Genomic DNA, 57,671 nt, shown 5'->3' with positions numbered 1-57,671 from the left:
AAAGGAATATTTCCTATAATAACACCAGCTCCAATTGGTATTAAAAGCAGTGGTTCGTAGTCAAATTTTATACCTAAGTATATAAAAACAATACCAATAAAAATCATAGTTACATTGCCCCACGAAGCGTTTGCAAAACCAGTATATTGGTAAAATTGATTGATTCCATTAAATGCTTCTTGTACAAATGAACCACTTTGTTGTGTTTCGGTTTGTTCTAGCGAAGTTTGTTCAATGGTATTTTGAGTATTAGTTGTAAGGCCAAGTACAGGTCTAATACAAACCAGTAACGAAATAACCCCAAAAATTAACAATACTCTTTTCATTTAATGTATATTTATACTTATTGATTTTTTATGTTGAAGCTTTAAAATTCAAATTTATCCAATTTCAATCATTACTTCATTTTGTAAAACTTGCTGTCCAACGGTTACATTAATAGCTGTAATAATTCCTGATTTTTCTGAAGCAATATTGTTTTCCATTTTCATGGCTTCTAATACCAATAATCTATCTCCTAATTTGATAGTGTCTCCAACTTTAACGTCTATAGATAAAACAGTACCAGGAATAGGAGCTACAATTTTAGCATTTGAAGTATTTGAATTAACTTTTAACGGTTCGGGTTTTTTTGAAGCCGATCTAACAATGGTAGGTGTTTTGGTTACTTTAACTTCTTCGCTTAATTTTACAGAATAAGATGTTCCGTTTACTTCTAAATCTATAATGTTATCTTCATGTGAAATAATTCTAACATTGTAGTTATTCTCGTATATTCTAAATTTGAAATTTTTCATTTGAATAATTTTTAAAGTATAACAGATTTAATTATTTCAGTGTGTTTTGTGTGCCATATATTTTTGAACTCCACGGAGAATAAAGTTTTCGAGCTTGTTTTATGGTAAGCACTGCATTTTCATTGTCGTGTTGTTCTTTAAGATATAAATGAACCGCAGTTGCAATTACAGCAGCAATTTCACCTGTAAACTCTTTGTCGGTTTCAACAGTAATATCTTTTATTTTTTTATCTCTCCCTTTGGTAATTATTTTATAGATGTAAAGTAAAATTGGCAAGCCATATTTAAAAAAAGTGGATAGCAGTAATAAGGCTAAAAATACAATTGTTAACCCAGTGATTAGGATAACATAACCTTCACTCATTTGATCTATGTATAATTTTGTAATTAGCATTATAGAGGGATGTTTGAATGTTTTTTAGGTGGATTTATAACCTTTTTATTGGCTAATAATTCTAAACCTCTAATAATTCTGAAACGGGTATTTCTTGGTTCAATTACATCGTCAATAAAACCATATTTAGCAGCCACATAAGGGTTTGCAAATTTGGTATTGTATTCGTCTTCTTTTTTATCTATATATTCTTGTTTTTCTTCAGCATCTTCAATCTTACTAATGTTTGTACCTTCTAAAACTTCAACAGCTCCTTTAGCGCCCATTACTGCGATTTCTGCAGTTGGCCAAGCGTAATTTAAGTCGCCACGCAATTGTTTACAACTCATTACATCATGAGCACCTCCGTAAGATTTTCTTAGTGTAATAGTTACTTTTGGAACAGTAGCTTCGCCATAAGCGAATAATAATTTTGCACCGTGAATAATAATTCCTGCATATTCTTGACCAGTTCCAGGTAAAAAACCAGGTACATCAACCAAGGTTACAATTGGAATGTTAAAAGCATCGCAAAAACGTACAAAACGAGCAGCCTTGCGTGAAGCTTCACAATCTAAAACACCTGCGTAATATTTTGGTTGATTTGCAACAATACCAACTGAACGACCATTGAAACGTGCAAAGCCAACAACAATGTTTCTGGCATAGTTTCTATGTACTTCTGTAAACTCACCATTGTCTACAATGGTAGAAATTACATCAATAATATCGTAAGGTTGGTTGGCATTTTCAGGAATAATTTCATTTAAAATGTCATCCAATCTATCAATAGGGTCTTCGCAAACAATTGCTGGTGGTTCTTCCAAGTTATTTGAAGGAAGGTAACTCATTAATTTTCTAATTAACAATAAGTTCTCTTCGTCGTTGTCAGCTAAAAAATGTGCTACACCCGATTTTGTTGCGTGTACATTCGCACCACCTAACTGTTCGGTAGTAACAACTTCTCCAGTAACAGATTGTACTACTTTTGGACCTGTAACAAACATATAACTTGTTTGGTCTGTCATAATAGTAAAATCGGTTAGGGCAGGAGAGTAAACTGCGCCACCTGCACAAGGGCCTAATATGGATGATATTTGAGGAATGACACCAGAAGCCATAATGTTTCTTTGAAAAATTTCAGCATAACCAGCTAAAGATCTTACACCTTCTTGAATACGGGCACCACCACTATCATTTAATCCAATTACAGGAGAGCCAGTTTTCATGGCCATATCCATAATTTTGCAAATTTTTAGTGCGTAAGTTTCAGAAAGTGAGCCACCAAAAACGGTAAAATCTTGTGAAAAAACATACACGATTCTACCGTCTATTGTTCCGTGACCAGTTACAACTCCGTCTGACAAGTAAATTTGTTTGTCTAAACCAAATGAACTTGTTCTATGGGTAACAAACATGTCAAACTCTTCAAAGCTATCTTCATCTAAAAGGATTTCAATTCTTTCACGAGCTGTTAATTTACCTTTTGCATGTTGGGAATCAATACGTTTTTCGCCGCCACCTAATTTGGCTTTGACTCGTTTTTCAATTAATTCATTGATTTTATCTTGATTTGCCATAATACAATGCAATTTCCTTTTAGTGAAGCTCTGTAAAATTATTTTTTAGAGCATAATTCAGTTAAAACGCCCTGAGTTGATTTTGGGTGAAGAAATCCAATATTTAAACCTTCAGCACCTTTGCGAGAAACTTTGTCAACCAAAGCAACACCACGCTCTTCAGCTAATTTTAAAGCTTCAGTTGCATTGTCTACTGCAAATGCAAGATGGTGAATTCCTTGTCCTTTTTTCTCAATAAATTTTCCAATAGGACCATCAGGTGAAGTACTTTCAAGCAATTCAATTTTAGTGTCTCCTACCATAAAAAAAGCTGTTTTCACCTTTTGGTCAACAACTTCTTCAATAGAGTAACATTTCAATCCAAGTACTCCTTCGTAGTATTTTATAGATTCTTCAAGGTTGTTTACTGCGATTCCAATGTGTTCAATATGTGAAATATTCATAATTTAATTATTTTTTTAATTTATTTCTTAATTTGTGTTAAAATTTAAGGCGAAATTTTGCCTTTTTTATAGAAAATTTCTAATACTCCAAAATTAAAATATATAAGAGTTCTTGAATATGATAATTATCATAAATGTAATTAAATTGCGAAATCGTTATAGTGATTTTGTTGTTAAAAGATTGTTAAACAACGGTTTTAGATTGCGAATTAAATTTTAGTTAAAATGGCATTCAATTTTAGTTTTAAAAAAAAATTCAGTAATTATTTTTAAAACTGCAAAAGGTTGAAATAAAATAAAATTACAATTTTTTCGAATTTTTAATTTGTAAATTTTCCAACATTGTGTTAGTCATTTTTTTCAAATCAAAGGTATGTTTCCATCCCCAATGTTCTCTTGCTTTTGTATCGTCAATACTTTTTGGCCAGCTATCAGCAATTTGTTGTCTGGAGTCTGGTTGGTACGTAATTTGAAAATTAGGAATTGACTTTTTAATTTCAGCAGCAATTTCTTTGGGCGTAAAACTGATGGCTGCTAAATTGTATGAAGATCTAATTTTAATTGTATCAGGTTCTGCATCCATAATTTTCATGGTAGCTTCAATAGCATCATCCATATACATCATTGGCAATTTGGTGTTTTCGCTTAAAAAACACGTGTAATTACCATTTAAAATGGCTTCGTGATAAATTTCAACTGCATAATCGGTAGTGCCACCACCTGGATTTGTTTTCCAACTTATAATTCCGGGGTATCTAATACTTCTAACATCAACACCATATTTATTGTGATAGTATTCGCACCAACGTTCACCTGCTTGTTTGCTAATGCCATAAACGGTCGTAGGCTCCATAATGGTTTCTTGTGGCGTGTTTTCTTGCGGTGTTGATGGTCCAAAAACAGCAATAGAACTTGGCCAAAATACCTTTTGTATTTTACCTTCTTTGGCTAAATTTAAAACGTTAAAAAGCGAATTCATATTTAATTCCCAGGCTTTATCCGGAAATTTTTCACCAGTTGCAGAGAGCATGGCTGCCATTAAATAAATTTCAGTAATCTGATGTTTTTCAACAATAGTCAAAATAGAATTGTAATCAATAGCATTTACCAATTCAAAAGGGCCAGATTTCATCAATTCTTTATTGCCTTCTCTAATATCTGAAGCAATAATCGAATTTTGACCATTAATATCTCTTAGTTTTAATGTTAATTCTGATCCAATTTGACCGCAAGCACCAATAATTAATATCTTTTTTTTCATACTGAAAACTTACCTAAAGTTATTTTTCAAAGGTACTGAAATTAAATTTTCAAATATTTACAACTGGTTTTTTATCAAATTGCTAATTTTTACAATAGACATTATATAAATTAGTATTTTTGGCATTCATAAGTTTAAAAATGAAGACTATTTATCCCTTTTTATTCCTAATTCTATTGTTCACTTTTTCATGTAATAGGGCCAATAGAACACAAGCAAACGAGCAAACTATCGATTCGTTGTCGTTAAGTTCAATTCGGATTTCAAATAAATTAGGAGAAATGCTTATTCCTGAAGCCAATGATGAATTGTCTAATTGGAAAGAATACAAAGATGTTGATGATTTTATATTGACATATTACAACATTTCAATTTTTGAAGCTTTAAATAATGCTTCAGAACTTGAGAGTTTGGTTAAGTTGATGAAAGATTCCATTAGAATAGCATCTTTAAATCAGCCAAGTGTAATTGTGCGTTTTAATGTGTTGCATAATGAAACGTTGAGATTGGAAGATATGGCTACAATTCCTTCAATTTCTGATGAAGCAGTTTCAAAGGAAGTAACCCAAATATTAGCCCTTTATTCCGCAGTAAATTCTAAAATAAATACTGTTTATAGGGCAAAAAATTTGCAAGATTTGTTAGAAGTTGATACCGAGACACCTTTGGAGTTAGCTGAAGAACCTCAAGATGAATTTGAGGTGAAAAAATTCAAACCAATGGTGAAGTAAAATATATATATATATGAATAAATTAGCAATTATAGTTGTTTTAATTACCCTGTTTACATCTTGTAATTGTAAGGTGAAATCTATTGATGAAGCCCATATTTTAGAAGCTAAAACGGAGATAAGTGAAGTTTTAGATACTTGGCACTTGAATGCTTCTAATGCTAATTTTGATGCTTATTTTAACGCTTTGAGTAGTAATGCGGTTTTTGTTGGAACTGATGCTTTAGAAGTTTGGGATGTGAAGCAATTTAAAAATTTTTCGAAACCTTATTTTGATGTCGGTGAAGCTTGGAACTTTAATGCAATTGATAGAAATATTTATTTAAATGAAACAGGTGAACTGGCTTGGTTTGACGAATTGTTGAACACTTGGATGGGTATTTGCAGAGGTTCGGGTGTTTTAAAAAAGATTGATAATAACTGGAAAATTGAACATTATGTGCTTTCAGTAACTGTTCCAAACGACAATGTTCAAAAAGTAATTGCGGTAAATAAAGAAAAAGACTCTTTGTTTTTATCCAATTTTAATCGTTAAATTTAGTACTTCACACAATTTTTTACAATTTCATAAACCAAATTATTTTCATAGCCTTTTGAAATTAGGTAGGTTGAGAGTTTTTGCGATTTTTTATAAGAATTAGACTCTTTTATAAGTGGCAATTTTTTATCAGCCAATTGTTGAAGACTTGTTAAATAATCGTTTTGGTCAATTTCTTTTAAAGCTGATTTGATATTGTAAGCAGAAATATTTCTGAATTTTAACTCGTTTGTAATTTTAATTTTCCCCCATTTCTTGATGTTGAATTTTCCGCGTACAAAAGCTTTGGCAAATCGTTCTTCATTTAAAAAATTGTGCTGCATCAAATGAAGCAATATTTTTTCTTTAGCTTCAGGAATCATTTTTAGGTCGTATAATTTTTGCTCTATTTCTTTGTGACAGCGTTCTCTGTAAACACAATAGTTTTCTAATAGCCTGGTGGCTTCATCAACGGAATAAGTTTTGGGTTGTTGCATAAAATCAAAAATAGCAAAAAAAGGTATTTCAATTGAATGAAATACCTTTTTAAAATAAATATAATTATTAATTAAAAATGGACTCTTTTCAGTTTATATTTTAATTTAATTGATAATAAGAAAAATATAGGAACTATAATTAAGGTTAAAAATGTTGCTACAAACAAGCCATAAATAACTGTCCAAGCCAATGGTCCCCAAAACACAACATTGTCTCCACCAATATAAATATGTGGATTAAATTCGCTAAATAAGGTAAAGAAATTTATGTTTAACCCAATAGCTAGAGGAACAAGTCCCAAAATAGTTGTAATGGCAGTTAAAAGTACAGGTCTTAAACGTGCTTTACCAGCAAGAACAATGCAGTTATAAGTGTCGTTTAACGATAAAAACTCATCTTCATCTAAATTTAATTCATATTTTTTTCTATCAATTAATAATTGTGCATAATCCAATAAAACCACACCGTTGTTTACTACAATACCTGCGAGGGAAATAATACCCATCATAGTCATCATAATTACAAACGCATCACCAGTTATAACCATTCCGCCAAAAACACCTATTAAACTTAGTGCGATTGCTCCCATAATAATTGCAGGTTTAGAAATAGAGTTAAATTGGAATATCAAGATGAAAAATATCAAAGAAAGTCCGGTAAAAAATGCGCCCATTAAAAAAGCCATTTGTTTGTTTTGTTCTTCAATTTGACCCGTATAATCAATTTTAATACCTTTAGGTAAATTGGTAAAATCATTCATTGCATCTCTAATTTGATTTACAATAGCACCAGCATCTGTATAGCCAGGAGCTAATGCAGAATAAACGGTTACAACACGTTTAACATCTTTGTGTTTAATTGCACTAAACCCAGATGTATTTGTTTGTTTGGCAACAGTTGAAACAGGAATTTCTTTAATTTTTCCTGAAGCCATATCTCTAAATGTAATGTTTTGGTTAAAAATGGCACTTGTACTATATCTATTTTCTTCGTTAAAACGAACGTAAATATCATAATCTTCTCCATTTTCTTTATAAACACCAGCTTTAGCACCAAAAATTGAATTTCTTAATTGCTGACCAACTTTTACTGAACTAACACCTAATTCGCCAGCTTTTTCTCGGTCAATAATTACCTGCATTGCAGGTTTGTCTTTGTTAACATCAATTTTTAATTCGTCAATCCCTGGGATATTTCTTGAATTGATAAAATCACGCATTCTTTCTGCAGTAGCAATAAGTTCGTTGTAATCGTTACCTTCAATTTCAATATTTACAGGAGGTCCTGCAGGTGGTCCGTTTGCATCTTTTTCAACAGAAATTAAAACACCAGGATAAATTCCTACCAAGGCTGTTTGAACTTTTTGTCTTAGTAACTCACTGTCTTCTCCACGGCGATATTTATATTCACGCATAGAAGCTGTTATTTTTGCTTTATGAGGCATTTCAGCAGCAGAGCCACCATCGGTTTGTGGATTTCCAGCACCTTCACCAACTTGCGAAACAGCACTTTCTACCATAAAGTTATACCCATTATCTAAGTACAAATTATTATTTAAAACTTCGTAAACCTGTTTTTCAATAAGTTTTGTAATCTTATTCGTTTTTTCAATATCTGTACCTTCAGGATACTCAATATAAACTATAATTTGATTGGGTTTATTATCTGGAAAAAATTCGACTTTAGTTCTTTGTTTGGCTAGTGAAATTCCAAATGCGATAAAAGAGAAAACCAATAAAAATACTGTAATACCAGTATAAACATACATTCTCCATCCTTTTAAAGATTTACTTAAAGCTGTTTCGTAATACCTCTCAAGTTTTGTTAAAATATTTTCTTGAAAATAGTTAGCCATTTTTCTAAGAAACAATCTGTAAATCCATAATAAAATGGCTGTGGTAATCATTAAAATACCAAGAGTGCTGTAAGAACCACCAAAAAATGCGATAAATAGTCCTATTATAGATATGATGCTTGTTAATTTTATAATTTTGTTTAATGGCATATCAATATCTTCTGTAGTCATAAACTGAGAAACTAATACAGAGTTGAAGAATATTGCAACAAATAGTGATGAACCTAAAACTATTGAAAGCGTTATTGGTAAAATAATCATAAACTGACCCATAACTCCTGGCCAAAGTCCTAAAGGTATAAAAGCAGCTACTGTTGTTGCTGTTGATATAATAATAGGAAATGCAATTTCTCCAATACCTTTTTTAGCGGCTTCTTTACGGCTCATGCCTTCTTCATCCATCAATCTGAATACGTTTTCAACAACAACAATACCATTGTCTACGAGCATTCCTAGTCCCATAATTAACCCAAACAATACCATTGTATTTAAGGTATAGCCAAGCATATCTAAAATCATTAACGACATAAACATAGACATTGGTATGGCAAACCCAACAAACAATGCATTTTTAAAACCAAGGAAGAACATAAGTACTGTTACAACCAATATAACTCCAAAAATAATGTTGTTTACCAAATCATCTACTTGTCCAACGGTAACAGAAGATTGGTCGTTTGCAATGGTAACTTCTAAATCTGCTGGAAATACATTTTCTTTTGCACTTTTTACAATTTCTTGTATTTGCTCTGCAGCATCGACCATGTTTTTACCAGCTCTTTTTTTAACATCAAGCATTACAACAGTGTTTCCAAACTCTCGGGCATATGTTGTTTTGTCTTTTGGTTTAAAATCAACTGAGGCAACATCTTTTAAATAAATAGAGTTTCCGTTTTCAGATTTTACAACAAAATTTTCTAATTGTTGAGGATTGTCAATTTCGCCAATAATTCTAATAGTTCTTCTTTGTCCACTTGCAATAAAATTACCTGCAGACATGGTAACGTTTCCTGCACTAATAGCATTAATAATGTCGTCGTAGTTTACTTTAGCTGCAGTCATTTTAAAAATATCAACAGCAACTTCTACTTCTTTTTCTTGCGCACCTCTAATGTCAACTTCTTTTATTTGAGGAAGATTTTCAATTTCATCTTCTAAGTATTCTCCAAATTCTTTTAAACGTTCTACAGGATAATCTCCAGAAATATTGATATTAAGAATTGGAACAGCTTCAGATATACTTAATTCAAAAACATTTGGTTCAACTTTTGCGCCATTAAATGTTGGCCAGTCTTCACTTGATGTTTCAGATTCAATTTCATCTTTTACTTTTTGTTTGGCTTGCTCAACAGTAACATGTTCGTCAAACTCTACAATTACCATTGAGTAGTCTTCTTGAGAAGTTGAGGTAATTTCAACAACATTACTAACCGTTTCTAGTTTTTCTTCAAGCGGATTGGTAATTAATTTTTCAATGTCTTCAGCGGTATTTCCGGGGAAAACAGAGCTGATGTAAATTTTTGTTTCTTTAATTTCAGGAAAATTTTCACGTGGCATATTGTAAAATGCCGAAATACCTAAAAATAGAATTAAAACCATTAGTACATAGATCGTTGTTTTGTTGTCTATTGCCCAGGATGATAGTTTAAACTCTTTATCAATTTGTTTTTCTTGTTTTGCCATTTTGATAAATTATAGGTTTAAAATTTTTACAGTTTGTGCATCTTTTATGCTTCTGGCACCTTCTTTAATGATCTCATCTCCAACTGAAATTCCAGCTAGTACTTCTATTTCATCTCCTTGAGTTCGGCCAGTTTCAATAATTACTCTGTGTGCACTACCTTGGTCAGTACCGTTTCTGCCTTGAACAACATATACATATTGTTGACCATTGGCATTTTCAGAAATAATACTTTGCGGTATTAATATGGCATTAGGGTTTATATAATCGTTAATTTTAAGTTTTGCAGTTAAATTTGGTTTAATTGAATTGTCTTTATTAGGAACTGCAACTTCAATTTTAAAAGTTCTGTTAGCTGGGTTGATAAAGTTTCCAGCTTGTCTTATTTCGCCATCAATTGTAATGCCTAATACCGGAAAATCGATGATAACTTTTTTGTTTTTGGTAACGGTTTTAATGTGGCTCTCAGGAACATCAGTTTCAATATACATATTGCTTAAATTGATAATACGCATTAATTGTGATTGACCTGGTGAAACTACACTTCCTTGTTGTGTTATAACATCATCAATAGTACCATCAAAAGGGGCTTTAATGATTGTTTTAGCTACTTGTTCTTCAAGTTGAATAATGGCTTTTTGTTGTGCTTCATATGAAGATTTTGTTTGTAAATATTGCATTTCAGATCCAATTTTTTGATTCCATAAACGAGCCTGACGTTCGTAGGTTGTTTTTGAAAGTTCTAGTTGAATTTTTAATTGAGATAATTGTTGACTTAAGCCTCCATCATCTATTCGAGCTAAAATTTGACCTTTTTTTACAGTTTGACCTTCAACAACATTTACTTCTTTTAAGATTCCGGCATATTCTGGAAAAATCACCAAATTACTTTTTGTGGTTACATTTCCTTGTAAATCTATATAATGCTTAAAAACGTCTTCTTTAGCAGTAATAATAGTTGTTAAAGGTATTTTTTTATTTGGCTGAAGTTCAGCAATTTTTTCATCAATTAAAAGTAGTTGTTCTCCAAGTTCTTTTTGTTTTGCGGCAATTTCAGCTCTTTTAGATTTGATAGCTGTTATATCTCCAGCTTCAAGTATGGTATCTAAACTTTGTGTTGCATCATGTCCTCCACAAGAGATGAATAAAAAAGTGACTGCTATTATGGTATAAAAGTATTTCATGTTAATAGTTTTTTAGTTGTTGATTGGTGTGTTTAATGCTTTGTCTAAGGCTGCTTTTGAAGCTATAACATCTAACATTGCTTGTAAATAATTTTGTTGCATTGTGTACAATTGATTTTGTGCATTTGTAAGGTCAAAACTTGTTGAAAGTCCTTCAAAAAATTTAATTTGTTGTTTCTTTTCAATTCGTTCTGCTAATGCTAAATTTTGTTTCGAAGTTTCAAATTCTTCAACACTATATTGATAAGTTACTTTTGCAGTTTCTAATTCTAACATTATTTTTTGACGGGTTTCATCAAAATTAGTTTTTGCTTTGTCGTATTCAATTTTTGCTTGTTGGGTTCTGGCGCTTCTTGCCAATCCGCTAAAAATAGGAACGCTTAAATTAACTCCAAGTAAAGAGGAGTCGAACCAATTTTGCTCACTTTTATGAAATGAAAATGTATCACTATAGCCTATATAGCCAAAATTTACAAAACTATTTAATGTTGGCAATGCCTTGCTTTTTTCTAATTTTACAACTGCTTCTCTGCCTTCAACTTGATTTTCGGCAATTCTAAAATCAATATGATCTTCAATGTTAAATTCTTTTGATAACAAGCTAAATTCAATATTTTCTTTTGTTAAATCGTCTAAATTATCAGTTAAAGTTGTGTTTGTGTTAATATCTGCTCCAATGGTAATATTGAACATTTTATAATTGATATTTTTTAATTTTTGACTTTTTGATAAGGTTGTTTTTAGTGAAGCTAAGGTTAGTTTAAGTTGTTCTACACTTTCTTCTTCAGCAAGACCATTTAAATAAATCTGATTGGTTTCTTCTAAGTTTTTTTCTAAAGTTTCAACGTTTTTTTGAAGTATTGAAATACCTTCTTCAGTAAAAAGTACATTTCCGTAAGCATTAATTACGGCTTCTCTAATTGCAAGTTCCGTTTTTTCTTTAGAATCTCTTGAAATTTGCATATAAGTGTCAAGGTAAGCTAAGCCAACAATATAAGATCCATCAAAAATTACTTGTGTTAATGTTGCTGAAGCCGATAAACTATTTTTTGTACCAAATATTACTTCAACAAAATCACCCGGATTTCCACCGCCAAATTCAGCCGGAATTAAAGCAACTTGCTGTTTTATCCAATATTGGTAATCAAGTCCAGCATTAAGTTGTGGTAAACCAAAGGCAACAGTTTCTTTGTTTTTTTGTTTAGAATATTCAAGGTCTCTAGTTGCATTTATACTTGCATAACTATTTTTTAGCGCATAAGCAATGGCTTCATCAAGCGACAAAGACAAAGTTTCTTGTGCGTTTAAAGTAGTAGTTATTATTCCTAAAATTAGGATCAGATATTTTTTCATATTTAAATATTGTTTAATTGTTCTTCTAAAATTTCAATTCCTTTTTCTGTAGCTATTGCTCTTGTGTGGTATTCTAATACATTTATTTCTAATTTGTTGATGGTATTTTTACTGTACGTGTATAAATTTGAATCGTGAACACTCATAATAAGTGAAAAGTAAAATTTTGTAACTTGGTCTATTGTAATTTCTTTTCTATACAAGCCTTCTTTAATTCCTTTTTGAATGTTACTTAACATGCAGTCTTTAAACAAACAAAATTCTTGTGACATTATTTTTTTGTAAGTCTCTGGGTAGTATTTTTGAAGCTGATAAATAGGCGAATCGTCTAAATTTTGCATAAAACCTTTGAAAACTTTGTTTACTTCAAAATTTTCTTGAATTGCATTATAACCCAAATTATATACTTTTAATGCTTCTTTGTGCATTGCTTCGTGCATGTAAAACGTAGTTTCATCAACTAAATGGGCTTTGTTTTTAAAATATTTATAAATTGTTTTTTTTGAAATTCCAAGCTCGTTGGCAATATCATCCATTGTAACGCTCTTAAAACCAAGTTTTAAGAAAATTTCTCCAGCTTTATCTAAAATTACTTCTTTCATAAAATTCAATTTCAATTTATGCTATTGGGTTGCAAATATATAAAAGGAAACTTTAGAAACAAATAAAGTTTCCAAAGTTTAATAATTTCATAATATTTAAAATTAACACTGAAACTTTGTAATATTATTGAAAGGTGTATTTTTACATAAAAATTTTTAAATGAAGTCAATCAATACCTATAAAGAAGATTTTATCAACTATTTAAATGAAAAAGTTAAAGTTAAGGAGCCAGTAAATTTATACGAACCTATACATTACATTTTGCAAATAGGAGGTAAGCGATTGCGTCCGGTTTTAACATTGATGACTTGTGATCTTTTTGGAGGAAATTTGCGTAAGGCTTATGATGCTGCTTTAGCGGTTGAGGTTTTTCATAACTTTACCTTAATACATGATGATATTATGGACAGTGCACCCGCACGAAGAGGTAAAGAAACTGTGCATACAAAATGGGATGTTAATACAGGAATTTTGTCGGGAGATGCTATGATGATTGTAGCTTATCAATGTTTAGAAAGTTATGATGTTTCAATTTTTAAAGAATTGATGGTTTTGCTTAGTAAAACAGCTTTGGAAGTTTGTGAAGGGCAACAATTAGACGTTGATTTTGAAACAAGAAATGATGTTGAGATACCTGAATACATTCATATGATTACCAATAAAACTTCTGTTTTAGTTGGAGCTGCTATGAAAATGGGTGCTATAATTGCTGAAGTTGAATCCAGTGAAGCTCAAAAAATATACGATTTTGGGTTGAATTTAGGGGTTGCTTTTCAGTTGCAAGATGATTATTTAGACACTTTTGGAAATTATGAAGATTTTGGAAAACAAATTGGTGGAGATATTATTGAAAACAAAAAAACATTTTTGTATTTAAGAGCGTTGGAAGTTTGTGATGATAATGACAAACAACAATTAATTTCATTATACAATTCAAAAGAGAAAAATCTTAATAAAGTAAATGAAGTTACTGCAATTTTTAACAAATATAACATAGCCCAGTTAACTTCAAATGAAATGGAATTTTATTCAAACAAAGCTTTTAAAGTTTTAGAAACTAGCTCAATTTCTGAAGATAATAAATTGTACTTAAGAAATTTTGGGCTGAATTTAATGAAAAGAAAAGCATAATGTTGGTCGCTAAAAACGCGATAGAAGTATTGCAAAACAGTAAGGATGAAAATTTATATTCGAAACTAGTAGCACAAATAAACAAAGATTTTCAGCTTTCAAATTTGTACTTTTCTTTTGAAGAAAATATTTCGCCCATTCAATTAAAAGAAGATTTTACAACAATTTTATCAAATCTAATCACCAATAAATATGATGATTATTTAAATTTTGTATACAGAGTTGATGTTTCGGAGTCTGAATTGCTAAAAATAAAAGAAAAAGATTTACCTGAAATTGTTGATCAAATAGTGTTTCTTGTTTTAAAACGAGAATTTCAAAAAGTTTGGTTTAAACAAAATTTCAAGTAAAATATATAAAATCAATAAGTTAACAATTGTTATTTAAACACTAAATAATATTTTAACAATAAAAAGAAAAAAACTATTGTAGGTAAAAAAAATAATAGTAATTTTGCAGCCATATTTCAGGTCCCATAGCTCAGCTGGTTAGAGCATCTGACTCATAATCAGAGGGTCCTTGGTTCGAGCCCAAGTGGGACCACTAGATACAGCAAGCCTTGCAGAAATGTGAGGCTTTTTTTATTGCAGATTGCTATTTGTTTTTTTGTTAAAAAAAATAGTATATTTGCCCAATAGTATATATCTAATATTAAAAGTTTTAAGTGAAGCCCCAAAAAATGTCAAAGAAAATTAACAAGATATTGTTATGTACTCTTTTAGTGCTTAATAGTTTTGTTGGGTATTCTCAAGTTATTCCAAAACCCGGAGATAAATCAGGACCAGTACCACCACCTCCACCAGGATTACCTATTGATGGAGGATTGGGTTTCTTAATTATTTCAGGTATTGCTTATGGCGTTTTTGAATTAAAACGAAAAAAGTAATTACTTTTCAAGCAGTCTAGCTACATATTTTCCAATAACATCAAATTCTAAATTTACAACAGTTCCTTTTATAAAGGTATGAAAGTTAGTATGCTCATAAGTGTAAGGAATTATAGCTACTGAAAAACTATTGTTTTTTGAGTTTACAACCGTTAAACTGGTTCCGTTTACTGTTATAGAGCCTTTTTCTATGGTAATGTTGCTAAATGCAGTATCGTATTCAAAACTAAAAACCCAGCTACCATCTTCTTCAATAACATTAGTACATACTGCAGTTTGATCAACGTGACCCTGTACAATATGTCCATCTAATCTAGCTCCTAAAATCATGGCGCGTTCTAAATTAATTTTATCACCAATTTTAAGGTGTTTAAAATTAGTTTTATCTAATGTTTCTTTAATCGCTGTTACGGTATATTCATTATTGTCAATATTAACAATAGTAAGGCAAACACCGTTATGAGCAATACTTTGGTCAATTTTTAATTCTGAAGCCAAATTGCTTTCAATAGTTATATGAAAATTTTCACCTTCTTGAACAATATTTTTAACAACACCTAAAGTTTCTATAATACCTGTAAACATGATTTTGTAAATTTATTTGATTACTTTTGAAGTCTCAAAATTAAGAATATTATACGCAATTGATGAATAAATCTGAAAAAATAAAGTTAGGAATTTCTATCGGGGATTATAATGGGGTAGGTATAGAAATTATTTTAAAAACCTTTTTAGATAAGCGCATGTTAGATTTTTGTACTCCTATTATTTTTGGAAGTACAAAATTAGTTACAGCCTATAAAAAATCTATGGATATTGATTTGTCTTTTAATGGAGTAAAAGATATTAGCAATGTTGTATTTGGAAAAGTAAATATTGTAAACCTTTGGAACGACGATTTGGAAGTTGAGTTAGGTATACCAACAGAAGCTTCAGGTAAATATGCTTTTAAATCTTTGGAAGCTGCTACTGAGTCATTAAAAAATGGAGAAATAGATATCTTAGTTACTGCACCTATTAATAAGGACAATATTCAGTCTGAAGATTTTAAATTCCCTGGGCATACAGAGTACTTAGAATCAAAATTAGAAGGTGAAAGTTTAATGATATTGATGACAGACAATCTTAGGATTGGTTTAATAACAGGACATATCCCTGTTTCAGAAATTTCAAAAACAATTACACCCGATTTAATTAAAAGTAAAGTTGCTATAATGTATAATACATTGGTGCAAGATTTTGCCATTTCAAAACCTAAAATTGCCATTTTGGGCTTAAACCCTCACTGTGGTGATCACGGAGTAATTGGTAAAGAGGATGATGAAATTATTAGACCAACAATTGCTGAAATTCAAGATGAAGGGAAGTTAGTTTACGGTCCTTATGCGGCAGATAGTTTTTTTGGTTCACAAAATTACAAGAAATTTGATGCAATTTTAGCAATGTATCATGACCAAGGTTTGGCACCATTTAAAACATTGGCTTTTGGAGGTGGGGTAAACTTTACGGCGGGTTTAGAAAAGATTAGAATGTCTCCTGATCACGGTACCGCTTATGATCTTGCTGGTAAAGGATTGGCTAATATTAACTCATTTAAAGAAGCTGTTTACGCTGCAATTCAGGTTTACACAACTAGAGAAGAATATAACGATTTGACTAAAAACAGTTTAAAAACACAGCGCTAAAAATAAAAACAATAAAATTTCAAAAATTATTGTATAATATATTTATATAATTTTATATCTTTGCACGCTCAAATTGAGGTTCGAAATGAAAGACTTAAAAGATTTTGATATTTCTTTTATTGGTTTAAAAGATGGAGTGCACCAATTTGATTATGAAATTGGGCAACAGTTCTTTGATTTTTTTAAATACGATGAGTTTTATAATTCAAACGTACAGGTAAATTTAACATTCTTAAAAAAACCTACAATGTTTGAGTTGAATTTTATTTGTAATGGCTGGGTTGAAGTTGATTGTGATTTAACAAGTGAGCGATTTCAACAACCAATAAGTGCAAATATTGATTTAATTGTGAAATTTGGAGAACAATACAATGATGAAAATGAAGAGTTGTTAATCATTCCTCACTCAGAGTATAAAATAAATGTAGCGCAATTTATATATGAAGCAATTGTGTTAAATGTTCCACTTAAAAGAGTACATCCTGGAATAAAAGATGGTACATTGCAGTCGGAAGTATTAGAAAAATTGAAAGAATTTGAAATTGTAAGTGAAGAGGAAATAGAAGAGGAAGAAGATACAGCTAGGGAAATTGATCCTAGATGGAATAAATTAAAAGAATATACTAATAGCAAAAAATAAGAGTAATGGCACATCCTAAGAGAAAAATATCTAAAACAAGAAGAGACAAGAGAAGAACTCATTATAAAGCAGTAGCTCCGCAAGTGGCTATCGATCCAACAACTGGTGAGGCGCATTTATATCACAGAGCTCACTGGCACGAAGGAAAATTATACTATAGAGGTCAAATTGTAATTGACGCTGAAGAAGTTCAAGCGTAAACTTTACAATTAAAATAAAGCTAAAAACTCTCATTTTGAGGGTTTTTTTCATTTATTAAAGCGAAAATCGTTAGAAAGTGATAAATTTCAGCCTAAAAGTTAAAATATTTTCATTACTTTGACGACTCTGTTTTATAAAACGTAAGCAAGAATATGACAAAAATTACCGCAGTTATTACGGCCGTTGGAAAGTATGTTCCTGAAGATATTTTAACCAATAAGATGTTGGAAGAAATGGTTGAGACCAATGATGAATGGATCACAGCAAGAACAGGGATTAAAGAGAGAAGAATTCTAAAAGGAGAAGGATTAGGGACTTCTTTTATGGCTATTAAAGCTGCTCAAGAACTTATAGAAAAGAGAAATTTAGATCCTAAAGAAATTGAATTAGTGTTGGTTGCAACAGCAACACCTGATATGCAGGCAGCTGCAACTGCAGCTTATGTGGCTTCTGAAATTGGAGCTGTAAATGCTTTTGGATTTGATTTGGAAGCTGCTTGTTCAAGTTTTTTATACGGAATGTCTGTAGCAGCACGCTATATTGAATCTGGAAAATATAAAAAAGTACTTTTAATAGGTGCTGATAAATGTTCGTCGATGATTGATTACACCGATAGAGCAACTTGTATTATTTTTGGAGATGGTGCAGGAGCAGTTTTATTTGAACCATCAACAGAAGGTTTAGGTTTGCAAGATGAGTACTTAAGAAGTGATGGTGCTGGTAGAGAATTTTTACGCGCAAAAGTAGGAGGGTCTTGTTACCCTGTTACACCTGAAGCAGTTAAAAATAAAGAGCATTTTGTTTATCAAGAAGGTAAAACAGTTTTTAAAAATGCTGTTTTTAATATGGCTGATGTTGCTGAAAAAATGTTAGAGCGAAATAATTTAACAAAAGAAGATATACAATGGTTAGCAGCGCATCAAGCTAATAAGCGTATTATTGAAGCTACTGCCAACAGAATTAAATTAGACAGCTCAAAAGTAATGATGAATATTCAAAAGTATGGAAATACAACATCTGCTACGCTGCCACTGCTTTTAGCTGATTACGAAAAGCAACTTAAAAAAGGAGATAAAATAATTTTTGCTGCATTTGGTGGAGGATTCACATGGGGATCTATTTACTTAAAATGGGCATACAATTCATAATTAATTAACAACTAAAACTACGAATATGGATTTAAAAGATATTCAAAATCTGATAAAATTTGTTGCCAAATCTGGCGCTAGCGAAGTTAAGCTAGAAATGGAAGATATTAAAATTACTATTAAAACTGGAGGTGAGGAAGTTGGTACAACAATTCTTCAACAAGCACCTTTAATGCAACAAATACCAAATGTTGCTGCAGTAGCTCCTCAAGAAGTTTTAAGTCCGCAAGTTTCTGCTCCAGTGGAAGCTTCAAAATATATCGAAATTAAGTCGCCAATTATTGGAACTTTTTATAGAAAACCTTCACCAGACAAACCTGTTTTTTGTGAAGTAGGCGATACTGTAAATGAAAATACGGTTGTTTGTATAATTGAAGCAATGAAATTATTTAATGAAATTGAATCTGAAGTTTCAGGTAAAATAGTTAAAATTTTAGTTGAAGATGGTACTCCTGTTGAATTTGGACAGCCACTTTATTTAGTAGACCCGTCTTAATGTAAAATCACAATTTTTAATTCTCAAAATCCAATAATTATTTGGAATTTGTTTTTTGAATATTGAAAAATTGAAGAATTTATGTTTAAAAAAATATTAATTGCCAACAGAGGCGAAATAGCTTTACGAATTATTAGAACTTGTAAAGAAATTGGTATTAAAACAGTAGCTGTTTATTCAACTGCTGATGCCGAAAGTTTACATGTTCGTTTTGCAGATGAAGCTGTTTGTATTGGCCCGCCAGCAAGTAGTGAGTCATATTTAAAAATGTCTGCAATTTTAGCTGCTGCTGAAATTACAAATGCAGATGCAATTCACCCAGGTTATGGATTTTTAGCTGAAAATGCTAAATTCTCTAAACTTTGTGAAGACTACAATATTAAATTTATTGGTGCCACTGCTGAAATGATTAGTAGAATGGGAGATAAAGCTTCTGCTCGTGCAACAATGAAAGCAGCTGGTGTACCAACTATTCCAGGTTCAGATGGATTACTAGAATCTTATGAAGAAGCTGAAAAATTAGCCGATGAAATGGGTTATCCAGTAATGCTAAAAGCAACTGCTGGAGGTGGTGGTAAAGGAATGCGTGCTGTTTGGAAAAAAGAAAAGTTACACGATTTATGGGATTCTGCTCGTAAAGAAGCATTTGCTTGCTTTGGAAACGACGGAATGTATATGGAAAAATTAATTGAAGAACCACGCCATATTGAAATTCAAGTAATTGGTGATTCATTTGGTAAAGCTTGTCATTTATCTGAAAGAGATTGTTCAATTCAACGTCGCCATCAAAAATTAACTGAAGAAGCTCCTTCGCCTTTTATGACAACTCAATTGAGAAATAAAATGGGAGAAGCGGCAGTTAAAGCAGCCGAATTTATTTCTTATGAAGGTGCTGGAACTATTGAGTTTTTAGTTGATAAGCACAGAAATTTTTATTTCATGGAAATGAATACGCGTATTCAAGTTGAACATCCAATTACTGAACAAGTAATAGATTATGATTTGATTTTTGAGCAAATTAAAGTTGCTGCGGGAGTTCCTATTTCCGGTAAAAATTATACACCAAAGTTACATTCAATAGAATGTAGAATTAATGCTGAAGATCCTTTTAATGATTTTAGACCTTCGCCAGGAAAAATTGCAACTTTACATGTTCCAGGTGGTCATGGTGTTAGAGTAGATACGCATGTTTATGCAGGTTATACTATTCCGCCAAACTACGATTCTATGATTGCAAAGTTGATAACAACTGCTCAAACTCGTGAAGAAGCTATTGCTAAAATGAGAAGAGCGTTGGATGAATTTGTAATTGAAGGTATTAAAACTACGATTCCTTTCCATAGACAATTGATGGATCATCCAGATTATATTGCTGGAAACTATACAACAAAATTTATGGAAGATTTTGTGATTGTGAAAGAAACAGAAGATAAATAAATTATCAAACACAAAAAAAAGGATATGAAAACTCATATCCTTTTTTTTTATTATGGAAAACTAAAGTTAGTCTCGAGAGCCTAAAATTCTAAAACCCCAATATAAAAGCATTGCAGTTGAAGATAATGCAGCAACCAAATAAGTGCGAGCAGCCCATTTTAAAGCATCTTTAGCACCATCTTGCTCGTTATTTGTTAGCATGTTTTTTGTTTTTAGCCAAGCTAACGCCCTATTACTAGCATCATATTCAACAGGTAATGTAATAAAACTAAAAACGGTTGCAATAGCCATCAATCCCAAACCAATAATAGCAATTGTAAACCCAATTCCACTATTACCTGATGCAGCTCCCAAAATTAAACCACCAATAATTAACCATTGAGAAAATTGTGAAGAAATACCAACCATAGGTACTAATTTAGAACGAAGATTTAACCATTCATAAGCAGTAGCATGTTGCACCGCGTGACCAACTTCGTGTGCAGCAACAGCAGCAGCAGATGCATTTCTTTCATTGTAAACAGATTCGCTTAAATTTACAGTTTTATTTAAAGGATTGTAATGATCTGTTAATTGTCCTGGAGTTGAAATAATTTTTACATCATAAATTCCATTGTCATGTAACATCTTTTCTGCAATTTCCCTACCGCTTAATCCATTTTGAAGTTGAATTTTAGAGTAATGGTTAAACTTACTTTTTAAACGTTGGCTTACTAACCAACTTACTAAAGCTATAATTCCAATTAAAATATAAAATTCCATATGTTTATTTTTTATTAATGTATTTTTGTTTTTATATACATTGCATAAATTATTCCAAAATTAAGTTGCAGACAAAATGACAAAATTACCTAATATTTTACTGATATATACTGGAGGAACAATAGGGATGGTAAAAGACTATAAAACTGGTTCTTTAAAGGCGTTTAATTTTAATAAACTTTTAGAGCATATTCCTGAGGTTCATCATTTGAAATGTTTGATAGAAAGTACAACATTTGATGTACCTATTGATTCATCCAATATGGATCCTGATAATTGGGTGGTTCTTGCTGAAATAATTGAAAAAAACTATGATAAATTTGATGGTTTTGTAGTTTTACATGGTTCAGACACAATGTCATACACGGCTTCTGCAATAAGTTTTATGTTCGAAAATTTATCCAAACCTATTATATTTACAGGATCTCAGTTGCCAATTGGCGATTTAAGAACAGATGCAAAAGAAAATCTAATAACTTCAATTGAAATTGCATCAGCCAATACAAATGGTGTTCCTGTAGTTTCAGAAGTATGCTTGTATTTTGAATACAAATTATATAGGGCAAACAGAACTACAAAGATGAATGCTGAGCATTTTCAGGCATTTATGTCATATAACTATCCTACTTTATGTGAAAGTGGAGTTCATTTAAAATTTTTTAAGCAATATTTACAAAAGAATCCCATTGATAAAAAACTGAAGGTTATAAAGAATTTGAATAAAAATATTTTAATTTTAAAAATATTTCCAGGCATACAAAAAAGTACTGTTGAAAGTATTTTAAATATTAATGGTTTAAAAGGTGTGATTTTAGAAACCTATGGATCGGGTAACGCTCCTTCAACCGATTGGTTTTTGAATTTATTACAAGAGGCAATTAACAAAGGTATACATATAATTAATGTAACACAGTGCGCAGGTGGGAGTGTAATTATGGGGCGTTATGAAACTAGTGTAGCCCTTGAAAGTATTGGAATTATTAGCGGATATGACATCACAACTGAATCAGCTTTGGCTAAATTAATGTACTTGCTAGGAATGAATATTCCTAAAAATGAATTTAAATCAATTTTTGAAACTTCTCTAAGGGGAGAACTCACTCAAGTTTTATGAAATTTCAATAACAATAGCGGTTTTATTTAATAAATATTTCAATAAAAAGAGACTATTTAGTATAATTTTTGAAAAAAAACCAAAAAAACCAAAAAAACCAAAAAAATAATTTTTAGTACTTGTAAAATTTTTAGAATTCAACATTTTTTTGTTACTTGCCATTCGCAAACGAAGTCATATTTGAAGGTGCGTACTAAGTAAATGACTTGAGAGAATTTTCATATTATGATGAGTTTGTAGGTTTTTTGAAATTAATATATATTTAACCAGTAAAAAGAATTAATAAATTAACTATTACACGATGAAAAGAGTATTTACTATCCTTGCAATCACAGGATTATTATTATTTGGAGCAGCACCTAAAGTTTTCGCACAAGATGTTGCTGTAACAGAAGAAGTTACAGAAGCAAAAACATTTCACCAAGAATTAAAACAACGTTTTATTGAAGGTGGACCATTTTTTATGGGAATTGTATTAGTAGCCTTAATTTTAGGGTTGGCAATTGCTATTGAAAGAATTATTTATCTTAACATGGCAACTACAAATACTAAGAAATTAGTAAATAAAGTTGACGAAGCCTTAAATTCAGGTGGAGTTGAAGCTGCAAAAGAAGTTTGTAGAAATACAAAAGGACCTGTTGCTTCAATATTTTATCAAGGTTTAGATAGAATGGACGAAGGCGTTGAAGCAGCTGAAAAAGCAGTTGTTGGATACGGTGGTGTTCAAATGGGATTGTTAGAGAAAAACATTTCATGGTTATCTTTATTTATTGCTTTGGCACCAATGCTTGGTTTCATGGGTACTGTAATTGGTATGATTGATGCATTTGACTCTATTCAAGCTGCAGGTGATATTTCTCCAACAGTTGTTGCTGGTGGTATTAAAGTAGCGTTACTTACAACTGTATTTGGTTTGGTTGTAGCAATTATTCTTCAAATTTTTTATAATTACATTATCTCTAAAGTAGATAGTATTGTAAACAGTATGGAAGACGCTTCAATTTCACTTGTTGACCTTTTGGTTAGATATAAAAAATAGTAATAAATTATGGATACAAAAATTTCTAAAATATTAACTTATGTAACAGGACTAATAGCCTTAATTGGATTCTATTTTTTCATTAGAATTGTTGCAGAAGGAGATACAAATATTGAGAATGATGCGAGTTTGCAGAATAGTATTCTGTCTCCATTTATTACTTTTTCAATTATTACATTGATTGCAACAGCTGCAATAGCAATTATTTATTCTTTGATAAACTTATTCAAACATCCTGAAGTTTTGAAAAGATCTTTTATTGGAATTGGAATATTGCTAGTTATATTAGTAGTTTCTTATTCTTTCGCTTCAGATGCTGCTGTTACAGACCAAATGGGTAATGTTTTAAAAGAAGGTGACGCTGGTAGCACATCTAAATGGGTAAGTACATTGATTAACTATAGTTTTTTTCTAGGTGGAATTGGATTGGTTTTAGTTGGAATTGACTTTGTTAAAGGACTTGTAAAATAAGATAGGCTATGGCAAGAAGAGAAAATTCAGAAATTAATGCTGGTTCAATGGCAGACATTGCGTTCTTGCTTTTAATATTTTTCTTAGTAACAACTACAATGGACGTAGATTCAGGTATTTCTCGTAAATTACCTGAGAAATCTCAAGATCAAAATCAGCAAGATGTAATTGTTAAGGAAAAAAACGTTTTTGATATTGTAGTAAATCGTAACAATCAAATTTTGGTTGAAAACGATCAATACGTAACAGTAAATGAGATTAAAAAATTAGCAATGGATTTTATTGATAATGGTGGAGGTTTGAGTACTGCAAAAGACGATGCTCCTGCTGCTCCTTGTGATTATTGTAAAGGTGCTAGAAGTCCATTGTCATCTGATCATCCTTCAAAGGCTGTAATTTCATTACAGAGCGATAGAGGAACAACTTATGGAATGTATATTTCAATTCAAAATGAAATTGAAGCTGCATATACTGAGTTAAGAAATAGATTAGGATTAGAGAAATACAAAAGATCTTATGACGATTTGTTAAAAGATTATAAAGATAACCCGAGTGAAAGTTTAAATGAAAAAATTGAATTTTTGAAAAATTCTTATCCTCAAATTATCTCTGAACCAGAACCAATAAAATAATATCAGATATGAGTAAATTTAAAAAGAAGAAAAAAGGTTTACCTGCCATTTCTACAGCATCTTTACCTGATATTGTATTTATGTTGTTATTCTTTTTCATGGTGTCAACAACTATGAGGGAAACGGATTTATTAATTAAAAAACCGAACCTTCCTGTTGCAAACGAAGTGAAAAAACTTGAAATGAAAAGTTTAGTAAGTACAATATATGTTGGTAAATCTAAAGACGCTAGAATAGCTGGTGATAAAATTCAAGTTAATGATAAGATTATTGATGTAAAAGATGTTCCTAGTTTCATTTTATCTGAACAAGCTTTAAGAAAGGAAGAAGAAGTAAAATTTATGACAACTTCTATTAAAGCAGATAAAGAAGCAAATGTTGGTACAATATTAGACATTAAAGAACAATTAAGAGATATAAATGCTTTAAAAGTTAGTTTTTCAACTACTAAAGGTAACGATTTGAAAAGCAATTTTTAAACTTATATTTTATTAATAATATAAAGGCAATCAATTATTTTGATTGCCTTTTTTTAGTTTAATAGTATATCTTTGTTAATATGAAAAAAGCAGTTTTTATTTTATTTTTTATTTCTTGTTTTTATAATAGTTTTTCACAGGTTAATAATGATTCAATAGATAATAAATATTTAGAGGATCAATTGTATCTGTCGTTAAGCTATAATATTTTATTAAATAAACCTGTAGAGGATGCAGATTCCCCATTTTCCCTAGGGGTATCTTTGGGCTTTATTAGAGATTTTCCGTTTAATGAACGTCGTAATTTTGGCGTTGGAGTTGGGTTAGGGTATGCTTACAATTCCTATAAAAACACAATTACTTTTTTTGATGATAAAATAAATGACTCTAATATTATTGAAGAATACCAAACAAAAACAATTAGATCCAATATTGTTGAATTACCTATTGAGATTAGATGGAGAACATCTACTGCTACCAAGTTTAATTTTTGGAGAATTTATGGCGGTTTTAAATTTTCTTATATCTTCTATTCAAATTCAAAATTAGACTATAATAATGAAACGATTTCGGTTAAGAATTTGGATGTACTTAATAATTTACAATATGGTGCAATTTTATCTGCTGGCTATGGTACTTGGAATTTATTTGCCTACTATGGTTTAAGTAATTTATTTGATAGTGTAGGTAGTAATGGTGAAATATTAAAAGTAAGAGATTTTAATATAGGACTTAAATTTTATATATTATAATATAGGTAAAATAGATAAAAAGTTGCGTTATTATACCCAATGAATATCCCCAAAAAATTTCATTTAAATTATGTGCATTTAATTTTATTCTAGCTGTTGCAATTATACCACTTAATATAAATAACATTATAAATATGGATATTATATTAATTTTAAAATGATAACTAAAGTACATTAAAAAACCTATCAACCCACCTATTGCCGCCATATGAAGGCTTATTTTACGGTTTAAATATAAAAACACATAACTAATCATCATAAATAATCCGTACCCTAAATAAAATAAAGCTAATAAGTTTACTACAGTAGTTTTAAGTAGCCAATATCCCATAAAAAAGGAAATTGATATAAAGAGTAGTGTTGGAAATTTTCTTTCTTCTACTGTTTTCATATGAAAGCTTTCAATCATTCCAAATTTTTTCATTAGGTATAAGAGAAATACTGGAAATATATAGGTGCCACAAAATAGTACAATTAGTATGGTATGTTCTATTGGCTTAAAAATGTATTTTGGAATGTACAGAAAATAAAGAAGCGCCCCTATTATTGAAAAATTAATAGGATGGAAAAAGTAAGAAATAATTTTGGAAAGTTTCATGCTATTTTTATCAATGAGCTAAATTTCTTTTCGTAATCTAGCTACAGGAATGTCTAATTGTTCTCTATATTTAGCGATTGTTCGTCGTGCAATAGGATATCCTTTATCTTTCAAAATAAGTGCTAATTTATCATCTGTTAAAGGTTTTTTCTTATTTTCTTCAGTGATAACAGACAGTAGTATATTTTTAATTTCTTTTGTAGAAACATCTTCACCTTGGTCATTTTTCATCGATTCTGAGAAAAAATCTTTTATAAGTTTTGTACCATAAGGTGTAGATACATATTTACTATTGGCAACACGTGAAACTGTAGATACATCCATTCCAATTTCATCAGCAATATCTTTTAAAATCATTGGTTTTAATTTGCGTTCATCACCTGTTAAAAAATATTCTTTTTGGTGTTGCATAATTGCATTCATATTTAGCAATAGGGTTTGTTGACGTTGTTTTACGGCATCTATAAACCATTTTGCTGCATCTAATTTTTGCTTGATAAATTGAACAGCTTCTTTTTGAGATTTTGTTTTATTTGTACTATCCTTATAGCCTTTTAATAGATTATTATATTCGTTTGAGATATAAAGTTCTGGTTCGTTACGTGAGTTTAAAGTAAGTTCTAATTCACCTTCAATAATACGTATTGAGAAATCAGGTACTATTTGTTCAGCTATTTTATTGTTTCCAACAAATGAACCACCTGGTTTTGGGTTTAACCGTTCAATTTGACTTATAGCGTCTTTTAATTCGTCTTCTGAAATATGAAATTTCTGTAATAATTTTGAATAATGTTTTTTTACAAAATGATCAAAAGATTGCTCAAGTATAGCTATTGCTAATAAAACACTTGGTTTTTCTTCTTTTCTTTTTAATTGTATCAACAAACATTCTTTTAAATCACGAGCCCCTACACCTGGAGGATCTAGTTGCTGAACTAGTTTAAGTAATTGTTCTAAAACTTCAATGTTTGTGAAAATATTTTGTGTAAACGCTAAGTCGTCTAAAATATCAAGTAAATCTCTTCTTATATAACCGCTGTCATCAATACTTCCTATTAAGAAATCGGTTATTATTTCTTCATCTTCAGTTAGTCTATAGGTGTTTATTTGATTTTTTAAAGTTTGTGTAAAAGAGGTGCCTGAGGCATAAGGTATTTGCTTTTCGTCATCATCATATGAATAGTTGTTGGCTTGTGTTTTGTAATTTGGTATTTCATCATCACTCAAATATTCATCAATATTAATGTCTTCAGTGTTTATACTTTCATTACCGCTATCATCAAAATCAGTATCACCATTTAAATCGGAATATTCATCATTTGATTCTAAACCGCCTTCCAATGCTGGGTTTTCCTCTAATTCTTGACTTAGTTTTTGTTCAAAAGCTTGCGTAGGCATTTGAATCAACTTCATCAATTGAATTTGTTGAGGAGATAATTTTTGTAATAATTTAAGATTTAAACTTTGTTTTAACATATATGGGTTTATAATACCTTTTGATAAAAATACAAATATATAGCACAACAGTACTAGTAGTTTTTAAATCTAGTTTAAAATTCTGCATTTTGTGGTGTACGTGGGTAAGGAATTACATCGCGTATATTTCCCATTCCAGTAACAAACTGAACTAAACGTTCAAAACCTAAACCAAAACCGCTGTGTTCTGCTGTTCCAAACTTTCTAGTATCTAAATACCACCAAAGTTCTTTTTCGTCAATATTTAGATCTTTAATTTTTTGTTGAAGTACATCTAATCGCTCTTCACGTTGACTACCACCAACAATTTCTCCAATTCCAGGAAATAATACATCCATTGCACGAACTGTTTTCCCGTCTTGGTTTAAGCGCATGTAAAATGCTTTGATATTTGCTGGATAATCAAATAAAATTACAGGACATTTAAAGTGTTTTTCAACTAAAAAGCGTTCATGTTCACTTTGTAAATCGGTTCCCCAATCTTCAATTAAGTATTGAAATTGTTTCTTTTTATTTGGTTTACAGTTTCTTAATATATCTATTGCTTCTGTATAACTTACGCGTTTAAAATTGTTTTCAATTACAAAGTTTAATTTTTCTATTAAACTCATTTCACTGCGTTCATTTGCAGGTTTTGTTTTATCTTCTTGTAATAAACGATCATTTAAAAAAGCCAAATCATCTTTGCAGTTTATGGTAACATAGGTAATAACAGATTTGATAAAATCTTCAGCTAAGTCCATATTATCATCCAAATTATTAAATGCTACTTCAGGTTCAATCATCCAAAATTCAGCTAAATGTCTTGAAGTATTTGAATTTTCGGCTCTAAAAGTAGGTCCAAAAGTATATACTTTTCCTAAAGCCATCGCATAGGTTTCGGCTTCTAATTGTCCGGAAACTGTTAAGTTTGTTTCTTTTCCAAAAAAATCTTTACTATAATCAATTTTACCTTCTTCAGTTTTAGGTGGATTGATGTTATCTAAGATAGAAACTTGAAACATTTCACCAGCTCCTTCAGCATCTGATCCTGTAATAATTGGAGCGTGAAAATTATAAAATCCATTTTCAGTAAAATATTTATGTACTGCAAAAGATAAAGCAGATCTTAAGCGCATTACAGCGCTAAATGTATTTGTTCTAATGCGTAAATGTGCATTTTCACGTAAAAATTCTAAACTGTGTTTTTTTGGTTGGATTGGATACTCGTCTGGATTGCAATCTCCTAAAATTGTAATTTTAGAAACTTGAATTTCTACACTTTGTCCTTTACCTATACTTTCGGCAAGCATTCCTTTAATTTCAATTGCGGCACCTGTTGTAATGCGTTTTAGAGTAGCTTCGTCGGTGTTTTCAAAATCTACCACACATTGTATGTTATTTAATGTAGAACCATCATTTAAAGCTATAAAACGGTTTGCTCTAAAAGTTCGTACCCATCCTTTTACAGTTATTTCCTGTAAAATATTTTTTGAACTTAAAAGTTCAGCAATAGTGATTTTTTTCATAATCTAAATTATAAGTAATACAAATATACAAGAACTAATGAAAGTTGTAAGCACTAACAAAGTTAAATTGTAGTTGTTTAAAAAGCTAAAAATATATTAATTTTAGCCGATATTGTAACTTTAAAAAATCAATTTAAAGAATTAAACAATATATTATTTGTTGTAAAAAGTTTATTTCTCGTCGTTATCCTCAGATAGATCGTTCTCATCATCAGCTGTTAAAATATCCAATCCAGGTTCTAAAAGTGTTTCTTTGTTAGCAATATTACGTTCTAAAGAAAGTAATAGTGATGGTAACAGAATTAAATTAGATGTCATTGCAAATAGCAGTGTAATTGAAACCAGACCTCCTAAAGCAATTGTACCTCCAAAGCTAGAAACTGTAAATACTAAAAACCCAAAAAACAATACAATTGAAGTATAGAACATACTTACTCCTGTTTCGCGCAGTGCTGCATAAACAGATTGTTTAATTCTCCAGTTATTGGCTATTAATTCTTGACGGTATTTTGCCAAAAAGTGAATGGTATCATCTACTGAAATACCAAAAGCAATACTAAATACTAAAATTGTTGAAGGTTTTATTGGAACTCCTAAATACCCCATTAAACCAGCTGTAATTAATAGTGGAAACATGTTAGGAATTAATGAAATAATAATCATTTTAAAAGATCTAAACATAAATGCCATAAATATTGCTATTAATAAAATGGCCAAAGAAAGTGAGATAATTAAATTATTTATTAAATAATTTGTTCCTTTTAAAAATACGAGGGCTTTACCTGTTAGGGTAACTTTAAAATCTTCTTTAGGAAACTCTTTGTCAATTTTTTGTTGCAAACGATCTTCAATTATTTCCATTTTATCGGTACCAATGTCTTTCATAAAGGTTGTTATACGTGCATAACGCCCTGTAGAATCAACAAAATTATTCATGAATTTAAGATTGCTAGTAGAATTTTTAGTGTAAGATAAAATCCAGTTTTTTTCTTGGTTATTAGGAAGTTGATAGTATTCTGGTTTGCCTCCGTAAAATGCTTGTTTTGAATATTTTACAATATTTATAATTGAAATTGGTTTAGAAAGTTGAGGAATTTCTTCAATAGTTTCATCAAGTTCATCAATACGTTTTAAAGTAGAAAGTTTCATAACTCCCTTTTCTTTTTTAGTATCAACTATAATTTCAAGAGGCATAATTCCACCAAATTCTTCTTCAAAAAACAAGATATCTTTATAAAATTGTTTTCCTTTTGGCATGTCTTCAATTAAACTACCCGAAACTTTAATCATATAAACTCCAATCATACTAAAAATTATAAGTACAATTGTAGTTGTATAAACTGCAAGTCTATGGTGTCTAACAACACGTTCCATCCAGTTTACAATAGCTTCAATCCATCTGCGTTCTAAATGTTTTAAATGTTTTTCCTGCGGAAGATGTAAAAAACTGTAAATAATTGGAATTATTAAAAGAGCCAATACAAAAATGGCTAAAATATTGATAGAAGCAATAATACCAAATTCTCTTAATAACTGACTTTTTGTGAAAATAAATGTTGCAAATCCAGCAGCAGTTGTAATGTTAGTCATTAAAGTGGCATTTCCCACTTTTGTGATTACACGTTGAAGTGATTTTGCCTGATTGCCATGTTTTTTAACTTCTTGTTGGTACTTATTGATTAAAAAGATAGCATTAGGCACGCCAATTACAATAATTAATGGTGGTATTAATGCCATTAAAACTGAAATTTCGTATCTAAACAGTCCTATAAATCCAAATGCCCAAATTACCCCAATACTTACAACTAAAAGTGTTATAAATGTTGCTCTAAAAGATCTGAAAAAGAAAAAGAAAATTAAAGCTGTTATTCCTAAAGCCAAGCCAACAAAAAGACCAATTTCATCAATAATATTTTGAGCATTCATCGTACGTATGTACGGCATCCCAGAAACTTTAATATCTATATTGTGTTCTTTTTCAAATTTCTCTATTTCTGGATTTAAAACATTAAAAATAAATTGTTTACGTGCAGCGGTATTTACAATGGCTTTGTTCATGTAAATAGCTGTTCTTATTACTCCAGATTTTTTATTAAATAAAAAGTTATCATAAAAAGGAAGGTTTTCAAACAATTCTTTTTTAATAGCCAACACTTCTTCATTGGTTTCAGGTCGTTTAGAATATAAAGGTTCTAAATCAAATGATTGTGTTTCGGTATTTTTGACCAATTTACGAATGTCTCCAACAGATGCAGACATTTCAATTTCAGAATAAGTATCAAATTTTTTAGATAAAGCATTCCAGTCGTTGAATATTTTAGGTGTAAATATACTTGAATCATCAACAGCCAAAATAATTAAATTTCCTTCTTCGCCAAAAAGTTCTAAAAAGTGATCGTATTCAATATTTACCTCATGATTTTCAGGTAGAAGATTGGCTTCTGTATTTGAAAAACGCATGTATTGCATTTGTGAAGCTAAAAAATAAGTAACTCCAGCAATACAAATTAAAATAAGATATCTTTTAGTTAAAATAAACCTTGAAACTTTATTCCAAAAACCCATAAAAAAAATTTTGGCAAAGGTATAAAAATTGTTGGTCTATAAAGGTTTTATGTATTAAAATCCTAATCTAAAATTATAGGTTATTTTTACTGCCAAATTATTGCTCCACACAGGGTTAATGTATGGCCCATAACGGTAAAATGCACTTGCTCCAAAGCCTTTAAATAAAGTGTTAAATTCTATACCACTTTCAAAATAACCTTTGTTTAAACTTTTAAATGAAATTCCTGTTTGATATTCAGGACTGTGAATACCACCAATAGCTGCACGAGTAGCAAGTGTAATTTGAGGTTGAAATTTTTTACTAATTTTAAAAAACCTAAATTGATGTGATATGTGAAGTGCTGTAAATCGGTCTGAAATAAATTCATTATATCCCATTGTTTCAAAGCTATTTGTTCCTGCAAAAGTAATGCGTTTTGCCCAAGGACTTTTATAGGTATAATTTGGCGTTGAATTGTATAAATGTGAAATTGGAGCTTCACCAAAAACAATTCCTCCTTCAAGTAAAAAATTAGTAGTAGATTTTCTTATGCGTATTATTTTATTTAAAATACGAAAGTTTAATTGTGTAAAACCAAAATCGCTATTTAAAACATCTTCTAAACTTTGGGTAATTTGAAATGTAAATTGCGGATAGCCGTTTTTAATATTAATTTTTCCTAAAGGTGAATTCATATATTCACTATTTGGTGTGAAATTAAAACCTAAAACTATTGTCGATAGCGTATATTCCGTATAGGTTTTATCAGGTGAAACATAGGCGTAATCGAATAAGTTTTTATAGGTACCAGAACTTAATTCCATTTTAACATCTATATTTGGTTGCAAATTATGAGCTAAAAACACACTTGTTGTTTTGTAATTATAGAATTGTGAAATGTTTATATTTCTTGGATTTATGGGGGTAAACGAAGTGTTTTCAGCTATAAAATGAAACGAAGCAGATTCTATCAAATCATTTGTATACTTGGCTCCAATCCAGGTGTTTGTGTCTTTATTTAAGCGAACTGCACCACCAAAACTGTATTTAAAACGCGTATCTTTAGTACCATATGCACCATAAGCTTCTATCTTGTACTTTTGCGAAAAAGTGCTGTTAGTAATTCCTCCAAAACCAACTCTAAAACCTTCGTAATTGTTAACGTTTAAAATTTTACCCAAATTTAAATTGATGTATTTTGTTGGGTAATGGCCTTTAAAAATATTTCTAGCTAAGTTTATTTTTTTTTCTACGCCTTCTTTTTTAGCGATACTGTCTAAATATGTGTAGGTTTTTTGCTCTCTTGTTGTTAAAGAATCTGCTCTGTAATTTCTCCAAAATTGTTCAGGTTGTTGATTGGCATCATCGTTAAATTGAATTGTTGAAGAAGCTCTTATAACTTTTACTGGGATGTTGACTTCAATGTTTGAATTTATGGATGTTGAATTGAAATAAATGACATCATCGGGTCTGTTTTTTGAAATATCATTGATTGAATCACTTTTATTAGTTGGGTTCGATTTTTTTCCAAAAAAGGAAATTGGTTGGGTATTATCACCTTTTCTAATTTCGATATTATTGTTTAACGGAAACCACTTTTCAGCAGCTTTTAAATAGGTGTAATTTTGAGTAGCTTTGATATTTACAATGCCTTTCAATTCGGCCATTGCTTTGGTAATTGCATAAGTTTTTGTGTTTATAAAAAGCACACCCTCAATGCCTAAAAGTTCTTTGTTTTTTATAGGTTTAAAATGGATAACATAAGAATACCCATTTTCATCTTTTACAGTATCTAAAATTTTATAATTGTATTGTTTTAAGGCATTTTTTGCAATTGGGTTTGTGTATTTTCTTCCCGCAATAGTATAAAATTCATTGTAAAATGAGAAATCTTGAAAAGTAATAGCAAACAACTCATATAAAGGTTGTTTTAGACCAGCCATACGTGAAGCCAAAATTATTTCTTTTGTTTTTTTTCCTTTTTCAAACTTAAATTCTGATATTTTTTCAGAGATATATAAATCTTGTTTTTCTATTTCTTTTTTGAATTTATAGTTCACGGAATCGATTTCTTTAAAAATCCGATTGCCTTTTTTAACTACAAACACAGAATCTATTTTGTTGTTGATTGCTTCTGGGTTTGCTGTAATTAAAATTTTATTGTAAGTATTAAACTGAAATGAATTTAATGCTTTTTCTATATTATTTTTTGGTTTATGAGCAATGGTATTTCTAATAATTTGTAGTGCAGGATTTTCTGAAGCAGTAATTAAAACTTCATTTAAAGTTTCAATTTTGGGTGCTAATTTTATTGTTACAAATTTGTTGCTTTTTTCTATTTCAATGTGAATGGATTTGTAACCAACATAGGTTACAATTATTTCTTTGAAATTTTCGGAAGAATTTAATTCAAATTTCCCATCAACATCGCTTAAAGTTCCAATGTTGGTGTTTGTAATTATTGATGCAAATGGCAATGGTTTATTTGTATTTTCATCTAAAACCAATCCCTGAACAAACGATTGCGAAAACGCAAGAAATGGTATAAAGATGAATAGAAATACAGTTTTTGCCATAGTATAATACGTTGTTATCCGCCTTTTATTTAATGAAAAAGCACTCATAAGAGTGCTTTTTAAAGTTAGTTTAACTTAATAAAAATTATACTTTCATAATTTCATCATCTTTAACTTTGTAAAGATCATCAATTAGTTTTGTAAATTTATCTGTTAAATCTTGTACACTACTTTCAGCACTGGTTTTCATATCTTCAGAAGCTTCGGCTTTTTTAATTTCTTGCATAGCTTCTCTACGGTCGTTTCTAACACTTACCTTTGAGAATTCAGCAGCAGCTTTTGCTTGTTTTGATAATTCTTTACGACGTTCTTCAGTTAAAGCAGGTACATTTATAATAATAATATCACCATTATTCATAGGGTTAAAACCTAGGTTTGCAATCATAATTGCTTTTTCAATGGTGTGTAACATGTTTTTTTCCCAAGGTTGCACTGTAATGGTGTGAGCATCCATAGTACTTATATTGGCAACTTGTGTTATTGGTGTTAAAGATCCATAATAATCAACCATTACACCGCCAATCATTGCAGGACTTGCTTTTCCGGCTCTAATATTTCTAAATTCTTTTTCTAAATGTACAATAGAATTTTGCATCAATTCTTTTGTACTGTCTATAATAAAGTCTAATTCTTCATTCATTATTGAAAAATTTAAATTATTTAATTGTCAACTTTTGTTCCTATATTTTTTCCTGAAATAACTTTTTCAAGATTTCCTTTTGTATTCATATCAAAAACAATAATTGGTAAATTATTTTCTTGACTTAATGCAAATGCAGTAATGTCCATAATTTTTAAACCTTTGTCTATGACTTCTTTATAAGATATTGTGTCAAATTTAATGGCATCATCGTGTTTTTCTGGATCTACATTATAAATTCCATCAACACGGGTTCCTTTTAAAATTACATCTGCTCCAATTTCAATAGCTCTTAAAACCGCTGCAGTATCTGTTGTAAAATATGGGTTTCCAGTTCCACAACCAAAAATAACAACACGACCTTTTTCTAGGTGTCTTACGGCTCTTCTTTTTATAAAAGGTTCCGCAACTTGTTCCATTTTTATGGCAGTTAGTAAACGTGTTTTTGCACCAGTTGCTTCAATTGCACTTTGTAGTGCCAATCCGTTTATAGCTGTTGCTAACATTCCCATATAATCTCCTTGTACACGGTCTATACCATTGCTTGCACCTGCAACACCTCTAAAAATATTACCACCACCTATAACAATGGCGACTTCAATACCTTGATCTAAAATTGTTTTAACTTCTTCAGCGTATTCTGCTAGGCGTTTTGGGTCAATTCCGTGTTGGCGATCACCCATTAAGGCTTCACCACTTAATTTTAATAAAATTCTTTTGTAAGACATAATTTATTTGAAAGTTATGCAAATATATGAAATTGTTTAGAAGTAAGCTTTTAAAAATTGCGGATGGTTTAAATTTTTAAAAAAAAAATTTGCACAAAAAAAACTCGCATAAAGCGAGTTTTTTAATCACAAAAATTGTGAAATATTATACTAAAGAAACTCTTTTAAAGTCTACAACAGCAACATCACCAATAGTTTTAACATATTCAGCAACGTTTAATTTGTCGTCTTTAATAAAAACTTGGTCTAAAAGACATTGTTCTTGATCTAAAGTTGTGTTATCAGAAATAAATCTTTCTAATTTTCCTGGTAAAATTCTATCCCAAATTGCTTCTGGTTTTCCTTCAGCTTTTAATTCGGCTTTTACTTGTTCTTCAGCTTTAGCAATAATTTCAGGAGTTAATTGAGCTCTTGAAATAAAAGTAGGAATGTTTTTAAGTGTTTTTCCTAATCTTTTTGCTTCTTCGTTTTCTTTTTCGATTACTGCAATTCTAGCTTGTGTTTCAGACTCAACAAATGCTGGGTCAAAATCTTTGTAAGATAAAATTGAAGCACCCATTGCAGCAGCTTGCATAGAAACATCTTTAGCAACCACGTCTGCACCTTTTACATTTGCAGATAAAGCAGTTACAGAAGCAATTTTGTTACCAGCGTGAATGTAAGAACCTACAAAAGCACCAGAAACAGTTTCAAAAGCACCAATTTCTAATTTTTCTCCAATTACACCAGTTTGTTCAATTAATTTTTCAGCAACTGTCATTCCACCAAAATCAGCATTTAAAAATTCTTCTTTTGTATTGAAATTAACAGCAGTTTTAGCTAATTGAGTCGCTAAAGCAACAAAAGCATCGTTTTTAGCAACGAAATCAGTCTCACAGTTTAATGAAATTACAGCACCTTTAGTGTTTTCATCATTAACATAAGCAATTACTGCTCCTTCTGAAGAATCTCTATCAGCTCTGTTTGCAGCAACTTTTTGACCTTTTTTACGTAAAATATCAATTGCTTTGTCGAAATCTCCTTCAGCTTCAACAAGCGCTTTTTTGCAGTCCATCATACCGGCTCCGGTAGTCTGTCTTAATTTGTTTACTTCTGCGGCTGTTATATTTGCCATAGTTTTATATTTTTTGTTGAAATAAATTCAACTATTATACATTAATTATTTTCTTCGTCAGATTTTGAATCTTTACCTTCTTTTCTTTCAGATAAACCTTCAGCAATAGCATCTGTAATATAACCTAAAACTTTATCAATAGATTTTGAAGCATCATCGTTAGCAGGAATCACATAATCAATACCTCTTGGGTCTGAATTTGTATCAACCATTGCAAAAATTGGAATGTTTAAGTTTTGAGCTTCAGCAATTGCAATGTGCTCTTTTTTAACATCAACTACAAAAATAGCACCTGGTAAACGTGTCATATCTACAATAGAACCTAAGTTTTTTTCTAGTTTTTCACGTTGACGGTTAATTTGTAATTTTTCTCTTTTTGAAAGTGCATCAAAAGAACCATCTGTTTTCATTCTGTCAATTGATGACATTTTTTTAACAGCTTTTCTAATTGTAACAAAGTTTGTTAACATACCACCTGGCCATCTTTCAGTGATGTAAGGCATGTTTACAGTTTTTGATTTTTCAGCAATAATTTCTTTTGCTTGTTTTTTTGTAGCAACAAAAAGGATTTTTCTTCCTGAAGTAGCAATTTTCTTTAAAGCATCAGCAGCTTCGTCGATTTTTGCAGAAGTTTTGTAAAGGTCGATAATATGTACACCATTACGTTCTCCATAAATGTATGGAGCCATGTTTGGGTTCCATTTTCTTGTTAGGTGACCAAAGTGTACACCTGCGTCTAATAATTCTTGAACTTCAATATTTGTCATTTGTATGTTAGTTTACGTTCCGTTGAGTTAGCAATAGGGAAGTAGCGAATATTCGATCTTCCCTATTTGGATGCTAAACATTTTACAGTCATTGACTGATCAACAACAACTTTGTTTAATTTTTATTTCAATGATCTGCCAAATAAATTGGCAATACAATTCCAAAAAGCGATTAACGTTTTGAGAATTGGAATTTTTTTCTTGCTTTCTTTTGACCGAATTTTTTACGCTCAACCATTCTTGGATCTCTTGTAAGTAATCCTTCTGGTTTTAAAATTCCTCTGTTTTCAGCATCTATTTCGCATAAAGCTCTAGAAATTGCTAAACGAATAGCTTCAGCTTGTCCAGTTATACCACCTCCAAAAACATTTACTTTAATATCAAAAGCTTCTGCGTTGTCAGTTAAGTTTAACGCTTGCATTACTTTATATTGTAAATGTGAAGTTGTAAAATAGTCTTTATAATCTTTTTTGTTTACTGTAATGTTACCTTTTCCTTCAGAAACATAAACACGTGCAACAGCTGTTTTTCTTCTACCTATTTTGTGTATTGTATCCATTATTTAAGATCGTTAAGGTTAATAACTTTTGGAGTTTGAGCAGCTTGATTATGTTCTGCACCAGCATAAACATATAAATTGCTGTACAAAGTGCTTCCTAATTTGTTTTTAGGTAACATTCCTTTTACTGCTTTTTCAATAAGACGTGTTGGGTCTTTTTGAAACATTTCAGTTGCAGTTAATGATCTTTGACCACCTGGATAACCTGTGTGACGAATGTATGATTTGTCACTCCATTTTTTACCAGTTAAATTGATTTTTTCTGCGTTGATAACAACTACATTGTCTCCACAATCTACGTGAGGAGTATAGTTAGTTTTGTATTTACCTCTAATTAGCATCGCTATTTTAGAAGCTAGACGACCCAACGTTTGGCCGTCGGCATCAACCAATACCCACTCTTTAGTGGCTGTATTTTTATTTGCTGATACTGTTTTGTAACTTAATGTATTCACAATTAAATTCTTTGTTATAATTAAACATTTATTTTTTCTCCCTAAAAAGGGAGTGCAAATGTACGAACTATTATTTATATAACAAACAGTAAAATTAAATGAATATTAATAATTTAATAAGAATGATGAAAATGTTGAATTTTGACCTTGGTTAATCGTTATCAATTAGTAATGAGCAATGTAGAATTATGAATTGAAAAAAAAGTATTCAATTTTATTTGTACTATGTTAATTGTTTAAATAATGTAGAATTTTAACTTTTGTTACTTCATGCCTTTTAATCTTAGAATCTTCATCATTAACTTTAAATAATTCATTACTCATTATTAATTATTAATTATTCATTATTCATTATTCATTGTTCATTATTTATTAATGTGCTTCTAACCAATTTTGTCCTTCACCTAAATCAACAGTTAAAGGTACTGTTAGTTTAAAGGCATTTTCCATAGTGTTTTTAATAATTGGTTTTAGGGTTTCCAATTCGCTATTGTGCATATCAAAAACCAATTCATCATGTACTTGCAATAAAAGTTTGCTTTTGTAGTTTCCTTCTGATAGTAATTGTTGGATTTTAATCATCGCAATTTTAATAATATCAGCTGAGCTTCCTTGAATTGGCGCATTTACAGCATTTCTTTCATCAGCAGAACGTACAATTGCATTTTGTGAATTGATGTTTTTTAAATACCTACGACGTTTTAAAATGGTTTCAACAAATCCGTTTTCACGCGCCAATTCAACCTGGTTGGCAATGTATTGTTTTAATTTTGGAAAAGTGTTGTAATAATTGTCTATCAATTCTTTGGCTTCAGCTCTAGATTTTTTTAACTGTTCAGCTAAAGTAAAAGCACCTTGTCCGTAAATAATCCCAAAATTTACTGCTTTGGCATCTCCACGTTGTTCGCGGGTAACTTCATTTAATGGTACGTTAAAAACTTTTGAAGCAGTTGCAGCGTGAATGTCTTCACCTCGTTTAAAAGATTCAATCATACTTTCGTCTTCACTTAAAGCGGCAATAATACGCAGTTCAATTTGAGAGTAATCGGCAGCAACTAAGGTGTAATTTTCGTTTCTTGGTACAAAAGCTTTTCTAACTTCTCTGCCTCGTTGTGTTCTAATTGGTATATTTTGTAAATTAGGGTTGTTAGAACTTAGTCTGCCAGTTGCAGCAACAGACTGGCTATATGTAGTGTGTATGCGACCTGTAATAGCGTTAACCTCCTTTGGTAAGGCTTCAACATACGTATTTTTTAGTTTTACCAAACTGCGCCAATCTAAAATATCTTGAACAATTTGATGTTTAGGAGCTAGTTTTGATAAAATTTCTTCGCCAGTAGCATATTGACCAGTTTTTGTTTTTTTAGGTTTTTCAATTAATTTTAAATGATCAAAAAGTACATCTCCTAGTTGTTTGGGCGAAGCTAAATTAAATTCAACTGCCGCTTCTTTATATATGGTGTCTTCTAAATTTTGAATGTCGGTTGTTAATTGCTGATCTAATGAATTTAAAAATTCACCATCTAATTTAATACCTTCTAATTCCATAGCTGCTAAAACACGTAATAATGGAATTTCAATTTCGGTAAATAGTTTTGTTAAATGATGTTGCTCTAATTCTTCTTTAAAAATTTGTTTTAACTGAAATGTTAAGTCGGCAAATTCAGCAGTATAATTTGCTAATTTAGAAATTTCTAATTGTGTAATAGATAGTTGATTTTTACCAGTTTTACCTATTAAAGATTCTAAAGTAATAGGGCGGTAGTTTAAATAAGTTTCAGCAAGTACGCTCATGTCGTGGCGCATATCTGGACTTAATAAATAATGTGCTAGTGTAGTGTCAAATAAATTTCCTTTTAGTTGAATGTTGAATTTATTTAAAACCTTGATGTAGTATTTACTGTCTGAAGATATTTTTTCAATAGATTCATTTTCAAAAAACGATTTAAACTCATTTAAAATATCAACTTGTTCGTCTTTATTTATGGCAATAAAATAGCCTTTGTTTTTTTCAAAAGAAAATGAAATTCCTACTACTTGAGCTTCAAAATTATTAGCGCCTATAGTTTCTAAATGAAAAGCAACAGATTGTTGTTGTAATAACTTTTGAAGTGTTAATTTTCTTGAAAAAGGTGTGTCAACAAATTGATAAAGTTGATTTGAAGTTTCAATATTTTCGTAACCCAAAGTATTTGTTACAACTTCAGCAGGACTTGCAAATAAGTCAAATTGATGCGATTCGCTACTTATTGAAGTTGTATTTTCTATTGCGGTTGTTGTTTCAACTTTTTGACCTTCTTTGCCATGTTTAGGGAATAATTGAAAAATGGCAGGTAAGCTTTCGGCAATTCGTCTAAATTCTAATTCTTTAAAAACCTCATTGGTTTTTTCTAAATCAGGGTGATTCAATTCAAAATCTTTTTCATGAAACTCAACAGGGCAATCCAATAATATGGTAGCTAGTTGCTTAGATAAAAGCCCTAATTCTTTATTGGCTTCAATTTTTTCTTTCATTTTACCTTTTAAATCCTGTGTATTTGCCAGTAAATTTTCTATGCTTCCGTACTCCTTTAAAAACTTTTTAGCAGTTTTTTCGCCAACGCCTGGCAAGCCTGGAATATTGTCAATAGCGTCGCCCATCATTCCTAAGTAATCAATTACCTGTTTAGGGTGTTCAATCTCAAATTTGGCTTTAACTTCAGGTATTCCCCAAATTTCAATACCATTTCCCATTCGGGAAGGTTTGTACATAAAAATATTTTCAGAAACCAATTGGGCAAAATCTTTATCGGGTGTTACCATATAAACCTGAAAACCTTCTTTTTCGGCTTGTTTAGAAAGTGTTCCTATTAAATCATCAGCTTCAAAACCTTCTTTTTCAATAATTGGAATGTGCATAGCTTCCAAAATTTGATGGATATATGGCACTGCAATTTTTATGGCTTCAGGTGTTTCTTGTCTGTTTTGTTTGTATTCTGGAAATACTTCAGATCGAATGTGAGAGCCGCCTTTGTCAAATGCTACTGCTAAATGATCTGGTTTTTCGCGTTTAATTACATCGAGCAATGAATTTGTAAAACCCAAAATTGCTGAAGTATCCATTCCTTTTGAATTGATTCTTGGATTTTTAATTAAAGCATAGTACCCACGAAAAATAAGTGCATAAGCATCTAAAAGAAAAAGGCGTTTTTGTTGCATGTTATTCGTTTTTTTTAAAAGGTTTTATTTAACGACTTTTTAAAGCTGGTGGTTAAATATAAATTGTAATAAAATAATTTTTCAAATTTAGGAAACAAAAAGAGGTTAGTTTCTTTTTTTTAATCTTTTTATCTTATTTTTTTAGAAATTAATATTGGTCGATATTTATTTGGTTTAGATTTTTAACATTTTCTAAAAAATAGAAATAAATGATAATTAAATATGTAATGAATTAATGATGAAATTTCATTTTTCAAACAGTGCTTTAGCTTAAATATTGGCTCTTAAAAACCAATTATATTAAAAATTATACCATTTGTTTATAAAAACATACCATTTATTAGGATAATTAGGTAAATTGTAATAACTTTATCTAAGTAAATAAAATTGGGGTATCATGAGAAAAGTATATATTTTTTTATCGATGTTATATTTTAGTAGTTTGTTTCCTGTTTTTGGACAAATTGTAAATGAAGGTACATTTAAAATTATGGATGGTACGGAAGTTTATTTTGGAAATGAGTATACTAATAAAAATGGAGCAACTCATGATAATGAAGGAAGTTTACATTTAAATCACAATTTTGTAAACAATGGAGTAACTTCAATTCCAACTTCTGGAACTACTTATTTTGATAGTGATACAAATACTGTTCAAAGTATTTCTGGGTCAACCAACGAATGTCATTTTTATAATTTAGAAGTTAACTTAACAAATGTTAGTAAGCAAGGTGTTTCTGTAACTGATAATTTTGGGTTATTTGTTAAAAATCAAGTTGTGTTAACAAGCGGTGATTTGCGTTTGGTTGGTGAAGCGCAGTTGATACAAACAAATAATATTGCAAATGCCGGCATTGGAAAATTACTAAGAGATCAACAAGGTGTTTCTACAACTTATGGTTTTAATTATTGGTCGTCTCCAGTGCATACCACAGGTGTGTTTAAATTAAATGGAGGTTTATTTGACGGTAAAGATGCTGCTTTAAATTTATTTACTCCAAAACAAATCTTATTTAATAGTGGTTCTCCTTATAACGGAAAGACTTCAGTTGTTGATGGTGGTGGAAATGTATTAACAGCAGCAACAATTAACACAAGTTGGTTGTATACTTATACTGCAAATACAACTGGTTACGCTGGTTGGAATAAAATATATCAAAACAATGAAATAGCACCTGGATTGGGTTATAGTATGAAAGGTACAGGAGCGCCATCTCAAAATTATGTTTTTAAAGGAACACCTAATAACGGTAATTATAGTTTTCCTATAAACGGAGGTCAAACACTTTTGTTGGGGAATCCATATCCTTCAGCTATAGATGCAGAACAATTTTTAACAGATAATGCTTCGGTATTAAATGAAATTTATTTTTGGGTTGATGGAGGTACAACATCACATAACTTATCAGATTATTTAGGTGGTTATGCTGTTTATAATTTAACTGATGGAGCTTCGCCATCAATAATACAGGGAACAGGTGGTGTTGGAACAGCTTCAGGTGTTCCTGAAAGATATATTGCTGTTGGTCAAGGTTTTTTTATAGATGCAGTGGCAAATGGGGCAATTACATTTAATAACGATCAAAGAGTATTTAAACCTGAAACTGCTGTAGATTCAAAATTTTTAAAAACAGCAAAAAAAGTCATAGCTGCAACAACTGATCTTTCAACAAAAAGTATTGTAAGAGTTGGTTACAGAGATCCAGAGGGATTTCATCGCCAAATTGTATTGGGTTTTATGCCAAACTCACGTGCTAATTTCAATTATAATCCTGGCTATGATGCGTTAATGGTAGACCCAAGAGCTGATGAATTGTTTTTTGTAATTGAAAATGATTTGTCTAAAAAATATGTAATTCAGGGAGTTAGTGATTACGAAAGTTCAGCAAGGCTTCCGTTAGGTTTGGTAATGTCTGAAACCGGTACTCATACTATAATGCTTGATGGTGTAGAGAATTTTACGGAGACAGTTTATGTTTTTGATAAAGTGTTAAATACTACACATAATATAAGTGAAGCTAATTTAACAATAAATCTGCCTACAGGAACTTATTTAGATAGATTTGAATTGGTATTTGAGCCTGTTAATAGTGAAGTTGCTTTGGGAATTGAAGAAATGGATAAGTCAAAATTTAATGTTTTTTACAATGGAAGCGAAAGCATTGTAATTAATAATAAAAACAGTGTAGAAATTATTGAAGTGCAAATTTACAATGCAGTTGGTCAGCAAATGTTGAAATTAAAAGGCAATACTTTATTGCAGCCAAGTAATGTAATTCCGTTTAATTATCCAAAGGGAATGTATGTAGTAGTTGTTGAATCTAATCAAGGAAATGCCACATATAAAATTGTAAATTAGTACATAGTTTTAAATAAGTTAAAGGGGTTGATAATTAATTATAAAATTTTATTATGGTAAGTTTAAAGTATAAATATATTCTGGTTTTAATAACAATACTTTTTTTTGTATCTGTTAGTGTTGTTGCTCAGGTAGGTATTGGAACAAATGTTCCAGATGCTTCTTCAATGTTAGATATAACTTCTTCAGATAAAGGATTTCTTCCTCCAAGAATGGATACTTCAGCAAGAGACCTTATTGGAGCTCCTGCAACAGGTTTGTTAATTTACAATATCACTACTAATAAATTAAATTATTACAACGGAACCTCATGGCAAGTTGTAGAAACTGGAGCTGGTAGTTATGTAGATTTAACATCAAATCAAACAATTGCAGGAAATAAAACTTTTACAGGAACGCTTACTGCGGCTGGACGGTTAATGTTGCCTATGGGTGAGATTAGTTATTTTAACAATAGTTCTGATCCAAATGTTTTGGGTTTTACAGTTGATATTACGGCTAAATCTACGGGATATGCAAATGGTACTGATAATATGATGAAAATAAATCCACCTGGGTCTGTATTTGTTAATGATATGTTTGGTACTGGAGTTAATAATAAGTTAACATATACGGGTACTGTAGGTAGATATTTTCATATAGCATTAAGTTTTAGCTACTCACCAGATAATTTAAAAGATGTATTTATATTTGGAGTAGCAAAAAATGATTTTTCTGCCGGAACCACGGTAGTTGAAGATTCTTCAAAAGTATTAATTACAACAGGTTCAAAAGCAGATTATAATAGTACAGCAATGCATGTGTTATTGTGGTTAGATACAAATGATTCTATAGAGTTTTATGTAGGTAATGTTACAAATGACAATAGAGATCTTTATATTAAATCATTTAATTTTGTTGCAATAGGAATGTAATGAGTAGTTTTAAATAAAAATAAATAATAGTTTAATTAAAAATTTGAATATGAAAAATCTAAAATTATATATTGTAAGCTTAGGTGTTGTGTTTTTTATGTCTTTTAATGCTTCTGCCCAAGTAGGTATTGGAACTACAACACCTGATGCTTCATCAATGTTGGATATACAATCAAATGTCAAAGGAATTCTAATACCTAGAATGTTAACCAGTGAACGAAATGCTATCAGTAGTCCAGCAAATGGATTGATGGTTTTTGATACCGAAACAAAAAGTTTTTGGTTTTACAATATAAATGTTTGGAAAGAATTGGTTTCAGACAGTTCTCTTGTTGATGCTGATGGAGATACTAAAGTTGAAGTTGAAAAAAATGCAGATGAAGATATCATAAGATTTTCAGCAGCAGGGACAGAGTATGTGCAAATTAATCCAAACGGAGATATTAAGCTAGGTAATAAAGGTGCTTCAACGCTTACAGGTGGGGCTGCAGGTGGATTAGAATCAGATAATATTAACGAGGAAAATTATACAAAAATTACTGCAGATGGTTCTTTAAGTTATGTTGGAAATGCAACTAGATGGGATGACTTGAAAGTACCTGTGAATGCTGTGAAAATTAATAAAACTGTAGATCCGCCATCATGGGGTTCTTTTTTAGGAGATTTAGCATTGCTTTGGTTTAGAAGTGGTAAGTCAGACGATGTTGTATTCAATATTCAAATGCCTCACGGTTGGAAAGAAGGCAGTAAAATATACCCACATGTACATTGGACAACAAAAGATGTAGCTCCTGGTACAAATAGAGTTACTTGGGTATTAGATTATACTTGGCAAAAAGTGGGAGGAACATTTACGAGTAATACTCCAATCTCGGGGACTGCTGTTGCAACTCCTAATGAAGGTAGCATTGAGAATTATGAACATATTATTACACCTATAGGAACTGGTGGTATTGATGGGACTGGAATGACACTCTCAAGTATGTTGGTGTGTAGACTTTCTAGAAGCGCTTCTGATTCTTACAGTGGTGATGCAGGTTTGTTAGAAATAGATTTTCATTACCAAATTGATAGTGATGGTAGTAATCAAGAATATACCAAAGAATAATTTTTAAAACCATTTAGAGTATTTTTTCATAAAGTGTTTAAGTTTATTCCGGGATATTTTGCTAACAAACAAGCAAAATACCTCGGAATATTTTTTTAAAATAATACAAGATTAAATATGAAGGTCTATATATAATTTCGTATTTACATAATAGTGTATTTCGTTCTTATGTTTAAAAATTTGTACTGTGTTGTAAAAAATATTATATTTATTATTCTAAAAATTGGAATTGTTGAATTGTAAACTTCTTTAAGCTAGAATCTTATTAATAAATTTTAAAAATTGTATATGGAAATATTAGGTTTTATTTTAAAATACAAAAGAATATTGGTTGCTATAAGTATTGGTATTTTAAGTATATTTTTATCAAAGCAAGATGTTTTAATATATGTTTATGATTTTGATTTTAACATTCCTTGGATTTCAGTTTTAACAATAATAGTTTCAATGGCTTGGGGTTGGAGATACGGTCTTATAGCCGGATTGGCAGGTGGTATCTATTTTCCTTTTATTTTATGGCCTCAATATGGCTGGGCAAACTTAGGAACATCATTTATTTTTTTAGGGTATTTTGTTTTAATAGGGTATATTTATAATCGTTATTTTAAAAATAAAAACCAACGGATGTTTGGCGTGTTTGCTTGTTTTTTAATAGCCCTATTTGTTTATAATGGTTTTTTATTTAATAAATTACTTTCTTTAAGTGCTTCTTTTTTAACAAAGCAAACCGTAAGCAATATACCTCGCGAAATGCTATTTAAATTTGCAAGAGTAGATGGTGCAAGTATTTTAATTTTAACTCTTTGTGCAGATGTGTTACTTAGAATTAATGGGGTACGAAAACTTTTTGGAATTCAAACAACTCCAATTTTAAAAAATAATTTAAAAATATTATTTGGAACTTTATTTGTATTCATTTTTGTATGGTTAATATTTATTAGTTTACAAACGGTTATTTTTAGAGAAGATCTTAGTGATCAAAAAATTCATGGACAAATTGCATTGTTTATACTTCTTTGTGTAGCTATAATTACAGCACGTATTATTTTTTATTACAGCGAAAATCATCATAAAATTTTGAACAAGCTAAAGCAAAGTCAATCAAATTATAAAATACTTTTTGATAATGCCAATGATGCAATTTTAATTATAAAGGAAGAAATAATTATTGATTGCAATTCAAAAGCACTAGAGGTTTTTGGGGGTAATAAAAATGATATTATTGGTAAATCTATTTCCAGTTTGTCTCCATTAAAACAACCAGACGGTGAGTTGTCTAATAACAAGGCAAATAGATTGCTAAATGCTGCTTTGGTTGGTGAGCCTCATAGATTTGAATGGCAACATAAAAGATTAGATGGTACTACGTTTGAAGTTGAGGCATCATTAAACAGAATTGATATTAAAACTGATGTAATTGTACAAGCTATTATTAGAGATATTACAGCTCGAAAAAAATCTTTTGAGTTGGCACGAAAACTTTCTTCTGCAGTTGAACAAAGTTCTGCATCAATTGTAATTACAAACTCTTTTGGAGAAATAGAATATGTAAATCCAAGGTTTACTGAAGTTACGGGTTATACATTAGATGAAGCAATAAATAAGAATCCAAGAATATTAAAATCAGGACATACAACTAGCGGAGAATATGATAATTTATGGGGTACCATTTCTTCAGGAAAAGTATGGAAAGGCGAATTTAAAAATGTAAAAAAGAATGGTGAATTTTATTGGGAATCGGCCTCAATAGCACCAATTGTGAACGAATTGGGTGTTATTACACATTTTGTGGCTGTTAAAGATGATATAACTGAGCGTAAAAAAGTTGATGAGTTGTTAGAGGAAAGTGAAATTAAATATAGAACTATTTTTGACAATCTAAATGATGTTTTTTTTATTACCAATTTACAAGGTACTATTATTGAAGTAAGCCCATCTGTTAAAAATATTTTTGGATATGATAGAGATCAGTTAATAGGTGTAGATGTTTTTAATTTTTATTTAAGCGCAGACAGTAGAGTATCATTGTTAAATATTTTAATTGAAAAAGGATTTGTTAACGATTATGAAGTTGAATTGAATGCTAAAGATAACAGCCGTGTTTATGTTTCTGTAAATGCGAAATTGATATTTTATGAAAATGGAGAGCCAAAACACATTGAAGGTATTTTAAGAGATGTTACTGAAAGAAAATTAAATGAGGAAAAAATTAAAATAAACGAATATAGGCTAAGAAAAGCTCAGGAAATTGCAAAAATTGGAACTTTTGAATTGGATATTAAAAAAGGTATTTATTGGGGTTCAGAAGAATCTAAAAGAATTTTCGGTTTAAATTCTAATGTAGAAATATTTTCTCAAAAACAAATTAAAGATTGTTTTGTAAATTCAAATTCAAAAGCTCTTTTAAGAGATATTTTCGAGCAAAAAAATTCATATGAAGTAGAGCAGGAAATATATAAATTTGGAACTAACGAAAAAAGAATCATAAAAACAGTAGCTGAGGTTAAGAGAGACCAAAAAGGTAAGCCAATTAAAATATTAGGGCTTGTATTGGATATTACTGAAAGAAAAAAAATTGAGCAAGAATTGATAGATGCTAAAGAAAAAGCAGAACAAAGCGATCGCTTAAAGTCAGCATTTTTAGCAAATATGAGTCATGAAATAAGAACTCCAATGAACGGTATCCTAGGTTTTTCAAACCTTTTAAAACAGCCCAATTTATCTGGAGAAAATCAGCAAAAGTTTATAGCAATAATCGAAAAAAGTGGTGCTAGATTGCTAAATGTTATTCAGGAAATTGTTGATATTTCTAAAATTGAATCGGGTGTTACAAGTATTATTTTGTCTGAAATCAATGTCAACGAAAAATTAGAAGATGTTTATAATTTACTAAAAATTGATGCTGAAGAAAAAGGAGTTCAACTTATTTACAATAGTCAAACAAACAAAGAATTTAAAATTAAAACTGACAGTGAGAAATTATATATGATTCTAACCAATCTTGTAAAAAATGCAATTAAATATACCGATGAAGGTTCTGTAGAATTTGGTTATCAGCAAAAAGAAAGCTGTTTAGAGTTTTATGTAAAAGATACGGGTATTGGGATAGCTCTAGACAGACAAGAGGCTATATTTGAAAGATTTATTCAGGCTGATATTGCAGATACTGAGGCAAGGCAGGGGGCAGGTTTGGGCTTGGCCATTGCTAAAGCATATGTTGAAATGTTAGAAGGTGACATATGGTTAGAAAGTACAGTAGCAAAAGGATCTACATTTTATTTTACAATTAAACATAAGGCTGAGTCTGAGCCAATAAAAACAATAAACAACGTTGAAATGGTACAAGATAATTACAATTTAGAAGGAAAACTTAAAATATTAATTGTTGAAGATGATGATATATCACAATTATTAATTTCAGTAATAGTTAAAAAGTTTTCTAAAGAAATAATAATGGTAAAATCTGGATTGGAAGCTATAGAAGCCTGTAAAAAAAATACAGATATTGATTTGATATTAATGGATATTCAAATGGCGGAAATGAATGGATATATCGCAACACAACAAATACGTAAGTTTAATACTGATGTTATAATAATTGCGCAAACCGCTTTTGCGATGGCTGGAGATAGAGAAAAAGCACTGGAAATTGGCTGTGATGATCATATTTCTAAGCCTATTAATAAAAATGAGTTAACTAAATTAATAGAAAAGTATGCTGAAAAATATAAATTTATGGTTAATAGTTAATTATTTTTAGCCAAATATAAATTGCTATATTCAATATATTATTGTTAAAACGCTCTTAATTTTTTCTACAACATTTAAATAATCATAAAATAAATATAGATTTGTTTTTATGATACGTTGGATAATATTTACTGCATTTGTTTTATTTGTTGACTTTTATGCTTTTCAAAGTGTAAAAACGGTCACAAAAAATAAGTATTTTTTAATTGCTTATTGGTTGTTTTCACTGGTTATTTATGTAAATATAATTTACCAACTTGCTACTTTTAACAACTCAAATGGTATGTCGCAATCTGTAATGTTTGCATTCGGATTGTTAATTTTATCTATAACACCCAAAATAATTGCACTCTTAATAATGTTTGGCGAAGATATTTTTAGAATTTCAAAAGGAATTTTAAATTATTTTACGAGTTCAAAATCATCTACATTTTTAGCTGAAAGGCGCGAATTTGTAAGTAAAGTGGCACTTGGTATGGCTGCAATTCCGTTTTTTTCTGTAATTTATGGTATGGCTCGTGGTAAGTACAATTATCAGGTAATTAATCATACTTTATATTTTGATGATTTACCAGCAGCTTTCGACGGATTTAAAATCACACATATTTCAGATATTCATAGCGGTAGTTTTGACGATCTAAGTAAAATAGAACACGGTATAAACCTAATCAATCAACAACAATCGGATGTTATTTTATTTACAGGCGACATTGTAAATAATACAGCTGAAGAAATGGATCCTTGGATTCCGTATTTTAAAAAATTAGAAGCTAAAGAAGGTAAATATTCAGTATTAGGAAATCATGATTACGGTGAATATGCTCGTTGGAAAAGTGATGATGAAAAAGTTTTAAATTTTGAGGCTATAAAAAATATTCACCCAAAAATTGGCTTCAACCTATTGTTAAATGATAGTGTTTATTTGGAAAAACAAAGTGATAAGATTGCTTTGGTTGGTGTTGAAAATTGGGGAACTCGTTTTAAAAAAGCTGGTGATTTAAAATTAGCATCTTCAAAAATTTCAAAAGAAGATTTTAAAATTTTAATGAGTCATGACCCTTCGCATTGGAATGCAGAAGTTAAAAATGATGAAAATAATTATCACCTCACATTAAGTGGCCATACACACGGAATGCAGTTTGGTATTGAAATTCCAGGTATAAAATGGAGTCCGGTGCAATATGTTTACGAGCAATGGGCTGGAATTTATTCAAATTTAAACAGGTATATAAATGTAAATAGAGGATTTGGTTTTTTAGCATTTCCGGGGCGTGTTGGTATTTGGCCAGAAATAACTGTAATTACCTTGAAAAAGTTGGAAAAATAAATGTCAACACTTGGTTTTAATTTGTTATATAATTAAAAATATAATCAAAAATGTGAAATTAAGGTGTTTTGTAATAAATTAAAGATTAACTACTTGGTAGTTATGCAAAATTTTATCAATTTCACGGCATAAAATAATTATGGCAACAGAAATTTACTTATTAAATATATCAGGACAAGATAAACCAGGTTTAACTTCGTCTTTAACCTGTGTTTTATCAGAATACGGTGCTAAAATTTTAGATATTGGTCAAGCAAATATCCACGATACTTTGTCGTTAGGTATGATGTTTGAAATTCAGTCTGGAGAAAAATCTGCAGCTGTGTTAAAAGATCTTCTTTTTAAAGCATACGAACTTGGTATTTCAGCAAAGTTTAGTCCAATTTCACTAGGAGATTACGAGAAATGGGTAAAACTTCAAGGAAAACACCGTTATATTATTACAATTTTAGGTGAAAAATTAGAGGCAAAACAAATATCTGAAGTAACTAAAGTCATTTCTGATAAAAATTTAAATATTGATGCTATTAAGCGACTTACAGGTCGTTTGTCATTGGTTGAAAAAGAAGAATACCCGAGAGCGTCTGTGCAGTTATCTATAAGAGGAAGAATAGATAATAAATCTGAATTTACAGAAAAGTTTATGAAAATTTCTCAAGAGTTAGATGTTGATATTGCTTTTCAAGAAGATGATATTTTTAGAAGAAATAGACGTTTGGTATGTTTTGATATGGATTCAACCTTAATTCAAACTGAGGTTATTGATGAGTTGGCTGAGCGTGCAGGTGTTGGTGAGCAAGTAAAAGCAATTACAGAATCTGCTATGAATGGCGAAATTGATTTTAAAGAGAGTTTTAAAGCGCGAATGAAACTTTTGAAAGGTCTTGATGAAGCTGTGCTGCAAGAAATTGCTAAAAATTTACCTATTACTAAAGGTGCAAGGCGATTAATTGATGCGCTTAAAAGTTATGGTTTTAAAACAGCTATTCTATCAGGTGGATTTACCTATTTTGGAAATCATTTGAAGGAAGAATTGGGTATGGATTATGTGTTTGCAAATCAATTAGAAATTATTGATGGTAAATTAACAGGTAACTATCTTGGTGAAATTGTAGATGGTGATAAAAAAGCCGAATACCTTAGAGAAATAGCCAAAAAAGAAGGTATAGATATTGCCCAAACTATTGCAGTAGGTGATGGGGCTAATGATTTGGCAATGCTAAATGTGGCTGGTTTAGGTATAGCGTTTCATGCGAAGCCAAAAGTTAAAGAGAATGCGCAAAGTTCAATTTCAAGCATAGGATTAGATGGTGTGTTGTATTTTCTTGGATATCATGACAGGCAAATCGATTTGATTGGTTAATTGTCTTTATTCAATTAAAATGTTACATTTGTATATATAAATGTAGATTTTTGAAAATTAATCAAGATATAAATAAATAGGTTATGGCAAAGTTTGGCGAATTAATAAGTTCGGATATTCCTGTTTTAATTGATTTTTATACTGAATGGGAAGAAGATTCTAGTGTTGTTCATGCAACATTGCGTGATGTAGCTGCGGCGCTTGGTGATAGAGCTAAAGTAATAAAAATTGATGTTGAGAAAAACGAAATTTTGGCAAATGCCTTGCGAATAAAAGGGAATCCTACTTTTATTATTTATAAGGATGGCGAAATGAAATGGCGTCAATCGGGTGATCAAGATGCAAATACATTGATTAGCTTGGTGCAACAATATCTTTAATTAATTGCCTTAAAAGTATAGCCTTTAGCAGTATAATATTCTAATATTTTTGGCAATGTGAATTGTAGTTTTTCTAGCGATTTATAATTATCGTGTAGCACTACAATACTTCCATTTTTAGTGTTTGCAATTACATTTCTTAAACATTGTTCATTTGAAACAGTAGCATCAAAATCAGCACTTAAAACATCCCACATAATAATTTTATACCCTTTTTTTCTAATCTTTTTAGATTGTGAAAAGGTGAGTTTTCCGTAAGGAGGTCTAAATAGTTTTAGGTTTAGGTTTGTTTTTTTTTCAAATAATTCAATATTTTCAACGTAATTTAGAGTTGAGGTGTTAAATCCATTTAAATGGTTATGGGTATGATTTCCTATACTGTGATTGAGTTCAAGTATTTTTTGAGAAACAGCTGGATATTTTGTTAAGTTTTCTCCAACACAAAAAAAAGTAGCTTTTGCATTGTATTGACTTAGTTGATTTAAAATCCAATAAGTAATATCGGGTGTTGGACCATCATCAAAAGTAAGGTATAAGTTTTTTTCTTTTGATGAAAAACTCCAAATCCAGTTTCTTAACAGTAACTTTATTAGATTTGGAGTTTTTATAAAATAATGTTTCATAAATTATTCTTCAAGTAAGTGCTGAAACATTTTTAAATAGTTAATGTATTCATCTCTTAAACCCGATGCAAATTCTTTATCATCAAATTTTATGGAGGTTTTTACAATTTGGTCGTACATAAGTAAACTTCTTTGTAATTCGTCTTCAATACTGCTAAAATATGATTGGTTAAATTGACTGTAATAAACCAAGTTTTCTTGAAAAACAATTATTAATTCACTAGCTAAATTACGAGCCTTTTCTTTTTGGTTTAAAATGTAGTACAAATCAATATAAGAAATAAGCATACTGTAGTGTCCAAATTTATGTACAGGCATTTTTTCTAATGAAATGTCTAAAATTTCTAAAGCTTTTTCATTTTGACCTTCACTTATTAAAACACGTGCTAAGCGTTCCATGTTGTTTCTGTATGTTACAGAATTTTTTCTGGTTTCAGGGTCTAAATAAATGTTATCATCAGTAATATTTCTCCAATCCCAATTCATTACATTTTTGTACATAATGTCTGAGTTGATTCTACCCATATCAAAAAAGCTACCCTCATTTTTTGTTTGAATAGGAACCAATTTAAAGGTCATTCCATCTAGTTGTAAATAATCTTTTAACCAAATATATTCTTCATCGGCTTGAGCGCCACCTGTAAAGTATATTGGTTTTTCCCAATGATTGTTAGCTAAAATATCAAGCATTAAAATTCGGTTTTTAGTAAGTGAAGAACCAAAATTAATATCAATATAAGGAACAATTAAATCAGCATCTTTTGCAGCAACAATACCATTTCTCAATACAGCTTCTTTATCAACTGGGATTCTAATTTTATTAGAAGGAAGCACTTTTTCTTTTATTCCGTCACCATCTAAATCGTATTGAGTAATATCTTGATCGCTTTCAATCCATTTCATTAAATATTCAATATCAATTACAGAATCTTTTAATTGTGGAAATATTTCTTCAAAATAATAGGCAACATCTAAAGTACCCCATTTGTATTTGTCATGAGTTAATTGAGACGGAATTGGGTCTGCTTCATAGGTTTTTCGTTTCATTTGATCTATGTACCAGTCGGTTGCAAATAAACTGGTATTGATCAATTTCATATCAGTTCTATAATTTTCAACTTCTTGCATATACCAAAGTGGGAAAGTGTCATTGTCTCCAATGGTGAATAAAATGGCATTTGGATCACAAGAGTCTAAATATGCTTTTGCATTTAAATGAGCTGTGTAACGATTAGATCTGTCGTGATCGTCCCAGTTTTCAGAAGCCATTAATGTTGGTACTGCTAACAAAGAAACTACAGAAACTGCAATTGCTACTGTTTTTGGATTGGCATAAGCTTTTAATTTTTCAAACAATGCCAATACACCAAAACCTACCCATATTGCAAAAATATAAAACGAACCTACCACAGCATAATCTCGTTCACGAGGTTCAAATGGTCTAGGATTTGTATAAAATATAATAGCCAATCCGGTAAAAGCAAAGAAAAGTAGCAATACATAGAAATCGTTTTTATCTTTTTTAAAGTGAAAAACCAATCCTATAATCCCTAAAATTAGCGGTAAAAAATAATAAGTATTTCGTCCTTTATTGTTTTTAACGTCAGATGGTAAGTTAGACTGAGGTCCTAAAAAGTAACTATCAATCGCATTGATACCACTTATCCAGTTACCATTATGAATATCTAATTGACCTTGTTCATCGTTTTGTCTTCCAACAAAATTCCACATAAAATAGCGGCCATACATATAACCAAATTGGTAATCGACCATAAATTTGATATTTTCTATAAAAGTTGGTCGTCGTTTACTGCTTTGTGGAATGCCTGCAATGGCTTTGTAGTTTTTTATTGCGTTTGCATCAGTACTTACCATTCTAGGCATAAAACCCTTGTGTTTGTCGCTCCAGTTAGGTAAAGCATCTTTGTAGTTATTTACAATAACATATTTATTTGTTTCGAAGTCTTTTTCATACTTAGGTTTGTCATCACGCGTAGGGTTTTCGCTATCAGATTCTCTGTTGTAAACCAAAGAGTAATAGGTGTCGTAGAAAACATTGGCATCACCATATTGTTCGCGGTCGTAATAAGCCAATAATTCACGAGCACTTGATGGATTATTTTCGTTAATTGTTGTGTTGGCATTTGCTCTAATAGGCAACATAAGCCAAGATGAAAACCCTATCATTATAAACAATACAGATAGTATAATTGTGTTGGCTTCAACCAATTGTTTTTTGTGAGTATACTTAATTCCATAGTAAAAGAATGCAATCAATAAAACACCTGCAATAATACTTCCAGAGTTAAAAGGCATTCCAATAGAATTTACAAAAAACAATTCTAAAGCACTAAAATATTTTAAAGTGTATGGAAACAACATTTTAAATACAAACATTAAAACTAAAATAGCAGCAGCATTGGCAATTATAAATTGTTTAATATTTAAATTTTTATGTTTTTTGAAGATGTATAAAAATACAATTGAAGGAATTACCAATAGAGATAAAATGTGTACACCAAACGATAAACCAACAACAAAACTTATTAAAAGTAGCCATTTGTTTCCTTGGGGTTTGTCCATTTCTTCTTCCCATCTTATTCCTAACCAAAATAACAAGGCCATTAAAAATGAAGACATTGCGTAAACTTCTCCTTCAACAGCGCTAAACCAAAAACTGTCTGAAAAAGTATAAGTTAAACCACCTACAACACCACTTCCTAAAATAGCAATGTAAGAGCTAGAAGTTAATTCGTATGATTTTTCAACCAATTTTTTACCCAATGCGGTAATGGTCCAAAACATAAACAAAATGGTAAAAGCACTTGCTAAAGCCGACATAAAGTTTACCATTTTGGCAATTTCTAATGCATCAGTAGTAAACATGGCAAAAAATGCACCTAACATTTGAAATAAAGGAGCTCCTGGAGGATGTCCTACTTCTAATTTAACAGCAGTTGATATATATTCTCCACAATCCCAATAACTAACTGTAGGTTCAATTGTTAAGGCGTATGTAATTAATGCAATTGTAAAAGTGGCCCATCCAATTATGGTGTTCCATTTAGAATAATTAAACGAATTCATATTAAATTTTTTAACGGGACGAATTTAGCAAAATTAATCTATAATATGCTGCTTTATGCACTGTTAATGTATTGCTAAAGAGTAAATGAAAATATTTTTTTAAAAAAAACAGCAAAAATGTTTGTGAGATTCAAACTTTGCTTTAAATTTGCACCCGCAAAATGACCCATGGTGTAATGGTAGCACTCCGGTTTTTGGTATCGTCAGTCAAGGTTCGAGTCCTTGTGGGTCAACAAGCAAATTTCAAGAATCCTGTAAACATAATAGTTTGCAGGATTTTCTTTTTTTAGTGTGTCACTTTTTGTGTCACTTTAGATAATAGTGAATCAATAACAATTGTTGTGTTTATGCAAATATTGTTGTTAATCTAAAAAGGAAGAACTCAACGTTTCTAACTCCTCTAAATTGAGCTCTAAACGCTTTTATTTTAGCATTGAATGATTCAGCTGAAGCATTAGTGCTTCTATTTATAAAATAGTTTAGGATTGACCTATAATTGAGTGTTATCGTATTTGCAATTGTGTTGAACGCTTTAAAACCTGTATTTTCTACATCTTTATACCAATGTGCTAGCTTTGTATATGCTACTTCTATAGTTTTGGCTGTATTGAATATGTTCCTTAGTCCTTGAGTAAGATCAAAAGCGATTTTTATATCAGGATATTGATCGAACAATATTTTGCTTCTACAGTATTGGCTTTCTGTCCAATTTGAGGGGGCTTTGTATAGCAAGTATCTACTTCTAGCCAAAAGTTGTTTTCTTGTGTCTCCGTTGCTAAACTCTTTGGGAGAGCATGTGCTGTTCTTTGCTTTTGCTAGTTTTATCTGTTCATTCTCTAGTTCT

The 57,671-nt window shown here is 30.4% G+C and carries 52 protein-coding genes and 2 tRNA genes (1 of these 54 running past the window's edge); 26 read left to right on the top strand and 28 right to left on the bottom strand.

Going from position 1 to position 57,671, the window contains the following annotated elements; all coding sequences use genetic code 11:
• From EC396_RS17095 to EC396_RS17070, 6 genes are all read right to left on the bottom strand, one after another.
• Window positions 1–326: the 5' portion of a sodium ion-translocating decarboxylase subunit beta gene (locus tag EC396_RS17095; RefSeq protein ID WP_129368073.1), read on the bottom strand. 994 nt of this gene lie to the left of the window's left edge; only the first 326 of its 1,320 coding nucleotides appear in the window; it begins with the start codon at window positions 324–326; its stop codon lies beyond the left edge, outside the window.
• Between the two features lie 54 nt (window positions 327–380).
• Window positions 381–797 carry a biotin/lipoyl-containing protein gene (locus tag EC396_RS17090; RefSeq protein ID WP_129368072.1) on the bottom strand — a complete coding sequence of 139 codons (417 nt, stop codon included), beginning with the start codon at window positions 795–797 and terminating at the stop codon, window positions 381–383.
• 31 nt (window positions 798–828) lie between these two features.
• The gene (locus EC396_RS17085) at window positions 829–1,191 is read right to left on the bottom strand and encodes an OadG family protein (protein ID WP_129368071.1); all 363 of its coding nucleotides are present in this window, start codon (window positions 1,189–1,191) and stop codon (window positions 829–831) included.
• Window positions 1,191–2,750, bottom strand: a complete 1,560-nt coding sequence (locus tag EC396_RS17080) for an acyl-CoA carboxylase subunit beta (RefSeq protein WP_129368070.1) — start codon at window positions 2,748–2,750, stop codon at window positions 1,191–1,193. The genes EC396_RS17085 and EC396_RS17080 overlap by 1 nt, the downstream gene beginning before the upstream one ends.
• A gap of 38 nt (window positions 2,751–2,788) precedes the next feature.
• A complete protein-coding gene (mce, locus tag EC396_RS17075; protein ID WP_129368069.1) occupies window positions 2,789–3,193 on the bottom strand; it encodes a methylmalonyl-CoA epimerase in 405 nt (134 codons plus the stop codon).
• 301 nt (window positions 3,194–3,494) lie between these two features.
• Complete coding sequence (locus EC396_RS17070) at window positions 3,495–4,454, bottom strand: NAD-dependent epimerase/dehydratase family protein (RefSeq protein WP_129368068.1); 960 nt, start codon at window positions 4,452–4,454, stop codon at window positions 3,495–3,497.
• 140 nt (window positions 4,455–4,594) lie between these two features.
• On the opposite strand from EC396_RS17070, the gene EC396_RS17065 reads away from it, so the two are divergent.
• Together EC396_RS17065 and EC396_RS17060 are read left to right on the top strand one after the other, a co-directional pair.
• Window positions 4,595–5,185, top strand: a complete 591-nt coding sequence (locus EC396_RS17065; protein WP_129368067.1) for a hypothetical protein — start codon at window positions 4,595–4,597, stop codon at window positions 5,183–5,185.
• A gap of 13 nt (window positions 5,186–5,198) precedes the next feature.
• Window positions 5,199–5,720 carry a nuclear transport factor 2 family protein gene (locus EC396_RS17060; protein WP_129368066.1) on the top strand — a complete coding sequence of 174 codons (522 nt, stop codon included), beginning with the start codon at window positions 5,199–5,201 and terminating at the stop codon, window positions 5,718–5,720.
• A 2-nt stretch (window positions 5,721–5,722) separates the two neighbouring features.
• Here the strand turns inward: EC396_RS17060 and EC396_RS17055 are convergent, their stop codons facing one another.
• From EC396_RS17055 to EC396_RS17035, 5 genes are all read right to left on the bottom strand, one after another.
• Entirely contained in the window at window positions 5,723–6,199 is a 477-nt protein-coding gene (locus EC396_RS17055; protein WP_129368065.1) for a regulatory protein RecX, read from the bottom strand.
• Between the two features lie 71 nt (window positions 6,200–6,270).
• The gene (locus tag EC396_RS17050) at window positions 6,271–9,738 is read right to left on the bottom strand and encodes an efflux RND transporter permease subunit (RefSeq protein WP_129368064.1); all 3,468 of its coding nucleotides are present in this window, start codon (window positions 9,736–9,738) and stop codon (window positions 6,271–6,273) included.
• Between the two features lie 9 nt (window positions 9,739–9,747).
• Entirely contained in the window at window positions 9,748–10,920 is a 1,173-nt protein-coding gene (locus EC396_RS17045; RefSeq protein ID WP_129368063.1) for an efflux RND transporter periplasmic adaptor subunit, read from the bottom strand.
• 12 nt (window positions 10,921–10,932) lie between these two features.
• On the bottom strand, window positions 10,933–12,273 hold the full coding sequence (locus EC396_RS17040; protein ID WP_129368062.1) for a TolC family protein: 1,341 nt from the start codon (window positions 12,271–12,273) through the stop codon (window positions 10,933–10,935).
• 2 nt (window positions 12,274–12,275) lie between these two features.
• Window positions 12,276–12,875 carry a TetR/AcrR family transcriptional regulator gene (locus EC396_RS17035; RefSeq protein ID WP_129368061.1) on the bottom strand — a complete coding sequence of 200 codons (600 nt, stop codon included), beginning with the start codon at window positions 12,873–12,875 and terminating at the stop codon, window positions 12,276–12,278.
• A gap of 160 nt (window positions 12,876–13,035) precedes the next feature.
• On the opposite strand from EC396_RS17035, the gene EC396_RS17030 reads away from it, so the two are divergent.
• From EC396_RS17030 to EC396_RS17015, 4 genes are all read left to right on the top strand, one after another.
• On the top strand, window positions 13,036–14,007 hold the full coding sequence (locus EC396_RS17030; protein WP_129368060.1) for a polyprenyl synthetase family protein: 972 nt from the start codon (window positions 13,036–13,038) through the stop codon (window positions 14,005–14,007).
• Window positions 14,008–14,036: 29 nt separating this feature from the next.
• Entirely contained in the window at window positions 14,037–14,357 is a 321-nt protein-coding gene (locus EC396_RS17025; protein WP_164975342.1) for a hypothetical protein, read from the top strand.
• 119 nt (window positions 14,358–14,476) lie between these two features.
• A tRNA-Ile gene (locus tag EC396_RS17020) sits at window positions 14,477–14,550 on the top strand.
• A gap of 136 nt (window positions 14,551–14,686) precedes the next feature.
• Window positions 14,687–14,893: a PID-CTERM protein-sorting domain-containing protein gene (locus tag EC396_RS17015; RefSeq protein WP_129368058.1), complete on the top strand. Its 207-nt coding sequence runs from the start codon at window positions 14,687–14,689 to the stop codon at window positions 14,891–14,893.
• On the opposite strand, the gene EC396_RS17010 is transcribed toward EC396_RS17015, so the two are convergent.
• Window positions 14,894–15,478 (bottom strand): riboflavin synthase, encoded by a 585-nt coding sequence (locus EC396_RS17010; protein ID WP_129368057.1) that lies wholly within the window; start codon window positions 15,476–15,478, stop codon window positions 14,894–14,896.
• A 62-nt stretch (window positions 15,479–15,540) separates the two neighbouring features.
• Between EC396_RS17010 and pdxA the strand changes: the two genes are divergently transcribed.
• The 6 genes from pdxA (at window position 15,541) to accC (ending at window position 20,500) form a co-directional block, all read left to right on the top strand.
• Complete coding sequence (pdxA, locus tag EC396_RS17005; RefSeq protein WP_205757982.1) at window positions 15,541–16,578, top strand: 4-hydroxythreonine-4-phosphate dehydrogenase PdxA; 1,038 nt, start codon at window positions 15,541–15,543, stop codon at window positions 16,576–16,578.
• Between the two features lie 85 nt (window positions 16,579–16,663).
• Window positions 16,664–17,218: a DUF177 domain-containing protein gene (locus EC396_RS17000; protein WP_129368055.1), complete on the top strand. Its 555-nt coding sequence runs from the start codon at window positions 16,664–16,666 to the stop codon at window positions 17,216–17,218.
• Between the two features lie 5 nt (window positions 17,219–17,223).
• A complete protein-coding gene (gene rpmF, locus EC396_RS16995; protein ID WP_129368054.1) occupies window positions 17,224–17,418 on the top strand; it encodes a 50S ribosomal protein L32 in 195 nt (64 codons plus the stop codon).
• A gap of 153 nt (window positions 17,419–17,571) precedes the next feature.
• Window positions 17,572–18,567, top strand: coding sequence for a beta-ketoacyl-ACP synthase III (locus EC396_RS16990; RefSeq protein WP_129368053.1), 996 nt, complete (start codon window positions 17,572–17,574; stop codon window positions 18,565–18,567).
• 25 nt (window positions 18,568–18,592) lie between these two features.
• Window positions 18,593–19,063 carry an acetyl-CoA carboxylase biotin carboxyl carrier protein gene (gene accB / locus EC396_RS16985; RefSeq protein ID WP_129368052.1) on the top strand — a complete coding sequence of 157 codons (471 nt, stop codon included), beginning with the start codon at window positions 18,593–18,595 and terminating at the stop codon, window positions 19,061–19,063.
• Window positions 19,064–19,144: 81 nt separating this feature from the next.
• Entirely contained in the window at window positions 19,145–20,500 is a 1,356-nt protein-coding gene (gene accC, locus EC396_RS16980; protein ID WP_129368051.1) for an acetyl-CoA carboxylase biotin carboxylase subunit, read from the top strand.
• Between the two features lie 66 nt (window positions 20,501–20,566).
• Here accC and EC396_RS16975 read toward each other — a convergent pair whose 3' ends face one another.
• Window positions 20,567–21,262, bottom strand: a complete 696-nt coding sequence (locus EC396_RS16975; protein ID WP_129368050.1) for a zinc metallopeptidase — start codon at window positions 21,260–21,262, stop codon at window positions 20,567–20,569.
• A gap of 76 nt (window positions 21,263–21,338) precedes the next feature.
• On the opposite strand from EC396_RS16975, the gene EC396_RS16970 reads away from it, so the two are divergent.
• From EC396_RS16970 to EC396_RS16945, 6 genes are all read left to right on the top strand, one after another.
• Window positions 21,339–22,376 (top strand): asparaginase, encoded by a 1,038-nt coding sequence (locus EC396_RS16970; RefSeq protein WP_129368049.1) that lies wholly within the window; start codon window positions 21,339–21,341, stop codon window positions 22,374–22,376.
• 301 nt (window positions 22,377–22,677) lie between these two features.
• Entirely contained in the window at window positions 22,678–23,415 is a 738-nt protein-coding gene (locus EC396_RS16965; RefSeq protein WP_129368048.1) for a MotA/TolQ/ExbB proton channel family protein, read from the top strand.
• Window positions 23,416–23,424: 9 nt separating this feature from the next.
• Entirely contained in the window at window positions 23,425–23,886 is a 462-nt protein-coding gene (locus tag EC396_RS16960; RefSeq protein WP_129368047.1) for a hypothetical protein, read from the top strand.
• Between the two features lie 8 nt (window positions 23,887–23,894).
• Window positions 23,895–24,518, top strand: coding sequence for a biopolymer transporter ExbD (locus tag EC396_RS16955; protein ID WP_129368046.1), 624 nt, complete (start codon window positions 23,895–23,897; stop codon window positions 24,516–24,518).
• Between the two features lie 8 nt (window positions 24,519–24,526).
• On the top strand, window positions 24,527–24,997 hold the full coding sequence (locus EC396_RS16950) for a biopolymer transporter ExbD (protein ID WP_129368045.1): 471 nt from the start codon (window positions 24,527–24,529) through the stop codon (window positions 24,995–24,997).
• 80 nt (window positions 24,998–25,077) lie between these two features.
• On the top strand, window positions 25,078–25,749 hold the full coding sequence (locus EC396_RS16945) for a porin family protein (protein WP_129368044.1): 672 nt from the start codon (window positions 25,078–25,080) through the stop codon (window positions 25,747–25,749).
• On the opposite strand, the gene EC396_RS16940 is transcribed toward EC396_RS16945, so the two are convergent.
• From EC396_RS16940 to polA, 12 genes are all read right to left on the bottom strand, one after another.
• Window positions 25,730–26,140 carry a hypothetical protein gene (locus EC396_RS16940; RefSeq protein WP_129368043.1) on the bottom strand — a complete coding sequence of 137 codons (411 nt, stop codon included), beginning with the start codon at window positions 26,138–26,140 and terminating at the stop codon, window positions 25,730–25,732. The two genes, EC396_RS16945 and EC396_RS16940, sit on opposite strands and share 20 nt — an antisense overlap.
• 225 nt (window positions 26,141–26,365) lie before the next feature.
• Window positions 26,366–27,823, bottom strand: a complete 1,458-nt coding sequence (rpoN, locus tag EC396_RS16935) for an RNA polymerase factor sigma-54 (RefSeq protein ID WP_129368042.1) — start codon at window positions 27,821–27,823, stop codon at window positions 26,366–26,368.
• Between the two features lie 74 nt (window positions 27,824–27,897).
• Window positions 27,898–29,331 carry an asparagine--tRNA ligase gene (gene asnS / locus EC396_RS16930; protein WP_129368041.1) on the bottom strand — a complete coding sequence of 478 codons (1,434 nt, stop codon included), beginning with the start codon at window positions 29,329–29,331 and terminating at the stop codon, window positions 27,898–27,900.
• Window positions 29,332–29,502: 171 nt separating this feature from the next.
• Window positions 29,503–31,896 (bottom strand): RND family transporter, encoded by a 2,394-nt coding sequence (locus tag EC396_RS16925; protein ID WP_129368040.1) that lies wholly within the window; start codon window positions 31,894–31,896, stop codon window positions 29,503–29,505.
• Between the two features lie 54 nt (window positions 31,897–31,950).
• Window positions 31,951–34,455, bottom strand: coding sequence for a DUF5686 and carboxypeptidase-like regulatory domain-containing protein (locus tag EC396_RS16920; protein WP_164975341.1), 2,505 nt, complete (start codon window positions 34,453–34,455; stop codon window positions 31,951–31,953).
• A gap of 85 nt (window positions 34,456–34,540) precedes the next feature.
• Complete coding sequence (frr, locus tag EC396_RS16915; protein WP_129368038.1) at window positions 34,541–35,095, bottom strand: ribosome recycling factor; 555 nt, start codon at window positions 35,093–35,095, stop codon at window positions 34,541–34,543.
• Between the two features lie 20 nt (window positions 35,096–35,115).
• Entirely contained in the window at window positions 35,116–35,823 is a 708-nt protein-coding gene (gene pyrH / locus EC396_RS16910; RefSeq protein ID WP_129368037.1) for a UMP kinase, read from the bottom strand.
• A gap of 145 nt (window positions 35,824–35,968) precedes the next feature.
• Entirely contained in the window at window positions 35,969–36,937 is a 969-nt protein-coding gene (tsf, locus tag EC396_RS16905; protein WP_129368036.1) for a translation elongation factor Ts, read from the bottom strand.
• Window positions 36,938–36,978: 41 nt separating this feature from the next.
• Complete coding sequence (gene rpsB / locus EC396_RS16900) at window positions 36,979–37,704, bottom strand: 30S ribosomal protein S2 (protein WP_129368035.1); 726 nt, start codon at window positions 37,702–37,704, stop codon at window positions 36,979–36,981.
• Window positions 37,705–37,876: 172 nt separating this feature from the next.
• Window positions 37,877–38,263: a 30S ribosomal protein S9 gene (rpsI, locus tag EC396_RS16895; protein ID WP_129368034.1), complete on the bottom strand. Its 387-nt coding sequence runs from the start codon at window positions 38,261–38,263 to the stop codon at window positions 37,877–37,879.
• Window positions 38,263–38,718 (bottom strand): 50S ribosomal protein L13, encoded by a 456-nt coding sequence (gene rplM, locus EC396_RS16890; protein ID WP_129368033.1) that lies wholly within the window; start codon window positions 38,716–38,718, stop codon window positions 38,263–38,265. Before rplM ends, rpsI begins: the two co-directional genes overlap by 1 nt.
• A 372-nt stretch (window positions 38,719–39,090) precedes the next feature.
• The gene (gene polA, locus EC396_RS16885) at window positions 39,091–41,916 is read right to left on the bottom strand and encodes a DNA polymerase I (protein ID WP_129368032.1); all 2,826 of its coding nucleotides are present in this window, start codon (window positions 41,914–41,916) and stop codon (window positions 39,091–39,093) included.
• A gap of 397 nt (window positions 41,917–42,313) precedes the next feature.
• Here polA and EC396_RS16880 point away from each other — a divergent pair, with 397 nt between their 5' ends.
• From EC396_RS16880 to EC396_RS16850, 7 genes are all read left to right on the top strand, one after another.
• Window positions 42,314–44,275 (top strand): T9SS type A sorting domain-containing protein, encoded by a 1,962-nt coding sequence (locus EC396_RS16880; RefSeq protein ID WP_240665771.1) that lies wholly within the window; start codon window positions 42,314–42,316, stop codon window positions 44,273–44,275.
• A gap of 53 nt (window positions 44,276–44,328) precedes the next feature.
• Entirely contained in the window at window positions 44,329–45,189 is an 861-nt protein-coding gene (locus EC396_RS16875; protein WP_129368031.1) for a hypothetical protein, read from the top strand.
• Window positions 45,190–45,238: 49 nt separating this feature from the next.
• Window positions 45,239–46,297, top strand: coding sequence for a hypothetical protein (locus tag EC396_RS16870; protein WP_129368030.1), 1,059 nt, complete (start codon window positions 45,239–45,241; stop codon window positions 46,295–46,297).
• A 288-nt stretch (window positions 46,298–46,585) separates the two neighbouring features.
• Window positions 46,586–50,047, top strand: a complete 3,462-nt coding sequence (locus tag EC396_RS16865; RefSeq protein ID WP_129368029.1) for a PAS domain S-box protein — start codon at window positions 46,586–46,588, stop codon at window positions 50,045–50,047.
• A 109-nt stretch (window positions 50,048–50,156) separates the two neighbouring features.
• Window positions 50,157–51,374: a metallophosphoesterase gene (locus EC396_RS16860; protein ID WP_129368028.1), complete on the top strand. Its 1,218-nt coding sequence runs from the start codon at window positions 50,157–50,159 to the stop codon at window positions 51,372–51,374.
• Between the two features lie 139 nt (window positions 51,375–51,513).
• On the top strand, window positions 51,514–52,737 hold the full coding sequence (gene serB / locus EC396_RS16855; protein WP_129368027.1) for a phosphoserine phosphatase SerB: 1,224 nt from the start codon (window positions 51,514–51,516) through the stop codon (window positions 52,735–52,737).
• An 83-nt stretch (window positions 52,738–52,820) separates the two neighbouring features.
• The gene (locus EC396_RS16850) at window positions 52,821–53,117 is read left to right on the top strand and encodes a co-chaperone YbbN (RefSeq protein ID WP_129368026.1); all 297 of its coding nucleotides are present in this window, start codon (window positions 52,821–52,823) and stop codon (window positions 53,115–53,117) included.
• Here the strand turns inward: EC396_RS16850 and EC396_RS16845 are convergent.
• Together EC396_RS16845 and EC396_RS16840 are read right to left on the bottom strand one after the other, a co-directional pair.
• Complete coding sequence (locus EC396_RS16845; RefSeq protein ID WP_129368025.1) at window positions 53,114–53,740, bottom strand: polysaccharide deacetylase family protein; 627 nt, start codon at window positions 53,738–53,740, stop codon at window positions 53,114–53,116. The two genes, EC396_RS16850 and EC396_RS16845, sit on opposite strands and share 4 nt — an antisense overlap.
• Window positions 53,741–53,743: 3 nt before the next feature.
• The gene (locus EC396_RS16840) at window positions 53,744–56,827 is read right to left on the bottom strand and encodes a DUF2723 domain-containing protein (protein ID WP_129368024.1); all 3,084 of its coding nucleotides are present in this window, start codon (window positions 56,825–56,827) and stop codon (window positions 53,744–53,746) included.
• Window positions 56,828–56,989: 162 nt separating this feature from the next.
• Here EC396_RS16840 and EC396_RS16835 point away from each other — a divergent pair.
• Window positions 56,990–57,060: transfer RNA gene (locus EC396_RS16835), tRNA-Gln, on the top strand.
• A gap of 112 nt (window positions 57,061–57,172) precedes the next feature.
• Here the strand turns inward: EC396_RS16835 and EC396_RS16830 are convergent.
• Window positions 57,173–57,671 (bottom strand): transposase (locus tag EC396_RS16830; protein WP_164975340.1); only part of this gene is annotated, 499 nt, incomplete at its 5' end.

It is taken from the genome of Lutibacter sp. HS1-25 (genome assembly GCF_004121075.1).
GTDB lineage: Bacteria > Bacteroidota > Bacteroidia > Flavobacteriales > Flavobacteriaceae > Lutibacter.
This window is presented reverse-complemented; position numbering and strand designations above follow the sequence as displayed.

What these genes read in the sequence shown, in the direction of transcription:
- EC396_RS17045 (WP_129368063.1), bottom strand. Translation starts at nt 10,920, where the DNA reads ATGAAATACTTTTATACCATAATAGCAGTCACTTTTTTATTCATCTCT.
- EC396_RS16860 (WP_129368028.1), top strand. Translation starts at nt 50,157, where the DNA reads ATGATACGTTGGATAATATTTACTGCATTTGTTTTATTTGTTGACTTT.
- asnS (WP_129368041.1), bottom strand. Translation starts at nt 29,331, where the DNA reads ATGAAAAAAATCACTATTGCTGAACTTTTAAGTTCAAAAAATATTTTA.
- EC396_RS17040 (WP_129368062.1), bottom strand. Translation starts at nt 12,273, where the DNA reads ATGAAAAAATATCTGATCCTAATTTTAGGAATAATAACTACTACTTTA.
- EC396_RS17055 (WP_129368065.1), bottom strand. Translation starts at nt 6,199, where the DNA reads ATGCAACAACCCAAAACTTATTCCGTTGATGAAGCCACCAGGCTATTA.
- EC396_RS16950 (WP_129368045.1), top strand. Translation starts at nt 24,527, where the DNA reads ATGAGTAAATTTAAAAAGAAGAAAAAAGGTTTACCTGCCATTTCTACA.
- EC396_RS16870 (WP_129368030.1), top strand. Translation starts at nt 45,239, where the DNA reads ATGAAAAATCTAAAATTATATATTGTAAGCTTAGGTGTTGTGTTTTTT.
- pyrH (WP_129368037.1), bottom strand. Translation starts at nt 35,823, where the DNA reads ATGTCTTACAAAAGAATTTTATTAAAATTAAGTGGTGAAGCCTTAATG.
- pdxA (WP_205757982.1), top strand. Translation starts at nt 15,541, where the DNA reads ATGAATAAATCTGAAAAAATAAAGTTAGGAATTTCTATCGGGGATTAT.
- accB (WP_129368052.1), top strand. Translation starts at nt 18,593, where the DNA reads ATGGATTTAAAAGATATTCAAAATCTGATAAAATTTGTTGCCAAATCT.
- EC396_RS16955 (WP_129368046.1), top strand. Translation starts at nt 23,895, where the DNA reads ATGGCAAGAAGAGAAAATTCAGAAATTAATGCTGGTTCAATGGCAGAC.
- accC (WP_129368051.1), top strand. Translation starts at nt 19,145, where the DNA reads ATGTTTAAAAAAATATTAATTGCCAACAGAGGCGAAATAGCTTTACGA.
- EC396_RS17010 (WP_129368057.1), bottom strand. Translation starts at nt 15,478, where the DNA reads ATGTTTACAGGTATTATAGAAACTTTAGGTGTTGTTAAAAATATTGTT.
- EC396_RS16865 (WP_129368029.1), top strand. Translation starts at nt 46,586, where the DNA reads ATGGAAATATTAGGTTTTATTTTAAAATACAAAAGAATATTGGTTGCT.
- rpsI (WP_129368034.1), bottom strand. Translation starts at nt 38,263, where the DNA reads ATGGATACAATACACAAAATAGGTAGAAGAAAAACAGCTGTTGCACGT.
- rpmF (WP_129368054.1), top strand. Translation starts at nt 17,224, where the DNA reads ATGGCACATCCTAAGAGAAAAATATCTAAAACAAGAAGAGACAAGAGA.
- EC396_RS16940 (WP_129368043.1), bottom strand. Translation starts at nt 26,140, where the DNA reads ATGAAAACAGTAGAAGAAAGAAAATTTCCAACACTACTCTTTATATCA.
- EC396_RS16965 (WP_129368048.1), top strand. Translation starts at nt 22,678, where the DNA reads ATGAAAAGAGTATTTACTATCCTTGCAATCACAGGATTATTATTATTT.
- serB (WP_129368027.1), top strand. Translation starts at nt 51,514, where the DNA reads ATGGCAACAGAAATTTACTTATTAAATATATCAGGACAAGATAAACCA.
- EC396_RS16880 (WP_240665771.1), top strand. Translation starts at nt 42,314, where the DNA reads ATGAGAAAAGTATATATTTTTTTATCGATGTTATATTTTAGTAGTTTG.
- EC396_RS16975 (WP_129368050.1), bottom strand. Translation starts at nt 21,262, where the DNA reads ATGGAATTTTATATTTTAATTGGAATTATAGCTTTAGTAAGTTGGTTA.
- EC396_RS16920 (WP_164975341.1), bottom strand. Translation starts at nt 34,455, where the DNA reads ATGGCAAAAACTGTATTTCTATTCATCTTTATACCATTTCTTGCGTTT.
- mce (WP_129368069.1), bottom strand. Translation starts at nt 3,193, where the DNA reads ATGAATATTTCACATATTGAACACATTGGAATCGCAGTAAACAACCTT.
- EC396_RS16840 (WP_129368024.1), bottom strand. Translation starts at nt 56,827, where the DNA reads ATGAATTCGTTTAATTATTCTAAATGGAACACCATAATTGGATGGGCC.
- EC396_RS16850 (WP_129368026.1), top strand. Translation starts at nt 52,821, where the DNA reads ATGGCAAAGTTTGGCGAATTAATAAGTTCGGATATTCCTGTTTTAATT.
- EC396_RS17060 (WP_129368066.1), top strand. Translation starts at nt 5,199, where the DNA reads ATGAATAAATTAGCAATTATAGTTGTTTTAATTACCCTGTTTACATCT.
- EC396_RS17080 (WP_129368070.1), bottom strand. Translation starts at nt 2,750, where the DNA reads ATGGCAAATCAAGATAAAATCAATGAATTAATTGAAAAACGAGTCAAA.
- EC396_RS17035 (WP_129368061.1), bottom strand. Translation starts at nt 12,875, where the DNA reads ATGAAAGAAGTAATTTTAGATAAAGCTGGAGAAATTTTCTTAAAACTT.
- EC396_RS17000 (WP_129368055.1), top strand. Translation starts at nt 16,664, where the DNA reads ATGAAAGACTTAAAAGATTTTGATATTTCTTTTATTGGTTTAAAAGAT.
- EC396_RS16875 (WP_129368031.1), top strand. Translation starts at nt 44,329, where the DNA reads ATGGTAAGTTTAAAGTATAAATATATTCTGGTTTTAATAACAATACTT.
- EC396_RS17015 (WP_129368058.1), top strand. Translation starts at nt 14,687, where the DNA reads ATGTCAAAGAAAATTAACAAGATATTGTTATGTACTCTTTTAGTGCTT.
- EC396_RS17070 (WP_129368068.1), bottom strand. Translation starts at nt 4,454, where the DNA reads ATGAAAAAAAAGATATTAATTATTGGTGCTTGCGGTCAAATTGGATCA.
- EC396_RS16845 (WP_129368025.1), bottom strand. Translation starts at nt 53,740, where the DNA reads ATGAAACATTATTTTATAAAAACTCCAAATCTAATAAAGTTACTGTTA.
- EC396_RS16960 (WP_129368047.1), top strand. Translation starts at nt 23,425, where the DNA reads ATGGATACAAAAATTTCTAAAATATTAACTTATGTAACAGGACTAATA.
- EC396_RS16990 (WP_129368053.1), top strand. Translation starts at nt 17,572, where the DNA reads ATGACAAAAATTACCGCAGTTATTACGGCCGTTGGAAAGTATGTTCCT.
- rpoN (WP_129368042.1), bottom strand. Translation starts at nt 27,823, where the DNA reads ATGTTAAAACAAAGTTTAAATCTTAAATTATTACAAAAATTATCTCCT.
- polA (WP_129368032.1), bottom strand. Translation starts at nt 41,916, where the DNA reads ATGCAACAAAAACGCCTTTTTCTTTTAGATGCTTATGCACTTATTTTT.
- EC396_RS16945 (WP_129368044.1), top strand. Translation starts at nt 25,078, where the DNA reads ATGAAAAAAGCAGTTTTTATTTTATTTTTTATTTCTTGTTTTTATAAT.
- EC396_RS17065 (WP_129368067.1), top strand. Translation starts at nt 4,595, where the DNA reads ATGAAGACTATTTATCCCTTTTTATTCCTAATTCTATTGTTCACTTTT.
- EC396_RS17090 (WP_129368072.1), bottom strand. Translation starts at nt 797, where the DNA reads ATGAAAAATTTCAAATTTAGAATATACGAGAATAACTACAATGTTAGA.
- tsf (WP_129368036.1), bottom strand. Translation starts at nt 36,937, where the DNA reads ATGGCAAATATAACAGCCGCAGAAGTAAACAAATTAAGACAGACTACC.
- rpsB (WP_129368035.1), bottom strand. Translation starts at nt 37,704, where the DNA reads ATGACAAATATTGAAGTTCAAGAATTATTAGACGCAGGTGTACACTTT.
- EC396_RS17050 (WP_129368064.1), bottom strand. Translation starts at nt 9,738, where the DNA reads ATGGCAAAACAAGAAAAACAAATTGATAAAGAGTTTAAACTATCATCC.
- EC396_RS16925 (WP_129368040.1), bottom strand. Translation starts at nt 31,896, where the DNA reads ATGGGTTTTTGGAATAAAGTTTCAAGGTTTATTTTAACTAAAAGATAT.
- EC396_RS16970 (WP_129368049.1), top strand. Translation starts at nt 21,339, where the DNA reads ATGACAAAATTACCTAATATTTTACTGATATATACTGGAGGAACAATA.
- EC396_RS17085 (WP_129368071.1), bottom strand. Translation starts at nt 1,191, where the DNA reads ATGCTAATTACAAAATTATACATAGATCAAATGAGTGAAGGTTATGTT.
- frr (WP_129368038.1), bottom strand. Translation starts at nt 35,095, where the DNA reads ATGAATGAAGAATTAGACTTTATTATAGACAGTACAAAAGAATTGATG.
- EC396_RS17030 (WP_129368060.1), top strand. Translation starts at nt 13,036, where the DNA reads ATGAAGTCAATCAATACCTATAAAGAAGATTTTATCAACTATTTAAAT.